This window comes from Burkholderia sp. AU45388, from assembly GCF_030481585.1.
Taxonomy (GTDB): domain Bacteria; phylum Pseudomonadota; class Gammaproteobacteria; order Burkholderiales; family Burkholderiaceae; genus Burkholderia; species Burkholderia sola.
In genome coordinates this window covers 1-56,720 of the sequence record NZ_JAUJPV010000023.1, presented here as the reverse complement: position 1 = coordinate 56,720, position 56,720 = coordinate 1, and the positions used below count along the sequence as shown (strand labels likewise).

At 68.3% G+C, this 56,720-nt stretch carries 53 protein-coding genes (1 of these 53 running past the window's edge); 31 read left to right on the top strand and 22 right to left on the bottom strand.

Features of this window, described 5'->3' with window-relative positions:
• Together QZM72_RS28290 and QZM72_RS28285 are read right to left on the bottom strand one after the other, a co-directional pair.
• On the bottom strand, window positions 1-140 hold the start of the coding sequence (locus QZM72_RS28290; RefSeq protein ID WP_301739743.1) for a methylglyoxal synthase. The gene continues 253 nt to the left of window position 1, outside the view; only the first 140 of its 393 coding nucleotides appear in the window; it begins with the start codon at window positions 138-140; the stop codon falls past the left edge of the window.
• 53 nt (window positions 141-193) lie between these two features.
• Window positions 194-973: an SDR family oxidoreductase gene (locus QZM72_RS28285; RefSeq protein ID WP_301739742.1), complete on the bottom strand. Its 780-nt coding sequence runs from the start codon at window positions 971-973 to the stop codon at window positions 194-196.
• Window positions 974-1,181: 208 nt separating this feature from the next.
• Here QZM72_RS28285 and upp point away from each other — a divergent pair, with 208 nt between their 5' ends.
• The 9 genes from upp (at window position 1,182) to rng (ending at window position 9,058) form a co-directional block, all read left to right on the top strand.
• A complete protein-coding gene (gene upp / locus QZM72_RS28280; protein ID WP_006481871.1) occupies window positions 1,182-1,832 on the top strand; it encodes a uracil phosphoribosyltransferase in 651 nt (216 codons plus the stop codon).
• A gap of 229 nt (window positions 1,833-2,061) precedes the next feature.
• The gene (locus tag QZM72_RS28275; RefSeq protein WP_301739741.1) at window positions 2,062-2,790 is read left to right on the top strand and encodes a YebC/PmpR family DNA-binding transcriptional regulator; all 729 of its coding nucleotides are present in this window, start codon (window positions 2,062-2,064) and stop codon (window positions 2,788-2,790) included.
• Between the two features lie 105 nt (window positions 2,791-2,895).
• Complete coding sequence (gene purD / locus QZM72_RS28270; RefSeq protein ID WP_301739740.1) at window positions 2,896-4,176, top strand: phosphoribosylamine--glycine ligase; 1,281 nt, start codon at window positions 2,896-2,898, stop codon at window positions 4,174-4,176.
• A gap of 118 nt (window positions 4,177-4,294) precedes the next feature.
• Entirely contained in the window at window positions 4,295-5,218 is a 924-nt protein-coding gene (gene hemF / locus QZM72_RS28265; RefSeq protein ID WP_089468052.1) for an oxygen-dependent coproporphyrinogen oxidase, read from the top strand.
• A 39-nt stretch (window positions 5,219-5,257) separates the two neighbouring features.
• Window positions 5,258-5,959 carry a nicotinate-nucleotide adenylyltransferase gene (locus QZM72_RS28260; RefSeq protein WP_301739761.1) on the top strand — a complete coding sequence of 234 codons (702 nt, stop codon included), beginning with the start codon at window positions 5,258-5,260 and terminating at the stop codon, window positions 5,957-5,959.
• A 4-nt stretch (window positions 5,960-5,963) separates the two neighbouring features.
• On the top strand, window positions 5,964-6,407 hold the full coding sequence (gene rsfS / locus QZM72_RS28255; protein ID WP_089468054.1) for a ribosome silencing factor: 444 nt from the start codon (window positions 5,964-5,966) through the stop codon (window positions 6,405-6,407).
• A gap of 18 nt (window positions 6,408-6,425) precedes the next feature.
• Complete coding sequence (gene rlmH / locus QZM72_RS28250; RefSeq protein ID WP_006484265.1) at window positions 6,426-6,896, top strand: 23S rRNA (pseudouridine(1915)-N(3))-methyltransferase RlmH; 471 nt, start codon at window positions 6,426-6,428, stop codon at window positions 6,894-6,896.
• Window positions 6,897-6,947: 51 nt separating this feature from the next.
• Entirely contained in the window at window positions 6,948-7,580 is a 633-nt protein-coding gene (locus QZM72_RS28245; protein WP_089468055.1) for a nucleoside triphosphate pyrophosphatase, read from the top strand.
• A gap of 8 nt (window positions 7,581-7,588) precedes the next feature.
• Window positions 7,589-9,058, top strand: coding sequence for a ribonuclease G (rng, locus tag QZM72_RS28240; RefSeq protein ID WP_089468056.1), 1,470 nt, complete (start codon window positions 7,589-7,591; stop codon window positions 9,056-9,058).
• An 81-nt stretch (window positions 9,059-9,139) separates the two neighbouring features.
• Here rng and QZM72_RS28235 read toward each other — a convergent pair whose 3' ends face one another.
• Window positions 9,140-9,520 (bottom strand): DUF1493 family protein, encoded by a 381-nt coding sequence (locus QZM72_RS28235; RefSeq protein ID WP_301739739.1) that lies wholly within the window; start codon window positions 9,518-9,520, stop codon window positions 9,140-9,142.
• Between the two features lies 1 nt (window position 9,521).
• Entirely contained in the window at window positions 9,522-9,977 is a 456-nt protein-coding gene (locus QZM72_RS28230; protein ID WP_367620042.1) for an STM2901 family protein, read from the bottom strand.
• Between the two features lie 247 nt (window positions 9,978-10,224).
• Here QZM72_RS28230 and QZM72_RS28225 point away from each other — a divergent pair, with 247 nt between their 5' ends.
• The gene (locus tag QZM72_RS28225) at window positions 10,225-10,560 is read left to right on the top strand and encodes a YggL family protein (RefSeq protein ID WP_069618124.1); all 336 of its coding nucleotides are present in this window, start codon (window positions 10,225-10,227) and stop codon (window positions 10,558-10,560) included.
• A 20-nt stretch (window positions 10,561-10,580) separates the two neighbouring features.
• Here the strand turns inward: QZM72_RS28225 and QZM72_RS28220 are convergent, their stop codons facing one another.
• On the bottom strand, window positions 10,581-10,817 hold the full coding sequence (locus QZM72_RS28220) for a hypothetical protein (protein ID WP_301739737.1): 237 nt from the start codon (window positions 10,815-10,817) through the stop codon (window positions 10,581-10,583).
• A 130-nt stretch (window positions 10,818-10,947) separates the two neighbouring features.
• On the opposite strand from QZM72_RS28220, the gene QZM72_RS28215 reads away from it, so the two are divergent.
• The 3 genes from QZM72_RS28215 to QZM72_RS28205 are packed head-to-tail and all read left to right on the top strand — an operon-like array spanning window position 10,948 to window position 13,783.
• Window positions 10,948-11,919 (top strand): PRC-barrel domain-containing protein, encoded by a 972-nt coding sequence (locus tag QZM72_RS28215; protein ID WP_301739736.1) that lies wholly within the window; start codon window positions 10,948-10,950, stop codon window positions 11,917-11,919.
• A complete protein-coding gene (locus QZM72_RS28210) occupies window positions 11,916-13,175 on the top strand; it encodes an MFS transporter (RefSeq protein WP_089468059.1) in 1,260 nt (419 codons plus the stop codon). Before QZM72_RS28215 ends, QZM72_RS28210 begins: the two co-directional genes overlap by 4 nt.
• 41 nt (window positions 13,176-13,216) lie before the next feature.
• Window positions 13,217-13,783, top strand: a complete 567-nt coding sequence (locus QZM72_RS28205) for an aromatic acid exporter family protein (protein ID WP_089468060.1) — start codon at window positions 13,217-13,219, stop codon at window positions 13,781-13,783.
• An 82-nt stretch (window positions 13,784-13,865) separates the two neighbouring features.
• Here QZM72_RS28205 and QZM72_RS28200 read toward each other — a convergent pair whose 3' ends face one another.
• Both QZM72_RS28200 and msbA read right to left on the bottom strand, forming a co-directional pair.
• Window positions 13,866-14,249: an RcnB family protein gene (locus QZM72_RS28200; protein WP_301739735.1), complete on the bottom strand. Its 384-nt coding sequence runs from the start codon at window positions 14,247-14,249 to the stop codon at window positions 13,866-13,868.
• Window positions 14,250-14,342: 93 nt separating this feature from the next.
• Complete coding sequence (gene msbA / locus QZM72_RS28195; RefSeq protein ID WP_256979667.1) at window positions 14,343-16,094, bottom strand: lipid A export permease/ATP-binding protein MsbA; 1,752 nt, start codon at window positions 16,092-16,094, stop codon at window positions 14,343-14,345.
• 224 nt (window positions 16,095-16,318) lie between these two features.
• Here msbA and QZM72_RS28190 point away from each other — a divergent pair, with 224 nt between their 5' ends.
• From QZM72_RS28190 to QZM72_RS28180, 3 genes are all read left to right on the top strand, one after another.
• Window positions 16,319-17,071, top strand: a complete 753-nt coding sequence (locus QZM72_RS28190) for a glycosyltransferase family 2 protein (protein WP_301739734.1) — start codon at window positions 16,319-16,321, stop codon at window positions 17,069-17,071.
• A gap of 120 nt (window positions 17,072-17,191) precedes the next feature.
• Window positions 17,192-18,034: a glycosyltransferase family 2 protein gene (locus tag QZM72_RS28185; protein WP_301739733.1), complete on the top strand. Its 843-nt coding sequence runs from the start codon at window positions 17,192-17,194 to the stop codon at window positions 18,032-18,034.
• A 132-nt stretch (window positions 18,035-18,166) separates the two neighbouring features.
• Window positions 18,167-19,447: an O-antigen ligase gene (locus QZM72_RS28180; protein WP_301739732.1), complete on the top strand. Its 1,281-nt coding sequence runs from the start codon at window positions 18,167-18,169 to the stop codon at window positions 19,445-19,447.
• Window positions 19,448-19,585: 138 nt separating this feature from the next.
• On the opposite strand, the gene QZM72_RS28175 is transcribed toward QZM72_RS28180, so the two are convergent.
• From QZM72_RS28175 to dnaE, 3 genes are all read right to left on the bottom strand, one after another.
• The gene (locus QZM72_RS28175) at window positions 19,586-20,764 is read right to left on the bottom strand and encodes a glycosyltransferase family 9 protein (protein WP_089468066.1); all 1,179 of its coding nucleotides are present in this window, start codon (window positions 20,762-20,764) and stop codon (window positions 19,586-19,588) included.
• A 171-nt stretch (window positions 20,765-20,935) separates the two neighbouring features.
• Entirely contained in the window at window positions 20,936-22,027 is a 1,092-nt protein-coding gene (locus QZM72_RS28170) for a glycosyltransferase family 9 protein (RefSeq protein ID WP_301739731.1), read from the bottom strand.
• 310 nt (window positions 22,028-22,337) lie between these two features.
• Entirely contained in the window at window positions 22,338-25,871 is a 3,534-nt protein-coding gene (gene dnaE, locus QZM72_RS28165) for a DNA polymerase III subunit alpha (protein WP_301739730.1), read from the bottom strand.
• A 216-nt stretch (window positions 25,872-26,087) separates the two neighbouring features.
• Here dnaE and QZM72_RS28160 point away from each other — a divergent pair, with 216 nt between their 5' ends.
• Complete coding sequence (locus QZM72_RS28160; protein ID WP_089468069.1) at window positions 26,088-26,942, top strand: sulfurtransferase; 855 nt, start codon at window positions 26,088-26,090, stop codon at window positions 26,940-26,942.
• 25 nt (window positions 26,943-26,967) lie between these two features.
• Window positions 26,968-27,864, top strand: a complete 897-nt coding sequence (gene gluQRS / locus QZM72_RS28155) for a tRNA glutamyl-Q(34) synthetase GluQRS (RefSeq protein WP_301739729.1) — start codon at window positions 26,968-26,970, stop codon at window positions 27,862-27,864.
• A 266-nt stretch (window positions 27,865-28,130) separates the two neighbouring features.
• Here the strand turns inward: gluQRS and QZM72_RS28150 are convergent, their stop codons facing one another.
• From QZM72_RS28150 to purT, 4 genes are all read right to left on the bottom strand, one after another.
• Entirely contained in the window at window positions 28,131-29,678 is a 1,548-nt protein-coding gene (locus tag QZM72_RS28150) for a DEAD/DEAH box helicase (RefSeq protein ID WP_301739728.1), read from the bottom strand.
• A gap of 384 nt (window positions 29,679-30,062) precedes the next feature.
• Window positions 30,063-30,443, bottom strand: a complete 381-nt coding sequence (locus tag QZM72_RS28145) for an MliC family protein (protein ID WP_301739727.1) — start codon at window positions 30,441-30,443, stop codon at window positions 30,063-30,065.
• 93 nt (window positions 30,444-30,536) lie between these two features.
• Entirely contained in the window at window positions 30,537-30,722 is a 186-nt protein-coding gene (locus QZM72_RS28140; RefSeq protein ID WP_089468073.1) for a DUF6726 family protein, read from the bottom strand.
• 18 nt (window positions 30,723-30,740) lie between these two features.
• On the bottom strand, window positions 30,741-31,955 hold the full coding sequence (gene purT, locus QZM72_RS28135; RefSeq protein ID WP_301739726.1) for a formate-dependent phosphoribosylglycinamide formyltransferase: 1,215 nt from the start codon (window positions 31,953-31,955) through the stop codon (window positions 30,741-30,743).
• Window positions 31,956-32,161: 206 nt separating this feature from the next.
• Between purT and QZM72_RS28130 the strand changes: the two genes are divergently transcribed.
• Both QZM72_RS28130 and QZM72_RS28125 read left to right on the top strand, forming a co-directional pair.
• Window positions 32,162-32,707, top strand: coding sequence for an META domain-containing protein (locus tag QZM72_RS28130; protein WP_089468075.1), 546 nt, complete (start codon window positions 32,162-32,164; stop codon window positions 32,705-32,707).
• A 177-nt stretch (window positions 32,708-32,884) separates the two neighbouring features.
• A complete protein-coding gene (locus QZM72_RS28125; protein ID WP_301739725.1) occupies window positions 32,885-37,420 on the top strand; it encodes a DNA translocase FtsK in 4,536 nt (1,511 codons plus the stop codon).
• Between the two features lie 121 nt (window positions 37,421-37,541).
• Here QZM72_RS28125 and QZM72_RS28120 read toward each other — a convergent pair whose 3' ends face one another.
• Window positions 37,542-38,789 carry a lactonase family protein gene (locus QZM72_RS28120; RefSeq protein WP_301739724.1) on the bottom strand — a complete coding sequence of 416 codons (1,248 nt, stop codon included), beginning with the start codon at window positions 38,787-38,789 and terminating at the stop codon, window positions 37,542-37,544.
• Window positions 38,790-38,956: 167 nt separating this feature from the next.
• On the opposite strand from QZM72_RS28120, the gene QZM72_RS28115 reads away from it, so the two are divergent.
• Window positions 38,957-40,786 carry a glycoside hydrolase family 15 protein gene (locus tag QZM72_RS28115; RefSeq protein ID WP_089468078.1) on the top strand — a complete coding sequence of 610 codons (1,830 nt, stop codon included), beginning with the start codon at window positions 38,957-38,959 and terminating at the stop codon, window positions 40,784-40,786.
• 211 nt (window positions 40,787-40,997) lie between these two features.
• On the top strand, window positions 40,998-42,488 hold the full coding sequence (locus QZM72_RS28110; RefSeq protein WP_089468079.1) for a polyhydroxyalkanoate depolymerase: 1,491 nt from the start codon (window positions 40,998-41,000) through the stop codon (window positions 42,486-42,488).
• A gap of 110 nt (window positions 42,489-42,598) precedes the next feature.
• On the opposite strand, the gene QZM72_RS28105 is transcribed toward QZM72_RS28110, so the two are convergent.
• On the bottom strand, window positions 42,599-43,231 hold the full coding sequence (locus QZM72_RS28105) for a TetR family transcriptional regulator (protein WP_006478198.1): 633 nt from the start codon (window positions 43,229-43,231) through the stop codon (window positions 42,599-42,601).
• Window positions 43,232-43,493: 262 nt separating this feature from the next.
• On the opposite strand from QZM72_RS28105, the gene rsxB reads away from it, so the two are divergent.
• Both rsxB and nth read left to right on the top strand, forming a co-directional pair.
• The gene (gene rsxB / locus QZM72_RS28100; RefSeq protein ID WP_301739723.1) at window positions 43,494-44,411 is read left to right on the top strand and encodes an electron transport complex subunit RsxB; all 918 of its coding nucleotides are present in this window, start codon (window positions 43,494-43,496) and stop codon (window positions 44,409-44,411) included.
• Window positions 44,408-45,052, top strand: coding sequence for an endonuclease III (gene nth / locus QZM72_RS28095; protein WP_089468082.1), 645 nt, complete (start codon window positions 44,408-44,410; stop codon window positions 45,050-45,052). The genes rsxB and nth overlap by 4 nt, the downstream gene beginning before the upstream one ends.
• Before the next feature lie 103 nt (window positions 45,053-45,155).
• Here nth and QZM72_RS28090 read toward each other — a convergent pair whose 3' ends face one another.
• Window positions 45,156-46,085: a DMT family transporter gene (locus tag QZM72_RS28090; RefSeq protein WP_089468083.1), complete on the bottom strand. Its 930-nt coding sequence runs from the start codon at window positions 46,083-46,085 to the stop codon at window positions 45,156-45,158.
• A gap of 250 nt (window positions 46,086-46,335) precedes the next feature.
• On the opposite strand from QZM72_RS28090, the gene QZM72_RS28085 reads away from it, so the two are divergent.
• Complete coding sequence (locus QZM72_RS28085) at window positions 46,336-46,770, top strand: DUF1841 family protein (protein WP_006490655.1); 435 nt, start codon at window positions 46,336-46,338, stop codon at window positions 46,768-46,770.
• A 107-nt stretch (window positions 46,771-46,877) separates the two neighbouring features.
• On the opposite strand, the gene QZM72_RS28080 is transcribed toward QZM72_RS28085, so the two are convergent.
• On the bottom strand, window positions 46,878-47,237 hold the full coding sequence (locus tag QZM72_RS28080; RefSeq protein WP_301739722.1) for a c-type cytochrome: 360 nt from the start codon (window positions 47,235-47,237) through the stop codon (window positions 46,878-46,880).
• A 40-nt stretch (window positions 47,238-47,277) separates the two neighbouring features.
• Window positions 47,278-47,637, bottom strand: a complete 360-nt coding sequence (locus tag QZM72_RS28075) for a c-type cytochrome (protein ID WP_043189035.1) — start codon at window positions 47,635-47,637, stop codon at window positions 47,278-47,280.
• Window positions 47,638-47,892: 255 nt separating this feature from the next.
• Between QZM72_RS28075 and QZM72_RS28070 the strand changes: the two genes are divergently transcribed.
• The 5 genes from QZM72_RS28070 (at window position 47,893) to QZM72_RS28050 (ending at window position 53,018) form a co-directional block, all read left to right on the top strand.
• Window positions 47,893-48,735: a MoxR family ATPase gene (locus QZM72_RS28070; protein ID WP_089468257.1), complete on the top strand. Its 843-nt coding sequence runs from the start codon at window positions 47,893-47,895 to the stop codon at window positions 48,733-48,735.
• A 21-nt stretch (window positions 48,736-48,756) separates the two neighbouring features.
• The gene (locus tag QZM72_RS28065) at window positions 48,757-49,932 is read left to right on the top strand and encodes a VWA domain-containing protein (protein ID WP_050018108.1); all 1,176 of its coding nucleotides are present in this window, start codon (window positions 48,757-48,759) and stop codon (window positions 49,930-49,932) included.
• Window positions 49,933-49,987: 55 nt separating this feature from the next.
• Entirely contained in the window at window positions 49,988-51,199 is a 1,212-nt protein-coding gene (locus QZM72_RS28060) for a benzoate/H(+) symporter BenE family transporter (RefSeq protein ID WP_301739721.1), read from the top strand.
• A gap of 168 nt (window positions 51,200-51,367) precedes the next feature.
• The gene (gene tal, locus QZM72_RS28055) at window positions 51,368-52,321 is read left to right on the top strand and encodes a transaldolase (protein WP_089468258.1); all 954 of its coding nucleotides are present in this window, start codon (window positions 51,368-51,370) and stop codon (window positions 52,319-52,321) included.
• Window positions 52,322-52,562: 241 nt separating this feature from the next.
• Window positions 52,563-53,018: a VOC family protein gene (locus QZM72_RS28050; RefSeq protein WP_301739720.1), complete on the top strand. Its 456-nt coding sequence runs from the start codon at window positions 52,563-52,565 to the stop codon at window positions 53,016-53,018.
• 89 nt (window positions 53,019-53,107) lie between these two features.
• On the opposite strand, the gene mctP is transcribed toward QZM72_RS28050, so the two are convergent.
• From mctP to QZM72_RS28035, 3 genes are all read right to left on the bottom strand, one after another.
• Window positions 53,108-54,658: a monocarboxylate uptake permease MctP gene (gene mctP, locus QZM72_RS28045; RefSeq protein ID WP_301739719.1), complete on the bottom strand. Its 1,551-nt coding sequence runs from the start codon at window positions 54,656-54,658 to the stop codon at window positions 53,108-53,110.
• Complete coding sequence (locus tag QZM72_RS28040; RefSeq protein ID WP_301739718.1) at window positions 54,655-54,897, bottom strand: DUF3311 domain-containing protein; 243 nt, start codon at window positions 54,895-54,897, stop codon at window positions 54,655-54,657. The genes mctP and QZM72_RS28040 overlap by 4 nt, the downstream gene beginning before the upstream one ends.
• 198 nt (window positions 54,898-55,095) lie before the next feature.
• Complete coding sequence (locus QZM72_RS28035) at window positions 55,096-56,013, bottom strand: spermidine synthase (protein WP_301739717.1); 918 nt, start codon at window positions 56,011-56,013, stop codon at window positions 55,096-55,098.
• A gap of 181 nt (window positions 56,014-56,194) precedes the next feature.
• On the opposite strand from QZM72_RS28035, the gene QZM72_RS28030 reads away from it, so the two are divergent.
• Entirely contained in the window at window positions 56,195-56,590 is a 396-nt protein-coding gene (locus tag QZM72_RS28030; RefSeq protein ID WP_301739716.1) for a nucleotidyltransferase domain-containing protein, read from the top strand.
• The last annotated feature ends 130 nt before the right edge of the window (window positions 56,591-56,720 follow it).

Genomic DNA, 56,720 nt, shown 5'->3' with positions numbered 1-56,720 from the left:
GCGGCGGCGATGCGCCCGCCCGTCGTGCCGGTCGCGACCAGCCGGCATTGCGCGAGCGTCTCGCGATACTGGCCCGCGAGCGCGACGATCTCGTCCTTCTTCGCGTCGTGCGCAATCAGTGCGATGCGGGGTTTGCTCATCTCCGTCTCCTTCGTCGTTCGGTTTGTTGTCGTCGTGAATCGAAAAGCGCGGGTCAGAAGGTCCCCGGATACGCGCCGCCGTCGAGCAGCCAGTTCTGCCCGGTGATGTAGCCGGCGTGCACGCTGCACAGGAACGCGCAGGCCGCGCCGAATTCGGCGCGCGTGCCGAGTCGCCCGGCCGGGATGTCCCGGGTGCGCCGCGCGCGCATCTCGTCGACCGTCACGCCCTGCGCCTTCGCCGACGCGGCGAGCGTCGTCGCGATCCGGTCGGTGTCGAACAGCCCCGGCAGCAGGTTGTTGATCGTCACGCCCTGCCCCGCGACCTTGCGCGACAGCCCCGCCACGAAGCCGGTCAGCCCCGAACGCGCGCCGTTCGACAGCGCCAGTACGTCGATCGGCGCCTTCACGGCCGAACTCGTGATGTTGACGATCCGGCCGAAGCCGCGGCCGATCATCCCGTCGATGGTCGCGCGGATCAGCTCGATCGGCGTCAGCATGTTCGCCTCGAGCGCGCGAATCCAGTCGTCGTGGGAAAAGTCGCGGAAGTCGCCGGGCGGCGGGCCGCCGGCATTCGTCACGAGAATGTCCGGCCGCGGGCACGCGGCGAGCGCGGCCGCGCGGCCGTCCGGCGTCGTGATGTCGCACGCGATCGCCGTGACCGACACGTTCGCGCCGGCGCGAATCTCTTCCGCGGTTTCCTCCAGCGTGTCGCGCGTGCGCGCGACGATCACGAGGTTCACGCCCTCGGCGGCCAGCGCTTCCGCGCAGCCGCGCCCGAGGCCCTTGCTCGCCGCGCACACGAGCGCGGTCTTTCCTTCGATGCCGAGATCCATCGTCGTTTCCCTGGTGGCGCGCGTGCCGCGCGGCCCCGCGCTGCCGCCGGCGGGCGGGCGAACGGGCGTGCGCGGCACGCGGATTGTCGTGAGACGTCGATAATATCCGGATCACACGGCGCGCCTTGGTAAAATTGCGGCCATGAGCGACGGCCGGCCCGTGCCCGCCGCCGCCCCCGATCCCCTTTTGCCGCCAAGGCACCCCGTCATGAAACAGGACAGCCGTTTCCCGAACCTCTTCATCACCGATCACCCGCTGATCCAGCACAAGCTCACGCACATGCGCGACAAGGACACGTCCACGCGCACGTTCCGCGAACTGCTGCGCGAGATCACGCTGCTGATGGGCTACGAGATCACCCGCAACCTGCCGATCACGACCAAGCGGGTCGAAACCCCGCTGGTGGCGGTCGACGCGCCGGTGATCGCCGGCAAGAAGCTCGCGATCGTGCCCGTGCTGCGCGCGGGCATCGGGATGTCGGACGGCCTGCTCGACCTCGTGCCGTCCGCGCGCGTCGGCCACATCGGCGTGTACCGCGCCGACGACCACCGCCCGGTCGAATACCTGGTGCGCCTGCCGGACCTGGAAGACCGCATCTTCATCCTGTGCGACCCGATGGTCGCGACCGGCTATTCGGCCGTGCATGCGGTCGACGTGCTCAAGCGCCGCAACGTGCCCGCCGCGAACATCATGTTCGTCGCGCTGGTCGCCGCGCCCGAGGGCGTGCAGGTGTTCCAGGACGCGCACCCGGACGTGAAGCTGTTCGTCGCGTCGCTCGACTCGCACCTGAACGAGCATGCGTACATCGTGCCCGGCCTGGGCGACGCGGGCGACCGCCTGTTCGGCACCAAGAACTGACCGCACCGGGCGGCCGGCGCCGCCGTGCCGCGCGGCCCCGGCGCGCCGCGACGGCCGCCCTGGCCGTCCGGCCATGCGCGGCGGCCCCGAACCGGCGGTCGCCGCGTGATAAAATCACGCTCCACTCGACACGCGCGGCCCCGCGGCTTCATGCCCGCCGACACGGCCGCCGATTCAACGACACACTGAAACAATCGCCCGCGCTGCGCGCCCGGGCACGGAGAAAGGTATGGCTGGTCATTCGAAATGGGCCAACATCAAGCATAAGAAGGCTGCGGCCGACGCGAAGCGCGGCAAGGTCTGGACCCGCCTGATCAAGGAAATCCAGGTGGCGGCGCGCCTCGGCGGCGGCGACGTCAACTCGAACCCGCGCCTGCGTCTCGCGGTCGACAAGGCGGCCGACGCGAACATGCCGAAGGACAACGTCAAGCGCGCGATCGACCGCGGCGTCGGCGGCGCGGACGGCGCGAACTACGAAGAAATCCGTTACGAAGGCTACGGTATCAGCGGCGCGGCGATCATCGTCGACACGCTGACCGACAACCGCACCCGCACGGTCGCGGAAGTGCGCCACGCATTCTCGAAGTTCGGCGGCAACATGGGCACCGACGGCTCGGTCGCGTTCATGTTCGATCACGTCGGCCAGTTCCTGTTCGCGCCCGGCACGTCGGAAGACGCGCTGATGGAAGCCGCGCTCGAAGCCGGCGCGAACGACGTGAACACGAACGACGACGGCTCGATCGAAGTGCTGTGCGACTGGCAGGCGTTCTCGGCGGTGAAGGACGCGCTCGAAGCCGCCGGCTTCAAGGCCGAACTCGCCGAAGTGACGATGAAGCCGCAGAACGAAGTCGAATTCACCGGCGACGACGCGGCGAAGATGCAGAAGCTCCTGGACGCGCTCGAGAACCTCGACGACGTGCAGGACGTGTATACGAACGCCGTCATCATCGAGGAATGAGACGCCGGCCGCCGTGCGCAGCATTGCGACGGCGGCCCGACCGATTTCGCGGCCGGCGCGCCTGAGCGTGCCGGCCGCCCTGTTTTCTAGTCTGCGGGGAATCCCATGAAACTACTCGTCGTCGGTTCCGGCGGCCGCGAACATGCGCTGGCGTGGAAGCTCGCGCAATCGCCGCGCGTCCAGATGGTCTACGTCGCGCCCGGCAATGGCGGCACGGCGCAGGACGAGCGTCTGAAGAACGTCGACATCACGGCGCTCGACGAACTCGCCGATTTCGCGGAACGCGAAGGCGTCGCGTTCACGCTCGTCGGGCCGGAAGCACCGCTCGCGGCCGGCATCGTCAATCTGTTCCGCGCCCGCGGCCTGAAGGTGTTCGGCCCGACCCGCGAAGCCGCGCAGCTCGAAAGCTCGAAGGATTTCGCGAAGGCGTTCATGAAGCGCCACAACATTCCGACGGCCGACTACGAAACCTTCGCCGACGCAACCGCCGCCCACGCGTACATCGACGCGAAGGGTGCGCCGATCGTCGTGAAGGCCGACGGCCTCGCGGCCGGCAAGGGCGTCGTCGTCGCGATGACGCTCGAAGAGGCCCATGCGGCCGTCGACATGATGCTGTCGGGCAACAAGCTCGGCGATGCCGGCGCGCGCGTCGTGATCGAGGAATTCCTCGATGGCGAGGAAGCGAGCTTCATCGTGATGGTCGACGGCAAGCATGCGCTGGCGCTGGCTTCCAGCCAGGATCACAAGCGCCTGCTCGACGAGGATCGCGGCCCGAACACCGGCGGCATGGGCGCGTATTCGCCCGCGCCGATCGTCACGCCGCAGATGCACGCACGCGTGATGCGTGAAATCATCATGCCGACCGTGCGCGGGATGGAGAAGGACGGCATCCGTTTCACGGGCTTCCTGTACGCGGGCCTGATGATCGACAAGGAAGGCAATCCGCGCACGCTCGAGTTCAACTGCCGGATGGGCGACCCGGAAACGCAGCCGATCATGGCGCGCCTGAAGAGCGATTTCTCGAAGGTCGTCGAGCAGGCGATCGCGGGCACGCTCGACACCGTCGAGCTCGACTGGGATCGCCGCACCGCGCTCGGCGTCGTGCTGGCCGCGCACGGTTACCCGGACGCGCCGCGCAAGGGCGATCGCATCAACGGAATCCCGGCCGAAACCGAACAGGCCGTGACGTTCCATGCCGGCACGACGCTCGCCGACGGCGACAAGCTCGTGACGTCGGGCGGCCGCGTACTGTGCGTGGTCGGCCTCGCCGATTCGGTGCGCGAAGCGCAGCAGCATGCGTACGACACGATCAACCAGATCAATTTCGAAGGCATGCAGTACCGCCGCGACATCGGCTTTCGCGCGCTCAACCGCAAGAGCGCGTGACGTCGCCCTCGCCGCCCCGCGCCCTTGCGGCGGCGGCCCCTCCGCCGGGGTTCGATAGAATGCCCGGCAGACGCTTTTTTTACGGCCCCCGCTCAGGGTGGGGGCAGCCAGTCCAGACATGACCGATTCGACCTACGACGTGACGCGCGTGCGCACGTATCTCCAGGGCCTGCAGACACGCATCGCCGACGCGCTCGGCGCGCTCGACGGCACGCCGCTCGCGACCGACACGTGGCAGCGCGGGCCGGCCGAACGCCTGCGCGGCGGCGGCTGCACGCGGATTCTCGAAGGCGGCCGCGTGTTCGAACGCGCTGGAATCGGCTTTTCCGACGTCGCGGGCGACGCGCTGCCGCCGTCGGCGAGCGCGGCGCGCCCGCAACTCGCGGGCCGCGGCTTCGAGGCGCTGGGCGTGTCGCTCGTGCTGCACCCGCGCAATCCGTACTGCCCGACCGTGCACATGAACGTGCGGATGCTGATCGCGACGAAACCGGGTGAAGCCCCCGTGTTCTGGTTCGGCGGCGGCATGGATCTGACACCGGTTTACGGTTTCGAGGACGACGCACGGCATTTCCACCAGACCTGCAAGGATGCGCTCGACCCGTTCGGCGTCGAGCTCTACCCACGCTTCAAGCAATGGTGCGACGACTATTTCTTCCTGAAGCACCGCAACGAAACGCGCGGCATCGGCGGGATCTTCTTCGACGATTTCTCGGAGCCCGGTTTCGAACGCTCGTTTGACATGATGCAAAGCGTTGGCGATGCGTTCCTGCACGCTTACCTGCCGATCGTCGAGCGCCGCGCCGAGCTGCCGTACGGCGAGCGCGAGCGCGACTTCCAGGCCTACCGCCGCGGCCGCTACGTCGAATTCAACCTCGTGTTCGATCGCGGCACGCTGTTCGGCCTGCAAAGCGGCGGCCGGACCGAGTCGATCCTGATGTCGATGCCGCCGGTCGCGAACTGGCGCTACAACTGGCAACCCGAGCCGGGTTCACCGGAAGCGCGCCTGTATAGCGACTTCCTCGTGCCGCGCGACTGGGTCTGAGCCCGCGCGCCCCGCTGCCCCCAACGAAAGGACGCGTTTCTGGACACCACCGCCCGCCCCGCCCCGCTGCCGCGTCGTATCGGCTTGCTGGGCGGCACCTTCGACCCGATCCACGACGGCCATCTCGCGCTCGCGCGCCGGTTCGCCGCGCTGCTCGAGCTGACCGAACTCGTGTTGCTGCCCGCCGGGCAGCCGTACCAGAAGCGCGACGTGTCGGCCGCCGAGCACCGGCTCGCGATGACGCGCGCGGCCGCGGATTCGCTCGTGCTGCCGGGCGTGACCGTGACCGTCGCCACCGACGAGATCGAACACACCGGCCCGACCTACACGGTCGAGACGCTCGCGCGCTGGCGCGAGCGGATCGGCCCGGATGCGTCGCTGTCGCTGCTGATCGGCGCCGACCAGCTCGTGCGCCTCGATACGTGGCGCGACTGGCGCACGCTGTTCGACTACGCGCACATCGGCGTGTCGACACGCCCGGGCTTCGAGCTCGGCGCGGCGCCGCCGGACGTCGCGCGGGAAATCGCCGCGCGGCAGGCCGGCGCCGACGTGCTCAAGGCCACGCCGGCGGGCCGCCTGCTGATCGATACGACCCTTTCGTTCGACATCGCCGCGACCGACATCCGCACGCACCTGCGCGAATGCATCGCACGCCATGCGCGAATGCCCGACGCGTCGGCCGAACATGTGCCGGCCGCCGTATGGGCCTATATTCTTCAACATCGCCTCTACCATTCCTGAATCCATGGATATTCGCAAACTGCAGCGCGTGATCGTCGACGCCCTCGAAGACGTCAAGGCGCAAGACATCAAGGTGTTCAACACCAGCCACCTGACCGAATTGTTCGACCGCGTGGTCGTCGCCTCGGGCACCTCCAACCGCCAGACCAAGGCGCTCGCGTCGAACGTGCGCGACAAGGTCAAGGAAGCCGGCGGCGACGTCGTCAGCTCCGAAGGCGAGGACACCGGCGAATGGGTGCTGGTCGACTGCGGCGACGCGGTCGTACACATCCTGCAACCGGCGCTGCGCCAGTACTACAACCTCGAGGAAATCTGGGGCGACAAGCCCGTGCGGATGAAGCTCGGCGGCGGCAAGGGCGACGGCTTCGCGACGGCGAGCGAAGACGACGAGGAAGAGGAAGAAGCGCCCGCACGCCCGGCGCGCAAGACGGCCGCCCGCCGCCGTTAAGCCGTCGCGCGTGTCCCGATGAAGCTTTTCATCCTCGCGGTCGGCCACAAGATGCCGGGCTGGATCGCATCCGGCTTCGACGAATACACGAAGCGGATGCCGCCCGAACTGCGCATCGAGTTGCGCGAAATCAAGCCTGAACTGCGTTCGGGCGGCCGCAGCGCCGAAAGCGTGATGGCGGCCGAGCGGCAGAAGATCGAGGCCGCGCTGCCGAAGGGCGCGCGCCTCGTCGCGCTCGACGAGCGCGGCCGCGACTGGACCACGATGCAGCTCGCGCAGGCGCTGCCCGGCTGGCAGCAGGACGGCCGCGACGTCGCGTTCGTGATCGGCGGCGCCGACGGGCTCGATCCGGAGCTGAAAGCGCGCGCCGACGTGCTGCTGCGCATCTCGAGCATGACGCTGCCGCACGGCATGGTGCGCGTGCTGCTCGCCGAACAGCTTTACCGGGCGTGGAGCATCACGCAGAATCACCCCTACCACCGCGCATGACGTGCCGTCCTCGAGACGCGCGCCGCGCGCGCTCAACGAGATAACGACACCATGCCGTCCAGCACGCCCCCCGCGCTTTTCCCGATTCTTTACCTCGCTTCGCAAAGCCCGCGCCGCCAGGAGCTGCTGCTGCAGATCGGCGTACGCTTCGAGCTGCTGCTGCCGCGCCCCGACGAGGACGCCGAGGCGCTCGAGGCCGAACTGCCCGGCGAAGCCGCCGACGCGTACGTGCGGCGCGTGACCGTCGCGAAGGCCGAGGCCGCGCGTGCGCGCCTCGTCGCGAGCGGCAAGCCGGCCGCGCCGGTGCTCGTTGCGGACACCACGGTGACCATCGACGGCGCGATCCTCGGCAAGCCGGCCGACGCCGGCGATGCGCTCGCGATGCTCACCCGCCTCGCGGGCCGCGAACACGAAGTCCTGACCGCGGTCGCCGTGATCGGCGCCGACGGCGACCTGCTGCCGCCCGCGCTGTCGCGCTCGTCGGTACGCTTTTCAAACGCACCGCGCGACGCGTTCGCGCGCTACGTCGACACCGGCGAGCCGTTCGGCAAGGCCGGCGCGTACGCGATCCAGGGCCGCGCGGCCGAATTCATCGAGCGAATCGACGGATCCCATTCAGGTATCATGGGTCTGCCCCTTTTTGAGACTGCCGCGCTGCTGCGTACCGCACGCGTCGCCTTCTGAACCGCACCATGAACGAAGAAATCCTGATCAACCTCACGCCGCAGGAAACGCGCGTCGCACTCGTCCAGCAAGGTGCGGTGCAGGAGCTTCACGTCGAGCGGACGCTGTCGCGCGGGCGGGTCGGCAACATCTATCTCGGCAAGGTCGTGCGCGTGCTGCCCGGCATGCAGTCGGCGTTCATCGACATCGGCCTCGAGCGCGCGGCGTTCCTGCACGTCGCCGACATCTGGCATCCGCGGCTCGCGGGCGAGCCGCAATCGGCCGTGCCGCACCAGCCGATCGAGAAGATCGTGTTCGAAGGCCAGACGCTGATGGTGCAGGTGATCAAGGATCCGATCGGCACGAAAGGCGCGCGGCTGTCGACGCAGGTCAGCATCGCGGGCCGCACGCTCGTCTACCTGCCGCAGGAGCCGCATATCGGCATCTCGCAGAAGATCGAGAGCGAGGCCGAGCGCGAGGCCGTGCGTGCGCGCCTGACCGCCGTGATTCCGCCGGACGAGAAAGGCGGCTACATCGTGCGCACGATCGCCGAGGATGCGACCTCCGACGAACTGGCCGGCGACGTCGCGTACCTGCGCAAGACCTGGGCGACGATCGTCGCGCAGGCGCAGCGGCTGCCGGCGACGAGCCTGCTGTACCAGGATCTCGATCTCGCGCAGCGCGTGCTGCGCGATTTCGCGAACGACGACACGACGCGCATCCAGGTCGATTCGCGCGAAACCTACCAGCGCCTGTCGGAATTCGCGGGCGAGTTCACGCCGGCCGTGAGTCCGAAGCTGCATCACTACACCGGCGAGCGGCCGCTGTTCGACCTGTACAACATCGAGACGGAGATCCAGCGCGCGCTGTCGCGCCGCGTCGACCTGAAGTCGGGTGGTTACCTGATGATCGACCAGACCGAGGCGATGACGACGATCGACGTGAACACGGGCGGCTATGTCGGCGCGCGCAACTTCGACGACACGATCTTCAAGACCAACCTCGAGGCCGCGCACACGATCGCGCGGCAACTGCGGCTGCGCAACCTCGGCGGGATCATCATCATCGACTTCATCGACATGGAGAATGCCGAGCATCGCGACGCAGTGCTGTCCGAGCTGAAGAAGGCGCTGTCGCGCGACCGCACGCGCGTGACGGTCAACAGCTTCTCGCAGCTCGGGCTCGTCGAGATGACGCGCAAGCGCACGCGCGAATCGCTCGCGCACGTGCTGTGCGAACCGTGCCCGACCTGCCAGGGCAAGGGCCAGGTGAAGACGTCGCGCACCGTGTGCTACGACATCCTGCGCGAGATCCTGCGCGAATCGCGGCAGTTCAATCCGCGCGAGTTTCGCGTGATCGCCGCGCAGCAGGTGATCGACCTGTTCCTCGACGAAGAATCGCAGCATCTGGCGATGCTGATCGACTTCATCGGCAAACCGGTGTCGCTGCAGGTCGAGTCGAACCTGAGCCAGGAGCAGTACGACATCGTGCTGATGTAACGGTGCGTTCTTTGGCGGTTGCGCGATTTCGGCCCGGCATGGGAGGTATTTCGCGCAACCTGCATTCAATGTGGTGAACGGCTATTCCGCACGGCCCTCTTCCCGTGCGAAACACTCGATCGCTTCGGTATCCCACCGGCCGAGACGCATCGCTTCTTCCAGCATGCCGAGTGTCAGGGGCACAAGTTCCGGGTCACGATATTTCGACGAAAACAGCCCAAGGAACGTTCTGACCATATCGAGCGTTTCCGGGCCGATGTATCGCTGATACGGGAAGTGCTCTACATCGATCCCGAAGGTCTCGCCCCACTTGTCGATAAATTCGATCGCGTCGATTCCCGTGATGCGAAGGTCCTCTTCCATCCGGCTTGAACGTGACAGCTTCAGCGGACCGCCAAAAAGCGGACGCCCTAACTCCTCCCGAGCAAATGCCTCGAGCCGATCCCATGCCGTGTCAGTCATATCAGAGTACCCTGTCTTCCGGTTTTGCAATGCTGTTGTAGACCCGCACCGTATTCCACATGACGACCGCCGCATCCGTGGCGAGCATGATAGTGCCGACAACAGGCACTGCACGGCCGACGAATGCACCGAGGTTACGAGTCGTCGCGATCCGCACACCACCAGCACCGGCTTTCGTGATGGTCGGCATCCGAATCCCGACGTTGAACGGCAGCGCTTTGCGCGCCGCAAGCGACGCAACGGAGGTGCCGGCCACTGCGCCGCGCGGCTTGCCGGGAACCGGTACATCGTTCTGCCCCAATAGCACGGCAGCCGCAGCACCAAGGTCGTGAAAGCCAAACCGTTTGCAAACCTGATTCACCGCAACCCAGAAAAACAGATCCCCCGGCGTGAGATTCTCGCGCCCCTCATACGAATAGCGATTCGTCCGACATACGGCCCTCGTGGTGGTTCGAATGACCGCAGACCTTAGCAAAGCCGAAGGCGCTCGCCGTCCCTGTATCATTCAGTCAGGCGTGCAATAGGCCGCTTGACCAGGCCGCACGGCGAAGAGCCCATCGCGCAATTGTTTAAGAACCGTTTCGGGAACGGTCCCGCGATACGCCCTCTTTCGCCGCCAGCCTCGCCCATGCAGCATATCGACAGGGCGCCCGCGCCATCCGCCGCGCGATCCTTTCTCACCTCTCATTCATTCACCACACACCATGAGCCAAGGCCACAACCGCCGCCAGCGCAAGAAACTCCACATCGGCGAATTCCAGGAACTCTCGTTCAACGCCACCGCGCATTACCGCAACGACATGACCGACCTCGAGCGCGGCCAGTTGATCGATGCATTCATCGACTTCGTCGAAGCGAACGGGCTGCTGACCGTGGCGTCCGCGGACGAAGGCATCGGCGCATACGTGATCTCCGGCGCGCCGCGCGGCACGACGACCGACGCCGATCGCGAGCTCGTGCGCGGATGGCTGGCCGCCCGTCCGGAACTGAAGGACGTCCAGGTCAGCGAATTCGCCGACGCGTGGTATCCGGACGCCTGATTTCCTGGGTTCACGCTGCTTCAGGCGGCGCCTGCCCGCCACCACGGCGGGCCAGATCGACGTCGTTTCTGCAGCATGATCATGATGGCCGCCGGCGTTGCGGCGCTGTCGTTGCTGTCCGCGTGCGGCAGCTCGGCGCGTTGAGCCAGCGCACCGACGGCGGCGGCCCCCGCGCCCGCATCGTCGTCGACCAGGCGCCGCAGCCCGCCCGCCGACCGGCCTCCGATCCCTTCCTTTTCCCGACGATCGCCCTGCAACCCGCCATCGAAATCGGTCCTGAAAGCAAGACACGTTAAACTCTCACCCTCGCGTGGTGCGCCGCCCGCACCCGCCATCCATCGCCAGCCGCGTGCCCTCGGGCCGCCCCGACCCATGGAGTGAGTGTCAATGAGCGGCGGACTCCCGTTTCCCGCATCCTGCAAGTCGTTGCCGTCCTCGACGGTCTTCCTGATCGTCGCCGTCGCCGCGCTGCTGTCCGGCTGCGGGCTGCTGCCGGTCCAGAACCCGCCCGCGCCGATCAGCGAGGCGCTCGTCGAGCCTGTCGAGGAAACCGCCGGCGAGCCGCTGACGATGCCGCCGGTGCCCCCGCCGACGCAACCGGAGGAACCGGAAGCGCCGAAGAAGCCGCACCGCGAGGTGACGCGGCCGAAGCCCGTGCAGCGCCCCGAATCGCCGACCCCACCGCCGCCTCCGCCCCCGCCGCTCGTCGCGACGCGCGCGCTCGACCGCACCCAGATCCATGCGCTGCTCGACAGCGAAGTCGCGCGCCGCAACGGCAAGGTGGTCGGCCGCGCGGTCGACATGGTGGTCGACGCGGGCGGCAAGCCGCGCGAGATGATCGTCAACCTGCAGGGTTTCATGGGCATTGGCGACCGCAAGGTCATCTTCCCGTGGAACGTGTTCCGCTTCACGCCGGGCGGCAAACAGGAGCCGATCGTGCTCGACGTGCCGTCGGGCGACCTGCCGCCGGCCGCACGGCCCAAGGCCGTGCCGCTGTCGGGCTCGGCCGCGGCGTCGCCGGCGACGCGGCTGCCGATGCTCGACAGCGAAGTCGAGCGCCCGAACGGCACGAAGATCGGCCGCATCGTCGACGTGCTGATCGACCGCGGCGCGCAGCCGCAGGCCGTCGTGCTCGACCTCGGCGGCCTCGTCAATACCGACCGCCGTTCGATCGCCGCGAGCTGGGGCGCGCTGCGCTTCGTCACGCGCGACAAGGCGCTGCACCCGCAGCTCGACCTGAACGACGCACAGATCAAGGCAGCGCCGCCGTACGCGGCCGACAAGCCGATCGTCGCGGTCTTTCCGCCCGTTGCCCCGGCGGCGGCGGTGCCGGCTTCGTCTGCGAGTGCCGCCCGATGACGATCCAGCATTCCGTCAGCGTTCGCAGTCTCCGGGCCCTCGACTGGCTCAACTTTTTCGTTGCAAACGTTCAAACCGGGTTCGGTCCGTTCATCGCGTCCTACCTCGCGTCGCACAAGTGGACGCAGGGCGAGATCGGCATGGTGCTGTCGATCGGCACGATCAGCGCGATGGTCAGCCAGGTGCCGGGCGGCGCGGCCGTCGATGCGCTGAAGAACAAGAAAGGCGCGGCCGCGTGGGCGATCGCGGCCATCATCCTGTCCGCGGTGCTGCTCGCGTCGAGCCCGACGATCGTGCCGGTGATCGCCGCCGAGGTGTTCCACGGCTTTGCCAGCTGCATGCTGGTGCCGGCGATGGCCGCGATCTCGTTCTCGCTCGTCGGCCGCGCCGATCTCGGCGACCGGCTCGGCCGCAACGCGCGCTGGGCGTCGATCGGCAGCGCGGTCGCGGCGGGCCTGATGGGGCTCACCGGCGAATACTTCTCCGCGCGCGCGGTGTTCTGGCTGACCGCCGTGCTGGCGCTGCCCGCGCTGTTCGCGCTCGCGATGATCCAGCCGACGCACCAGGTGATTCCGCAGTCGTCGAAGCCCGACGACGTCGACGAAACCGGCGAGCGCGAAACGCTGCTCGAACTGCTGCGCGACCGCCGGATGCTGATCTTCGCGGCCTGCGTCGTGCTGTTCCACCTGTCGAACGCCGCGATGCTGAACCTCGCGGCCGGCGAAGTCACGGCCGGAATGGGCGAGAACGTGCAACTCGTGATCGCCGCGTGCATCATCGTGCCGCAGGCGATCGTCGCGATGCTGTCGCCGTGGGTCGGCCGCTCCGCGCAGCGCTGGGGACGCCGGCCGATCCTGCTGCTCGGCTTCTCCGCGCTGCCGGTGCGCGCGCTGCTGTTCGCCGGCGTCAGCAGCCCGTACCTGCTCGTGCCCGTGCAGATGCTCGACGGCATCAGCGCGGCCGTGTTCGGGGTGATGCTGCCGCTGATCGCGGCCGACGTCGCGGGCGGCAAGGGTCGCTACAACCTGTGTATCGGGCTGTTCGGGCTCGCGGCCGGGATCGGCGCGACGCTCAGCACGGCCGTGGCCGGCTACGTCGCCGATCACTTCGGCAACGCGGTCAGTTTCTTCGGGCTCGCCGCGGCAGGCGCGCTCGCGGTGCTGCTGGTCTGGCTCGTGATGCCCGAGACGCGCGTCGACAACGGCGATGCGACGACCGACGAACCGGCGGCCGCCTCGCCCGAACAGGCGCATTGACGGCGGCGCGCCGCCGCTACCCGCTTCTTCGCCGATACACGATGGATACGATCAGGACACTCAACGAAGCCCGCCAGCAGATCCAGCAGTCGATCTTCGATCTGTTCAAGGGGCTGTCATTCAGCGAGCGGCTCGCGCAAGGCGGGCTGATGGCGGTGCAGGCCGTCTGCGGCGCGTGCCTCGCGTATGCGATCGGCCGCGCGATGCACAGCGAGCAGGCGGTGTGGGCGGCGATCACCGCGATCGCCGTCACGCAGCACAACTATTCGGACACGATGTCGCTGTCACGCGACCAGTTCATCGGCGCGATGGTCGGCGGCGTCCTGGGCTTCGCCGGTGCGGCGTTGGGCGGCGATCGCCTCGTCGCGTATGCGATCACGGTCGCGGTCGTGATCGTCTGCTGCTGGTGCCTGAACATCGGCAGCGCGGCGCGGCTCGGCGGCGTGACCGCGACGATCGTGCTGCTGTTCCCGGGCAACGGCCCGCTGTGGGACGTTCCGCTGATCCGGCTCGGCGAAGTGACGCTCGGCACGGTGTGCGCGCTGGGCGTGTGCTGGGTGATGTCGAGAATCGAGCGACGCTGGTTCCGCCGCGCGGCGGCGAAGTGACGCGGCGCCGGGCAACGCGCCCGGCAGCCGGATGAACGATCTGAATGCTGAGTAACGGGTACGGACCGGATTGCGGACTTGGTTACGGACCGACCCGCAGCACGATGCCCGAGCCGATCTGCACGAGCAGGTAGTCGCCGCCGACGCCGACCCAGTGATAGCCGCGCGGCGGCGCACTCAGGTGGTAGCCGCGCCAGTCGTCGACCACGTACTGGCGATCGCGGAACTCGGCCGGCAGCCGGTCGCCCTTGTGCCAGTCGCGGCGCGGCCCGTCGGCCCAGCGCGGCGGCACGTCGTCTTCGCGATGCATCGCGTGGCCGGGCGGCATGTGTTTCGGGCCATGGCCGCGATGCATGCCGGGGCCGCCGCGGTCATCGCGATTGCCGTGATCCTGCGCCATCGCCGCGGTGGCGGCGCAGCCGGCCGCGATCAGTGCGGCCAGCATCATGCCGTGCATCCTCTTCATTGTCCTTCCCTCCGTGGTGTCACGTCGAACAAGAAACGACCGGGACTGCCCGATGAAGACTAGCACACGGCATCGCGGCCGCCTGATCGTGCGTCACGCCGCCTGCTGCTGGTACTGGATCCGGTGCAGGTGCGCGTAGAGGCCGCCGTGACGCAGCAGTTCGTCGTGGCTGCCCTCTTCGACGATCTTGCCGGACTCGAGCACGAGGATGCGGTCCGCGCGCTCGATCGTCGACAGCCGGTGCGCGATCACCAGTGTCGTGCGGCCCTCCATCAGCCGCTCGAGCGCGGCCTGCACGTGGCGCTCCGACTCCGAATCGAGCGCCGACGTCGCTTCGTCGAGAATCAGGATCGGCGCGTCCTTGTAGATCGCGCGCGCAATCGCGAGCCGCTGGCGCTGGCCGCCGGACAACCGCATCCCGTTGCCGCCGACCAGCGTATCGAGCCCGTCGGGCATCGCGGCGACCGCGTCGGCGAGGTTCGCTGCCTCGAGCGCGGCCTGCACGCGCGCGCGATCGGGCGTCTGCCCGTAGGCGACGTTCGCGGCGATCGTGTCGTTGAACAGCACGACGTCCTGGCTGACCATCGCCATCTGGCTGCGCAGCGCGTGGAGGTCGTAGTCGGCAACCGGCACGCCGTCGACCAGGATCGTGCCGCCCGTCGGATCGAAGAAGCGCGGCAGCAGGTTCACGAGCGTCGTCTTGCCGCTCCCGGACGGGCCGGCCAGCGCGATCATCTCACCCGGCGCGACCTTGAACGAGATGCGGTCGAGCGTCGGCCGTTCGGCCGCGCCGTAATCGAACGACACCGCGCGGAACTCGATCTCGCCGCGCGCATGCGACAGCGGCCGCCCGCCGCCCTGCGGCTCGGCCGGCTCGTCGATCAGCCCGAAGATCAGCTCGGCGGCCGTCATTCCGCGCTGCAGCGGCTGGTTGACGTCGATCAGGTGTTTGAGCGGCGAGATCACCAGCAGCATCGACGTGACGAACGCGACGAAGCCGCCGACCGTCGTCTGGTCGTTCGACGACTGCACGACCGCGATCGTGATCACGACCGCGAGCGCGATCGACGCGAGGAACTGCGTGAGCGGCTGCGCGAGGCCGCCCGAGATCGTCATGCGCATCGCGTAGCCGCGCAGGCGCTTGCTCATCGTCGTGAAGCGGTCCATCTCGTACGCTTCGCCGTTGTGCACCTTGACGACCTTGTAGCCGCCGACCGTCTCCTCGACGATGTACGACAGCTCGTTGGTCAGCGTCTGGTGCTCGCGGTTCAGGCGGCGCAGCCGGCGGTTGATCTTGCTGACGAGCCAGCCGATGCCCGGCAGGATCACCGCGACGATCAGCGTGAGCCGCCAGTTCAGGTAGAACAGGTAGCCGAGCAGGAAGATCACCGTCAGCGAGTCGCGCACGAGCGTGACCATCACGCCGGTCAGCACCGACAGGATCTGGTTGACCTCGAACACGATCGCGTTGATCACCGTGCTCGCGGTTTCGCGCTGGAAGAACGACGCGCCCGTGTGGAGCATCCGCTGGAACATCTCGAGCCGCAACTGCAGCAGGATGCGGTTCGATACGTAGTTGAGCAGGTAATTCGACGTGTACTGCGATACACCGCGCACCAGCGCGAGGCCGATCACCGCGATCGGCACGTACCATTTCGCGCTGTCGCTGCCGTGCGAGCCGAAGCCGTGGTCGAGCAACGGCTTGAGCAGCGCCGGAATGCCGGCTTCGGTGGCCGCGACGACGCCCATCGTCATCACGGCGAGCACCACGATGCCGATGAGCGGCCGGATGTACGGCCACAGGCGCTTGAGGACCGTGACCGGCGAGGTGCCGGTGCCGTCCATCGGTTTGCGAAGAGTGTTCTGGGTTTCCAAGGCAATCCTTCTTGAGCCGCGATGCGGCGCCCGGCGCGTGGCCGCCCGGGGGTGCGCCCTGCCGGGCGGGTGCCGGAAAGGGCTCAACATTATAGCTGCACCGCCCCCGCGGGCACGCCCGTCGCCGATGCGGGCCGCGGCCGGGCCGAAGGTATACTGCCGCTCACCGTTTTCTCCGCCTTTCCGACGATTTCATGGCTGAACCCTCCCTCGGCGTCGCCCTCATCGCCCTCAACGCATCGGCGCGGCTCGCGCAGTGTCTCGATGCGCTGTCGTTCGCCGACGACGTCGTCGTCGTCGACGGCGGCAGCACCGACGATACCGTCGCGATCGCGCAGGCGCACGGCGCGCGCGTGATCGTCGAGCGCGACTGGCCGGGCTTCGGCCCGCAGAAGAATCGCGCGCTCGACGCGCTCGGCACCGACTGGATCCTGTCGCTCGATACCGACGAAATCGTCACGCCGGAACTCGCGCAGTCGATCCGCGACGCGATCCGCGCGCCGGCCGCGCAGGTCTACGCGCTCGACCGGCTGTCGAGCTTCTGCGGCCAGTGGATCCACCACAGCGGCTGGTATCCGGACTGGGTGCCGCGGCTGTTCCGGCGCGGCACCGCGCGGTTCTCGGACGACCTCGTGCACGAGCGCCTCGTGTTCGATACCGCCGCGCAGCGACTGACCGGCAAGCTGATGCACTACTCGTACGAGGATTTCGAAACGGTCGTGCGCAAGCTCGACGCGTATTCGACGGCCGGCGCGCGCCAGCGCCGCGCGGCCGGCCAGCGCGGCGGCTTCGGCAAGGCGCTCGGCCGCGGCGCGTGGGCGTTCGTGCGCACCTACGTGCTGCGGCGCGGGTTCCTCGACGGCCGCGCGGGCTTCATGATCGCGGTGTTCAACGCGGAAACCGTGTACTACCGCTTCCTGAAGCTCAGTCACGAGCCGGCCCGCTAGGCACCCGCCCGGTGCGCGGCCGGCCCGGCGTTACAATGCCGGGTTGCGCGCACCGCGCGTGCCCGCCCGGGCGGCTGCGCCGCGCGCCGCCCGTCACGACGACCACCGAACCCGACCGCCATGTTCTCCATCATCATTCCGACCTGGAACAACCTGCCGTACCTGAAGCTCGTCGTCGACAGCCTGCGCCGGCATTCCGCGTACGACCACCAGATCATCGTGCACGTGAACGACGGCTCGGACGGCACGCTCGACTGGGTGCGCGACGAAGGGATCGAACACACCGCGTCGCCGGCCAACATCGGCATCTGCCATGCGGTCAACCTCGCCGCCGCGCGCGCCACGCGCGACTACGTCGTCTACATGAACGACGACATGTTCTGCTGCCCGGGCTGGGACACGGCACTCGTGCGCCGTATCGAACGGATGCCGACCGACCTGTTCATGCTGTCGGGCACGATGGTCGAGCCGGTCGACACGCGCAACCCGTGCGTGGTCGTCAGCAATTTCGGCCGCGACGCCGAGCAGTTCGACGCGGCGGGCCTCGTCGCCGCGGCCCCGAAGCTCGCGCGCGCGGACTGGCTCGGCTCGACCTGGCCGCCCACCCTCGTGCACCGCGACTGGTGGAACCGCATCGGCGGCTACAGCAGCGAGTTGTCGCCGGGCATGAGCAGCGACAACGACTTCTCGATGAAATTCTGGGACGCCGGCTGCCGGATCTTCGTCGGCGTCGGCGACAGCCTCGTGTACCACTTCCAGCAGAAGAGCACCGGCAAGATCGTCAAGAACGACGGCCGCCGCCAGTTCCTGAACAAATGGGGCATGACGCAGGCGACGTTCGACCGCTACTACCTGCATCGCGGCGAGCCGGTCGGCACGCAGATCGCGCTCGATACACCGGTGGTGGAAGGCCGCCTCAAGCGCGCGCTGTTGCGCTCGCGGATCAAGCGCGCATTCAGCTGATCGGGCCCCGAAAACCGCACGGAAACCTGCCCGGCTTCGCGTATACTGCGCCGTTCGTCCCGGGTCTCCCGCCGGGACACGCGGCACGGTGCAGATGCCCACAAGCCGCATTCGTCCATACGACAGGTTCCGATGCTTTCGTTTTCCGCTCCCGCCACGCGGCGCTTGACCGCCGCCCGTGCATTCGCCGTCGCCGCGCTCTGCATGGTGCCGGTTTCGACCGCGCTGACCAACGTGTTCTGCGGGCTGTTCGCCGCCGCGCTCGTGATTTCCCCCGAATTCTGGCGCGACCTGCGCTCGTTCGTCGCCGACCCGGCTTCGCTCGCGGCGCTGCTGATCCTGGCCGCGCTGGCCGTGAGCGTCAGCTATACGGTCGCGCCGCATAACAAGGCGTGGAACTGGGTCGCGAAGTACGACAAGCTGCTGCTGCTGCCGTTCGCCGTGCTCGCGTTCCGTCATTCGAACTGGGCGCCGATCGTGCGGCGCTGCTGGTTCGGCACGCTGTGCGTGATCCTGCTGCTGTCGACGACCAATTATCTCGGGCTCACCGCGATCGGGCCGGCGCATGCGACCCAGCTGCCGCTGTCGCGCGCGTGGGTGTTCAAGAACCACATCGCGGCCGGCATGTTCGGCGCGCTGCTGTTCTACCAGGCGGCCGATCTCGCGCTGGCGGCCCGCACCGCGTTGTCGCGCGCGGCTTACGCGGGCATCGCCGCGTGGTCGCTCGTCAACGTGTTCGTGATGCTGCAGGGACGCACGGGGCAGGTCATCGCGCTGCTGCTGATCCTCGTCGTCGCGGTGCGTTTCGTGCTGTTGCTGCGCCGACAGTCCGCCCTGCGCGCAGGGCTTGCCGCCGGCACGCTCGTATTGGCGGGCGTCGCGCTCGTGGTTGCGGCATGCACGGTTCACAACGGCCGGCTGACGAAGGTCGTGACGGAAGTGCAGCAATACCGGCAAAGCGATGCGGCCACGTCGACCGGGCTGCGCCTCGAGTGGTACAAGAAGGGGCTCGAGCTGTATCGCCAGCGCCCCGTGATCGGCTACGGCGCGGGCGGCCTCGAATCCGAATTCGAGAAGCTCACGGCCGGCAAGACGGCCGCCGAAGGCCAGCTCACGTCGAACCCGCACAACGAATACCTGCTGATGGCCGTGCAGCTCGGTACGGTCGGCCTGCTGCTGTTCGTCAATCTGATCGTGCAGATCGCGCGCGGCAGCCGTGCGCTCGATCCGCGCTCGCGACACTTGCTGCTCGCATGGCTCGCGATCTTCGCGATCGGCAGTCTCGCGAATTCGCTGCTGCTGGATTTCGCCGAAGGGCACCTGATCGTGCTGCTGGCCGGCATCCTGCTCGGTTGCGGCGAACGCAGCGAAGCGCTGCCGCGCGAGACGTCGGCGATCCGGCGCAGCGTGTAGCGTACGCCGGCATACGTTCCGCTGCGCTGCCCGGCTGGATTCGGTGGCAGCGGCATCCGCCGTCGATGCGGGCGAGCCGCGCGGGCTCGCCGCGAAACAAGCCCCGTGCGAACGAAGAAAACGCGCGTTTGCCGCGCGTCAGTCGGACCCGGCGCGGTGCAGCCGCGACGTGTCGACGATGACGTCGGCCGGGCCCGGCGGATTCAGCCCGAGCATCTCGGCCGCCGCGGCCTTCACGCGCTGCGCCCCGAGATGAACGAGGCAGTCGCTGCGGCTGTCGACATGACGCTCGCAGCCTTCGTGCCGGCACGGCACGCAGTCGCCCTCCCCTTGCAGCAGCCACACGTTCCCGTGCCGGCCCGAGCCGCGCAGCGCCCACGGATTCTCGGTCGCGGGCCAGTGCTGCGGCCACGGCCCCCAGCGCACGGGGTCGGACGGCCCGAACAGCGCGATCGTGTCGGTGCCCGTCGCGGCCGCGACGTGCGTCGCGCCGGTGTCGGGCCCGATGAAGAGCCGCGCGCGCCGCACGAGCTCCGCGCTCTCGCCGAACGTCAGGCGGCCGACCAGGTTCAGCACGTCGCCGCCCGCCTCGGTCGCCACCTGCTCCGCATACTCGCGCTCGCGATCGGCCGGGCCGCCCGACAACGCGACCGCGAAGCCCTGCTCGCGCAGCCAGCCGATCATGTCGACCCAGCCGTCGAGCCGCCATTGCTTGTAACGGAACATCGGATACGGATGCAGCACGACCAGCGGCTTGCCGGCGCGGATCGCGGGCGACTCGGCGAGCCACGCGTCGAAACGCGCGCGCCGCGCGGGATCGTCGCCGATGCCGGGCGCGACGACCTCGGACACCGGCTCGATGCCGATCACCGGCGCAAGCGCGAGCGTACTGACGACCGTATGCGCGGATTCATGGTGATTGATCGCGATCCCGTTCAGCATCATCCGCGTGAGCCACGTGACGCGGTTCGGGTCGACGAGGCCGACCCGCTTGCGGCCGGCGAACCAGCTGTAGAAGCGCGGCCGGTCGGAACTCAGCGCCGCGCAGGCGAGATCGTAGCGGCGCCACATCGACAGCGCGTCGCGCAGCCGCTCGCCGAACCCCGCGCGCTGCGCGACCACGATCACGCGCCGCACGTCCGGATTGTGCTCGAGCACGCCCTCGGTCCCGCGAAACACCAGCATGTCGATCTGCGCGTCCGGCCAGCGGGCCTTCAGCGACCGGACGAGTGGCGTCGTCAGCAACACGTCGCCGATACGGCGCGGCGCGGCAACGAGGATGGTTCTGGGCGGACGGGCGGAAGAAAACAGGGCCACGGCGATCGTCTAGCTGGCTGAACAAGGCTGGCAATGTACAGGATTTTGCAGCAGCCGGCGCGGCGTCGCGCACCGGCCGCGCGAGGCCGCCGCGACGCGGCCCCGCCAGCGGCGCGCCGCGCGGCACGCGGCCGCATGACGCGCACGGCGGTTGCGCGTTGCGCAACGACGCTACGAGGCGATCGGCGCGATCACGGGTGACGCGGCGGCGGCCGGCTGCGCGAGCGCGGCATCGGCCGCGGCTTCGTCGCGATGGCCGGCCGGCGGCAGCAGGTGGCGCACCGCGCGCTCGACCGCATCGACACCGATCGCGTCGACGGTCGGGCCCGCGCGCAGGATCACGTGCGGCACGCCGAGCGGATGCCAGCGCAGGTATTTCTCGGGACGGTCCTCGAACAGGGCGGCCACCGGTACGCCGAGCGCCGACGCAATATGCACGGGCGCGCTGTCGGCCGAGACGATCGCATCGAGCAGGCTCGCGGCCGCCACCAGCTCGGCGACCGACACAGGCGCGACATGCCGTGCATTCACGTCGCGCCACACGTCGCCTTCGGCAGCGTGGCCGATGGCCGGATCGCGAAACACGATCACGTCGGCGACCGGTGCGAGGCGCTCGCCGAGGTCGCGCCAGCGGTCGGCGGGCCAGCGGCGCTCGACCGCCTTGTTCGACACGAACAGCCCGACGCGCGGCTTCGTGCGCGCGCCGAGCAACCGATGCCACGTTTCCTGCAGCGTGCGATCGGGATGCACCGATAGCGCGAGCCGATCGAGATCGGCACGACCGAGTTCGGGCACGAGCCGGAAGCCCGACAACGCTTCGTGGCACATCGGCCGCTGCGCGACATGCTCGGGTTTGCGGTCGTCGAATTCGGTCTCGGCATCGTGCCAGCGGCAGTCCTTCGCGCGAAGCTGGCGCGCGAATTGCATGCTGCTGCGATGCATGCCGCCGTTCGGCACGATCACGAGATCGAACCGCAAGCGGCGCAGACGACGCACCAGTCGCATCCGGTCGAAGAATGCGCGCATCCGCCCGGGACGGTCGTTGCGCTCGCACTGTCGGCTGTACACGTAGGTGTGGATCGTGTGCACGTCCGGGTTTCCGGCCAGCGCGGCCGCGTTGTAGCGGTTCGCGACCACATGCAGCTCCGCGTCCGGCCAACGTGCTTTCAGCGCGCCGAGAAACGCCGTCGTGCACAGCATGTCGCCCAGAAAATCAATCCGGATCACGAGGATCCGCTGCGTCGTCGGGTTCCCTTTGGCCATGGTCGTGTGGTGACAATCAGTTTTTATCGTCGGGACGGGCCGTTCCCCGGCATCCTGGTCCGCCGGCCTGCCCCGCCGCGCGCTATCGCACGCCGCACGGATCCGCCCCTGTTTACGTGTGCTGTCGGCGCCGCTCGCCGTGCAAACCCGCGGCAGGCGCGGCGTTCGGACGGTTAGCGCGGGATTGTATAGCGTCCGGATGGCCAGCCCAAGACCCCGACACCCTCCGCACGTAAAAACGGCCCGCCGCACCGCACGATGGCGATGCGACGGGCCGCCTCTGCGCGACCGCCGCCGAAGCAGCGCGCGCTCAGTACGTGATTTCGACGACGCTGCCGTCGAACGCCGCGCGCAGCTCCGCCAGCAGCACGTCGCTCGGCTTCACGCGCCACGCATCGCCCAGGCGCATTTCGCCTTGTGCCCGCGCGTTGCTGTAGTGGATCTGGACCGCGAGCCCGTTCGGCAGCGGCGCCTGCGGGCGCCGACCGCCATCGCGGCCGCCGCCGCGCGGCGCGGGCGCGTCGACCACGTTCGCCGCGGCCGGATCGTCCTTCGACACGTGCGGCTCGAGCACGCGGCGCAGGGCCAGCGCATCGGCATTGCCGTTCATCGTCAGCCGCACGGCCTGCGCATAGCGGCTGCGGGCACGTTCGAGATCCATCACGGTGTCGGCGGTAAAGCGAATGCCGCCGGTAAACGCGTCGTTGCGCGCCTGCCCCTGCACGATCAGCAGTTCGTCTTCCTTGAACAGCGCCTTGTTCGCCTCGAACTGTTCGTTGAAGATCGTGATCTCGCACTGGCCCGAGCCGTCGTCGAGCAGCGCGATCAGCATCTTGCCGCGCTGGGTCATCTGCGTGCGCAGCGACGCGATGATGCCGGCGACGAGCTTGTCGCGCCCTTCCTTCAAGTCGCCGACCTTCTGCCGCACGAAGCGGCGCACTTCGGTGCGATACGCGTCGAACAGGTGGCCGGACAGGTAGAAACCGAGCGCGGCCTTTTCTTCCTGCAGGCGGCGCTTGTCGTCCCACGCGGGTTCGTCGACGAGCGCGTGCGCATGCGGCGACTCGGCGCCCATGTCGAACAGGCCGGCCTGCATCGCGTTCGCTTCGGCCTGATCGGCCGCTTCCATCGCGAGCGGCACCGACGCGAGCAATTGCGCACGGTTCGGGTTCAGCGAATCGAACGCGCCGGCGCGAATCAGCGCCTCGACCGTGCGGCGGTTGACGACGCGCCGGTCGATCCGCTCGCAGAAGTCGAACAGGTCGGTGAACGCCTTTTCCTCGCGCGCACGCAGGATTTCCTCGATCGCGTTCTGACCGCTGCCCTTCACCGCGCCGAGCCCGTAGCGGATCGTGCGCGAGCGCGTGCCGTCGGCTTCCGCGACCGGCTCGAACCGGTAATGCGACTGGTTGATGTCCGGCGGCAGCACGGCGAGGTTGTTCACGACGCAGTCGTCGAACAGGATCTTCACCTTGTCGGTGTCGTCCATCGCGAGCGTCATGTTGGCCGCCATGAATTCAGCCGGATGGTGCGCCTTCAGCCACGCGGTGTAATACGCGAGCAGCGCGTACGCGGCCGCGTGAGACTTGTTGAAGCCGTAGCCCGCGAACTTCTCCATCAAGTCGAAGATTTCGTCGGACTTCTCGCGCGTGAGGCCGTTCTTCGCCGCGCCCTCGGCGAAGATCTCGCGATGCTTGGCCATCTCCTCGGGCTTCTTCTTGCCCATCGCGCGACGCAGCAGGTCGGCGCCGCCGAGCGAGTAGCCGCCGATGATCTGCGCCATCTGCATCACCTGCTCCTGATAGACCATGATGCCGTAGGTCTCTTTCAGGACGGGTTCGACGCGCGGATCCGGATAGTCGACCTTCTCGCGCCCGTGCTTGCGCGCGCAGAAGCTCGGGATCAGGTCCATCGGGCCCGGACGATACAACGACACGAGCGCGATGATGTCCTCGAAGCGGTCGGGCTGCGCATCCTTCAGCATGCCCTGCATCCCGCGGCTTTCCAGCTGGAACACCGCGACCGTGTTGGCCTTCTTCAGGATCTGGAACGACGCCGGATCGTCGAGCGGCACCTGCGCGAGCGACCAGTCGGCCTTCGACGGATCGAGGCGGCGAATGTAGCGCTCGGCCCAGTCGAGGATCGTCAGCGTCGTGAGACCCAGAAAGTCGAACTTCACGAGGCCGACGGCTTCGACGTCGTCCTTGTCGTACTGGCTGACCACGCCGCCGTCGTCGCCCTGCGTGTACAGCGGGCAGAAATCGGTCAGCTTGCCGGGCGCGATCAGCACGCCGCCCGCGTGCATCCCGACGTTACGCGTCAAGCCCTCGACGCGCTGCGCGAGATCGAGCAGCTGGTGGACTTCGTCCTCGTGGTCGTAGCGCTCCTGCAGCTGCGGCTCTTCCTTCATCGCGTCGGCGATCGTCACGTGCTTGCCGGGCTTGAACGGGATCAGCTTCGCGACGCCGTCGGTGAACATGTAGCCGAGGTCGAGCACGCGGCCGATGTCGCGCACGGCCGCCTTCGCGGCCATCGTGCCGAACGTGGCGATCTGCGACACGGCGTCCGCGCCGTATTTCTCCTTCACGTACTGGATCACGCGATCGCGGCCGTGCTGGCAGAAGTCGATGTCGAAGTCGGGCATCGACACGCGTTCCGGGTTCAGGAAGCGCTCGAACAGCAGGTTGTAGCGCAGCGGATCGAGGTCGGTAATGCCGAGCGCGTACGCGACCAGCGAGCCGGCGCCCGAGCCGCGGCCCGGCCCGACCGGCACGCCGTTGTTCTTCGCCCAGTTGATGAAGTCCGCGACGATCAGGAAGTAGCCGGGGAAGCCCATCTTCGTGATGGTCCCGCACTCGAATTCAAGGCGCTTGTAGTATGTGTCGCGCTGCGCGTCGCGCTCGGCTTCGACCGGATACAACTGCGCGAGACGGGCCTCGAGCCCTTCCTTCGACAACTGGACCAGATAGTCGTCGAGCGACATGCCGTCCGGCGTCGGGAACAGCGGCAGCTTCGGCTTGCCGAGCTCGAGCTTCAGGTTGCAGCGCTTCGCGATCTCGACCGTGTTCGCCACCGCCGACGGCAGGTCGGCGAACAGCGCGGCCATGTCGGCCTGCGTGCGGAAATACTGGTCGGTCGTGAAACGCTTCTGGCGCCGCGGGTTCGCGAGGATGTCGCCTTCCGAGATGCACACGCGCGCCTCGTGCGCGGTGAAATCGTCGTCGGTCATGAACTGCGTCGGGTGCGTCGCGACGACCGGCAGCTTCAGCGACGCGGCGAGCGTCGCCGCCTGCTGGATGTACGCCTCGGCGCCCGGCTGGCCGTAACGCTGCAGCTCGATGTAGAAACCGCCCGGAAACACCCGCGCCCAGCGCTCGGCGTGACGGCGCGCGGCTTCTTCGTTGCCCGCGGCGAGCGCGATCCCGATATCGCCCTGTTGCGCGCCCGACAGCGCGAGCAGCCCTTGCGCGAGCTCGCCGTCGAGCCAGCTCGCGTCGAGCTCCGCGCGGCCGCGGTACTGGTTCGTGAGCCACGCCTTCGACAGCAGCTCGCAGAGATTCAGGTAACCGACCTTGTCCTTGACCAGCAGCAGCAGCCGCGACGGCTTGTCGCGGTCGTCCGGATTGGCAATCCAGACGTCGCAGCCGGCGATCGGCTTGATGCCCTTGCCGCGGGCTTCCTGGTAGAAACGGACGAGACCGAATGCGTTGCCGAGATCGGTGAGCGCGAGCGCGCCCTGACCGTCCGCGGCCGCCGCCTTGACGATGTCGTCAATGCGCACGATGCCGTCGGCGATCGAGAATTCGGAGTGAACGCGAAGATGGACGAAGCGAGGATCTGACATGGGCGCTATTGTAGCCGCCTCGCCGCGCGCGCTGCCCAAAAAATACCCGCTTTGGCCGTTCGGCCGATGCACGCGGCGACGCGTCGCGCGGCTGGCCGTTCGGCCGGATACCGATGCCCGCGCCGTTTGCGGGATAATACGGTTTTTCGAATCAACGCCCCGGCTTCGCACCCTTTTTTGCGGGCCGCCGTGCGGCCGTTTTCCCGTCGGACCATCATGACCATCGTCAACCTCGCCGCCTACCACTTCGTCTCGCTCGACGCGAACGAGCAATGGCGCCCGCTCGTCACCGCCCGCTGCAACGAACTCGGCCTGCGCGGCACGATCCTGCTCGCACCGGAAGGCATCAACCTGTTCATCGCCGGCACGCGCGAAGCCACCGACGCGTTCATCGCATACATCCGCCACGATCCGCTGTTCGAAGGCAAGTTCGCGACGCTGCAGTTCAAGGAAAGCCTGTCCGACTCGCAGCCGTTCCGCCGCATGCTCGTGCGCCTGAAGCGCGAGATCATCACGATGAAGAAGCCCGCGATCAAGCCGGAACTCGGCCGCGCGCCGTTCGTCGACGCGCGCACGCTGAAGGCGTGGCTCGACCGCGGCCACGACGACACGGGCCGTCCGGTCGTGATGCTCGACACGCGCAATGCGTTCGAGGTCGACGTCGGCACGTTCGACAACGCGCTCGACTACCGGATCGACAAGTTCAGCGAATTCCCGGAAGTGATCGACGCGAACCGCGCCGACCTCGAAGGCAAGACGGTCGTGTCGTTCTGCACCGGCGGCATCCGCTGCGAGAAGGCCGCGATCCACATGAAGGAAATCGGCATCGACAACGTGTACCAGCTCGAAGGCGGGATCCTGAAGTACTTCGAGGAAGTCGGCGGCGCGCACTATCACGGCGACTGCTTCGTGTTCGATTACCGCACCGCGCTGAATCCGCAACTCCAGCCCACCGAGAACGTCACGTGCTTCGCGTGCCGCGCGGTCGTGACGCCGGAAGCGCAACGATCGCCGAGCTACGTGCCCGGCCAGTCGTGCCCTGCCTGCGCGCAGGCAGCCAGCGCCGCGTAACGGCGCGTCGCACCGCGCCCCGTCGATGAAGCACGGCTATCGCGGCCGCTTCGCGCCATCGCCCACCGGCCCGCTGCACTTCGGCTCGCTGGTCGGCGCACTCGCGAGCTGGCTCGACGCACGCGCGCACGGCGGCGCCTGGCTCGTGCGCATCGAGGATCTCGACGGCCCGCGCACGGTGCCCGGTGCGGCGGACGACATCCTCGCGACGCTCGCGCATTTCGGCATGACGCCCGACGAACCGCCCGTCTGGCAGAGTACGCGTGATGCGGCCTACACGGCCGCCCTCGAGCGGCTCATCGCGGCCGGGCGCGTGTATCCGTGCGGCTGCACGCGCAAGGAAATCGCCGATTCGCTGCGCGCCGCCCATGAACGCCACACGACGCTCGCGTATCCGGGCACCTGCCGCACCGGCCTGCACGGCAAGCCCGCGCGCGCATGGCGGCTGCGCGTACCCGACGGCGATGCCGCACTCGTCGCGTTCGACGATCGCTGGCAGCACACGCAATCGCAGAACCTCGCGACCGAAGTCGGCGATTTCGTGCTGAAACGCGCGGACGGCCAATGGGCGTATCAGCTCGCGGTCGTCGTCGACGATGCCGCCGCCGGCATCACGCACGTCGTGCGCGGCGCCGACCTGCTCGATTCGACCGCGCGCCAGATCTACCTGCAGCGCCGCCTCGGCATGCCCACGCCCGCATACCTGCACGTGCCCGTCGTCACCGATGCGAACGGCGAAAAGCTGAGCAAGCAGACGGGCGCGACGGCGCTCGAGCGCAACGATCCGCTGCCGGCGCTGCGGGCGGCCGCCGCGCATCTCGGTCTGTCGGAGGATGGCGATCTACCCGGCCATACGATCGACGCGTTCTACGCGGCCGCGACCGATGCGTGGGCACGTCGCTTCGGGCCGCGCACCGGTTGAACCGCGTGCACGGCGCCGCCCGCACCGACTATGTTCCAGCATCCATCCGCGGCGAATCCGCTCGCATGAAAGCGTGACGGCAGCCTGAGTACCGCATCCGCTGCTACACAACAGCCTCGAAATATCCGCCGCCGCAGCCGGCAAGCAATCGCCGCCGCGCGCACGCCCCCCCCGATCGCGTCGCCCAATGAAAAACGGGCACATGCTCGTCGCATGCACCCGCTTGTCCGGCAGCGCTGACGCGCCGCCCCGTCGCGCCGCCCGGCTTACGCCGACGGCTTGCGCGGCATCCCGAACCCGCCGAGCAGCGCGGCGACCTGGCGCTTCGGCCCTTTCTTCTCCGGCTGCTGCGCGGGCTGCGCATCGTCCGGCTGCTTCGCCGACGCCGACGGCTCGTACGGTTTCAGGAAGAAATCGTCGACCGGCGCTTCGTGGCGGCGATGATGGCCGCCGCGCTCGGCGCTGCCCGACCGGCGACCCGATGCACCGCGATGCTCGTCGCGATCGCGACGACCGCCGCGCTCGCCACCGCGCTCGCTGTTGCGTTCGCCGCCGCGTTCGTCGTGACGCTGGCGCGACGGCTTGTCGAGCGTGAGCGTCTGCACGTCGAGCGGACGCTTGATCAGCTTCTCGATATCGGCGAGCTGCTTGCGCTCGTTCGGGCTGCACAGCGACAGCGCGTCGCCCGTCGCACCCGCGCGGCCGGTACGGCCGATCCGGTGCACGTAGTCTTCCGCGCTGAACGGCAGGTCGAAGTTGATCACGGCCGGCAGCTCGGCGATGTCGAGGCCGCGCGCGGCCACGTCGGTCGCGACCAGCGCCTCGATCTCGCCGCGCTTGAACGCGTCGAGCGCCTGCATCCGCTCGATCTGCGTCTTGTCGCCGTGAATCGCCGACGCGACCACGCCGTCGCGTTCGAGATTGCGCGCGAGACGGCTCGCGCCGATCTTGCTGTTGCAGAACACGATCACCTGCTTGAGGCCGCGATCGCGTAGCAACTGCACGACGGCCGCCTGCTTGTCGCCTTCGGCGACGTCGTAGACGATCTGCGTGACGTTCGCGTTCGTCGAGTTGCTGCGCGCGACCTCGATCGTCTGCGGGTTGCGCAGGTAGGTCGATGCGAGCTTCTTGATTTCGCCCGAGAACGTGGCCGAGAACAGCAGCGTCTGACGCTCCTTCGGCAGCAGGTTCAGGATGCGCTGCAGATCGGGCAGGAAGCCCATGTCGAGCATCCGGTCGGCTTCGTCGAGCACGAGGATCTGCACCTGGCCGAGGTTCGCCGTCTTCTGCTGCACGTGGTCGAGCAGGCGGCCCGGCGTCGCGATCAGGATCTCGACGCCGCGGCGCAGTTCGGCCGATTGCGGATTCATGTCGACGCCGCCGAATACCACCGCGCTGCGCAGCGGCGTGTGCTTCGCATACGCGTGCACGTTCGCGGCGACCTGGTCGGCGAGTTCGCGGGTCGGCGTGAGGATCAGCGCGCGCACCGGGTGGCGCGCCGGGGACGCGCTCGTGTTCGCTTGCGGCAGCAGGCGCTGGATGATCGGCAGCGAGAAGCTCGCGGTCTTGCCGGTGCCCGTTTGCGCGGCGCCCATGACGTCGCGGCCGGCGAGCACGACCGGAATGGCCTGCGCCTGGATCGGCGTCGGCGTCGTATAGCCCTGCTCGACAATGGCTTTCAGGATATCGGGGGCAAGGCCGAATTGATCGAAGGTTGCGTCGACGGGCTTGGCGACAGAATCGGACATGGTGGCGTTTCGCTCAAAAGGCGCGGCGGGGACATCGTGCGTCAGGCCGGCCGGGCCTGCGCTCATCACAATTCGGAAATAGACGGAGCCGCGGCGCGCCGCGCGGCGCCGCTCTGGTGCTTGGGACCGGTTCAATGCGAACGCTGGACGCCAGGCCGTGCGGACTCCGTTCGGCGCGAATGCCGGCGGAAAGGGCCGTATTGTAGCACCGTGCGGGAATCTGTCCGTGACAACGCCGCGAATGGTCGCGACGGCGGTTCATGCGGCGAGTCTGCCGGGGCTCGCGGGGGCGAGCAGCCGGCCGATCGGGGTAACCGTATCGGCCGGTGAACACTATTAGGGGTTCGATCGCGCAATCTCGCCTCAGCATGCCCGCCGCCAGCCGCGCGTATCGGGCGTTCAACCCGACGCAGCCGGTCGACCCGGCCGTATAGGCGCCGCCCGCGCCGCTCAGCCCTTCTTCTTTTTCTTCTCGACCTGCACGCAGTCGGCCAGCAGCGGCGGCGACTTCGGGTCGGCGATCTCGTCGCGCAGCGTCGCCTCCTTGCCCTTCGTCCACCACGTATAGCGGCCGGCCTGATAGCGCGCGCCCGACCCCGACACCGTGTCGACGAACAGCATCTGCTTGCCGTCGACCGGCACGAGCGCGAAGCTCTGGCCGTTGCCCGCGAGCCAGTACGACACGCGTACCGGCGCCTTGTGGTTCGCGCACTGGTAGACGGTGGGCTGGCGCGCGTCGGCGTCGATTTCTTCGACGGTCAGTTGCGCGGCATGCGCGGCGGAAACGGCGCTGCCGGCGAGCGCAAGCGCGGCGAGGGTTCGGCGAATCATGCAGGTCCTCTCACGAGACGGTGGAAGCGCGCCGTCGAAGGGCGCGCGGTTATTGTTTATGAGGCCGGCGGGCAATCGCGCCGGCTGCCGGAATCAGGGGTCGATCACGTCCGCGCACGCATCGGTCGGCGCCGCGGCGACATGGCCGACGAGCGGCACGATCTTGAGCCCAGCCGACGCCACCCGGCACGGCGCGGCCGCGAGGCCGCAGCCCGCGAGACTCGCGACGAGCGCCAGCACGGCGCCCAGCTTTCCGATACGCGACCACCTCGACGCCATCGTCGTCTCCTCGTTCCGTCAGCGCGCCGACACGGGCCGCACAGCCGCGGCCGCGCGCTTCGCGCGTTCGCGGGCTTCGTCGACGGTCGCGCCGGTCGCCAGCGCGACGCCCATGCGCCGCTTCGCAAAACTTTCCGGCTTGCCGAACAGGCGCAGGTCCGCGCCCGGCACGGCGAGCGCGTCGCGTACGCCTTCGAACGCGATCCCGCGCTCGTCGAGCCCGCCGTAGATCACCGCCGACGCAGCCGGCGTGCCGAGCGCCGGATCGACCGGCAACCCGAGAATCGCCCGCGCATGCAGCTCGAATTCCGACTGGCGCTGCGACGCGAGCGTGACGAGGCCCGTATCGTGGGGCCGCGGGCTCACCTCGGAGAACCACACGTCGTCGCCGCGCACGAACAGCTCGACGCCGAACAACCCGCGCCCGCCGAGCGCCTCGGTCACCTTGTGCGCGATTTCGCGCGATTTCTCGAGCGCCGCCGCGCTCATCGGCTGCGGCTGCCATGATTCGACGTAGTCGCCCGCCACTTGCACGTGGCCGACCGGCTCGCAGAAATAGGTGCGCGTGTCGAGCGTCGCCGGGTCGATCGCGCGCACGGTCAGCTGCGTGATCTCGTAGTCGAAATCGACGAAGCCCTCGACGATCACGCGGCCGTGGTTCACGCGCCCGCCCGCCATCGCGTAGTCCCACGCGGGTTTCACGTCGGCGTCGGTCTTCACGACCGACTGCCCCTTGCCCGACGACGACATCACGGGCTTCACGACGCACGGCATGCCGATCTTCGCGACGGCCGCGCGGAAGGCGTCGAACGAATCGGCGAACGCGTACGGGGAAGTCGGCAGGTCGAGTTCCTCGGCCGCGAGCCGGCGGATCCCTTCGCGATTCATCGTGAGTTGCGTCGCGCGCGCGGTCGGGATCACCTCGGCGAGGCCGGCCGCCTCGATCGCCGCGAGCGCGTCGGTGGCGATCGCCTCGATCTCGGGAACGATCAGGTGCGGGCGCTCGGCCTCGACGACGGCCCGCAGCGCGGCCGAATCGGTCATGTCGATCACGTGCGCGCGATGCGCGACCTGATGGCCCGGCGCATCCGGATAGCGATCGACCGCGATGACTTCGACGCCGAGACGCTGCAACGCGATGATGACTTCCTTGCCGAGCTCGCCCGCGCCGAGCAGCATGACGCGCGTGGCCGAGGGTGAAAGCGGCGTACCGAGCCGCTGACCGATCTGCATGTGATTTCCCGCTGGTTCTGTTGGAGGACGAAAACGGCTTCGATGTTAACACGGGCATCGGAGCCGGTTTGGGCGGTTTGGCCGCAATCGCGCGAGGCCCGTGGGCGGCCCGCGAACGTTTTCGCGCGCGAAGTGTCGGCTCGCCTGTCGCGGGGCGGGTGCGTTACTCTTACGCCTTGATCAGAATCCGAAGAGGAACGAGGCTCATGTCCCACCTGTCCGCCGCCGCACGCGCACGCACCGGCCTGCTTCGCCCGTTGCGCGCGCCGCTCTGCGCGTTGACGCTTGCCACGCTTCTCGCCGCCTGCGCGATGCCCACCCATCCCGATTCCGCCGCCCCCGCACCCGACCCGTACAACCCGGCCGCCGTCCAGCTGCTCGACGACACGAGCTGGGAACTCACCAGTTGGGTGAACGCCGACGGCACGCAACGCGCGATCCCGCACGGCGACAACGGCGAGCCGATCAAGCTCGCGCTGTCGACCGACTCGGGCATCCGGCGCGCGAGCGGGTTCTCGGGCTGCAACCGCTACATGGGCACCTACGCGATCAAGAACGGCCTGCTGAGCTTCGGCCCGCTCGCCGGCACGCGGATGGCCTGCCCGAACACGCTCGGCGGCCAGCTCGAAGCCGCGTACCTCGACGCGCTCGCCCACATCGAGAAGACCGGCGTGCAGATGCGCGCGCCCCAGCAATTGCAGATCGTGACCCAGGCCGGCGCAACGCTGACGTTCACGCACCGGAGCCCCTGATGCACGGCGCACGCGAAGGCCGACCGACCGCCTTCGCGTGGCGCGCCACGCGCATGTGCCATCCACGTGCGTCGTGCGGCGTGAATCGGAATCACGCCGCGTTAGAGTCTTGTTCGCCGGCCGGTTAAACTCGGCGGGTCGCGCCCCGCGCGCCCCTCCCCACTCCTGTTTCAAAGCATGCACACGGTTGTTTTCGGCTGGTTCGGCATCTCCGCCGTCTGGTTCCTCCTTCTCTTCTGGCGTCTCGTGCAGGCGATGCTGCCCGGCGGCGGCGGGCTTGCCGGCCGCGGCTCGATCCGCCTGTGGCTCGGCTTCGTCGCGGTATCCGTCGCCAGTTGCACGCTGACGAGCCCGCTGTCGGGCCCCGACACGAACGCGCTCGGCCATGCGTTCTCGGCCGGCTTCGCCCACGTGCTCGGCCCGATCGGCACGCCTGTCGCGATGGTCGTGCTGTTCTTCGCCGGCTTGCCGTGGCTGTCCGGCATCGGCTGGCGGCAGTTCGCCGCGTGGGTCGACACGTCGTTCGGCGTCAAGCTGTCGCGCGACGGCGGCGACGACGACGCGCGCGGAATCGCCGACCTGCCGCGCAGCGCGCTGCATCGCGACGACGACGTCGTACAGCCGACCACCGCACACACCGTCAATTCGATGGCGCCGCGCCAGAATGGCCGGTATTCGCGTCCGACCGTGTGGAAACCCGATCCGCAGGCGCGACCGAAGCCGCGCGGCAAGACACCGCCGCGCCCGCTTGCGGAACCCGTCGCGCCGTCGGGCTGGCTGAAGCCGGCCACGCCGCAGCGCACGCCAGCGGCGCCCGCGCCGATTCCGGCCAGCGCGATGCCGCCGCCGACCACCGGCAGCACCGCCAGCCTCGCGCGCGCCGCGGCGAACGCGCAAATGCCGCGCCCCGCGCCGGCTCCGCTTCCGGCCGGATTCGAACCCGTCCGGCCGCGTCCGACCGTCGCGCGGCCGGCCACCGCCGCGCTGACGCAGACGACGCCGCGCGCCACGGTCACGCCACGACCGGCTGCCACGCAGCCGCAGCGTCCGCCGGTGCGCCCGGTCGCGGGCACGACGGCAGCCGGCCTGTCGCCGGACGCGGCACGACGCCGCCCGGCGCCGCCCGCGCCGGCCCGCGCGCCGCTCTATGCGTGGAACGAGAAGCCGGCCGCGCCGATTACGCCCGCGCCGAGCGTTCACGACACGCTGCGCTCGATCGAGGCCAGCACCGCGCAATGGGCAACGCTGGGCGGCGCGCAGTCGGGCGATGCAACGCAAACGGCGACCGCAGCCGGTGGCGTAGCCGCGGCAGCAGGCGGCGTCGCCGCGCCGGCATCGGCGGCCGCGTCGAATACGTTCGCCTCCGTAGCGCAGGGCGTCGCAACCCGGGACGCCAATGTTTCGGCCGAACCCGCTGCCGCGCCCGCGTACGACGACGCACCGATCGTGCTCGACGCCTTCATGCCGGCGGCATCCGGCATCGCGCAGGCTCCGGTCGGCGATGGGCTCACTCCTGCCTTCGATAACGCCGAACCGCACGCACGGTCGAATGCCGGCATCGACGAGGCCGCGGTCTCGCATCGCGCCGACGACGAGATTCCTCCGGTCGACGAAGCGCCGGCCGCGCCGGCATTCGGACGCGCCGCCGCACCGTCGAGCGACGCAGCCATCGATCTCGCGCCTTGGGAAGACGTCGTCAGCCCGCCGGTTTCTGTGCTCGACGTGTCGACCCAAAACCCGATCGCCGAGTCGCTGGCGCACACCGCGGGATCGGAATCCGCTCATTCGGCGTTCGCGCCGGCACGCGATGCAGTCGTTCGCGACGTCGGCACCAGCGAGCCGACCGGGTCCGTCGATATCGACGGCAAGGACGACGCGCACCCGGCGCCTGCAATGGATCGCGCTGCACCGGCTTATTTGCGTCAAGGGGTTGCCGACGCACACGCCGACGTGAAACCGGCCGACAGCATCGCTCCGTTCGCCGCCCTCCCCTCTTCGTCGATGGCGGGAACGTCGGCGCGCGCGCTTTCGGAGACCACGTCGATTGCGGCAACGTCCGCACCGGCCGGGTCGCGGATCGCACCGAACGCTGCGCAGCCGGTTGACGCGGAACCCGCCGCACCGCTGCCGGCCGTCGCTCAACGCGCGACGCCCGCTACATACTGGACGCCGCCGACGATGCAGCCGGCCGCGATACCGACGACCGTCGCCGCGGAATTGCCGAAATCGCCGACGGTTCAACCGTTTGCCGCGGCATCGACGGCTTCGGCCGTCGCTACATCGTCGCAAGTCGGCACGGCGCCTGATTCGACCGCCTCCGCATCGAGCATCGCGCCCGTCGCCGCCGTTTCGCCGGTCGGCGTAACCGGCACCGCGTCCGCTTCGCTGTCGCAACCGGCCGCATCGGCGCCGCCCGTTACTTCGGCCGCATCGGCACCACCTGCCGGTGTCGCGAGCATGACTTACGGCTCGCCTCCCCTCGCTTCGACGTCCGCATCGACCGATGCGCGCGCCGGGATGCCGTCGACGACCGGCACGCCGGGCTCGACGTTCGGTTCGACCGGGCAAGCGCCCGCAACACCGGCGCCGGCCACCGCGACACTCGCGACTTTCACGTCCGCGCCCATCGCTGCACCGTCTTCCGCGCCGGCATCGACGTTGTCCACCGACACGGCAACCACGTCGATCGGCCCGACGACCTTCACGACATCAAGCTCATCGGGCGCAGTCGCTCCGCAGCCGGCAATCGGCCTGCCCGTGTCGCCCGCCGCGTCGGCCACGGCGTCACCGTCCTCCGGTACGATCGCGCCGCCGACCACGACCGCCGCGACTCCGGCTTACCCGAGCGCAGCCGCGCCTGCCGCTGCGGCCGGATCGCCGACGGCCCTCGGTGCGGCCGCTGCGACGCAGGCTCCGTCGATCGCGGCCATCCCTGCCGCAGTCGCAACCCGGACGTTCACGACACCGCCCGCGCCTGCCGCCTCGTCGGCAAGCTGGCCCATGTCGCATGACGTGACCGCAACGCCGACCGCTGCACCGCCCACAGCAACCGTTCCCGGCGCGGCGCTCCCGGCCACGCCGGGAACCGTCATTTCCGCGCCGCCGCCCGTCGCGATCCCGCCGATCGGCGCACCGGCCACCGACGCGACCGAGCCGCCCGAACCGGCCCCGGCCGCGCCCCCCGCCCCTCAGCCGCGCCCGAACGCGTTCGAATTCCACGCACCGGCGTCGTTCAACGTCGAACTGCCGACGCTCGACCTGCTCGAGCCCGCGTCCGACGACGTCGAAACGATCACCGAGGAGCACCTCGCGCAAACCGCGCAGGTGATCGAACAGCGGCTGCAGGAATTCAAGGTGCCGGTGACGGTGGTCGGCGCGTCGGCCGGCCCCGTGATCACGCGCTTCGAGATCGAACCGGCGCTCGGCGTGCGCGGCAGCCAGATCGTCGGGCTGATGAAGGACCTGTCGCGCGGCCTCGGCCTCACGTCGATCCGCGTCGTCGAGACGATCCCCGGCAAGACCTGCATGGGCCTCGAACTGCCGAACGCGAAGCGCCAGATGATCCGCCTGTCGGAGATCCTCGAATCGCGCCAGTACCAGCATTCGCCGTCGCAACTGACGATCGCGATGGGCAAGGACATCACCGGCCACCCGGTCGTCACCGATCTCGCGAAGGCGCCGCACATGCTCGTGGCCGGCACGACGGGCTCGGGCAAGTCTGTGGCGATCAACGCGATGATCCTGTCGCTGCTGTACAAGGCGACGCCGGAAGACGTCCGGCTCATCATGATCGACCCGAAGATGCTCGAGCTGTCGGTCTACGAAGGCATCCCGCACCTGCTCGCGCCGGTCGTCACCGACATGAAGCTCGCGGCGAACGCGCTGAACTGGTGCGTCGGCGAAATGGAGAAGCGCTACCGGCTGATGTCGGCCGTCGGCGTGCGCAACCTCGCGGGCTTCAACCAGAAGATCCGCGACGCGCAAGCGAAGGAAAAGAAGATCGGCAACCCGTTCTCGCTGACGCCCGAGGATCCGGAGCCGCTGTCGACGCTGCCGCTGATCGTCGTCGTGATCGACGAGCTGGCCGACCTGATGATGGTCGCCGGCAAGAAGATCGAGGAGCTGATCGCCCGCCTCGCGCAAAAGGCGCGCGCGGCCGGCATCCACCTGATCCTCGCGACGCAGCGGCCGTCCGTCGACGTGATCACGGGCCTCATCAAGGCGAACATCCCGACGCGTGTCGCGTTCCAGGTGTCGTCGAAGATCGACTCGCGCACGATCCTCGACCAGATGGGCGCCGAGTCGCTGCTCGGGATGGGCGACATGCTGTTCCTGCCGCCGGGCACCGGTTATCCGCAGCGCGTGCACGGCGCGTTCGTCGCCGACGAGGAAGTGCACCGGATCGTCGAATATCTGAAGCAGTTCGGCGAACCGCAGTACGAGGAAGGGATTCTCGACGGCCCGGCCGCCGACGGCGCGACGCAGGACCTGTTCGGCGATGCGCCGGATGCGGAAGCCGATCCGCTGTACGACGAAGCCGTCGCGTTCGTCGTGCGCACGCGGCGCGCGTCGATCTCGTCGGTGCAGCGGCAGTTGCGCATCGGCTACAACCGCGCGGCGCGGCTCGTCGAGCAGATGGAAGCCGCGGGCCTCGTGTCGGCGATGGGCATCAACGGCAGCCGCGAGGTGCTCGTGCCGGCCGCGGCCGACTGAGGCCGGCGGCCCGCCGGCCGCGACTCGTCGATACGGGCGCGCCGCGCAAGCGGCTGCCCCCAATACGAAGGGCGCTGCCTCGGCAGCGCCCTTCCTGCATCGACCGGGAATCGGCCGCGATTTACTGCGCGACCGGCACCAGCTTGAAATCCACCGGCTTGCCGACCGCGACCTTCTGCGGATTCGCGCCGAGCTGCCCCGTTTCGACGTCGCGACTGAACACGTAGAACGTGTCGCTGTCCTGGTTGCCGACGATCAGCCACTTGCCGGTCGGATCGATCAGGAATTCGCGCGGCGTCTTGCCGAGGCTCGACTGGCGGCCGACACGCTTCAGCCGGCCGTCGGCCTGGTTCACCGCGTAGATCACCAGGTCGTTCGCGTCGCCGCGGTTGCTCGCATACAGGAAGCGGCCGTCCGGCGACAGGTGGATCGCGCCGCCGCCGACCTTGCCCTTGAAGCCCGGCGCCGTCATCGGCACCGTCTGGACCGGCGTCAGCTTGCCGTCGTGATAGCCGAACACCTCGACCGACGCGTTGAGCTCGCTCGTCACGTATGCGAAGCGGCCGTCGGCGCCGAACACCATGTGACGCGGGCCGGAGCCGGCTTTCACCGGCGTGTAGCGCGTGTCGGTCGGGCTGATCAGCCCGCGGCTGCCGTCCACCGTGTAGCGGTAGCCGTAGATCTTGTCCGTACCGAGATCCTGCACGAACAGGTAGCGGCCGTCCGGCGAAAACACCGTCGAATGCACGTGCGCGCCGTCCTGGCGGCCCTTCACGGGCCCGGTGCCTTCGTGATGAACGGTCAGCACGGCCTGGCCGACCGCGCCGTCGTCGCGCAGCGGGAACACCGCGAAGCTGCCGCCCGGATCGGCCGCGACCGAGTAATTGGCGGTCACGAGATACTTGCCGTCCGGCGACAGCGCGAGATAGCAGGGGTCGTTCCCTTCCGACGATACGCGATCGATGAAGCTCAACGCGCCCGTCTTCGCGTCGAAGCGGAACGCGCTGACGCCGCCGCGCTGCGTCGCGGGACCGTCGTCGCCGGGCAGCTCGTTGACCGCGTAGACGGTGCGACCGTCGCGGCTAGGCAACAGATACGACGGATTCACGGTCTTCGCCGACGATACCGGCGCGACGCTGCCGGTCTTGGTATCGAAGCGGTACACGTAGATCCCGTCGCTGCCGCCGCCCGTATAGGTGCCGACGAGCAGGTTGTAGACGCCGTCGGCCGGGGCGGACGATTGCTGCGCGAATGCGTGGGTCGCGGACAGGGACAGCACGATCGCGAAACCTTTCATCCAGTGAGCGAACCTAAGCGGGAACCCTCGTGTCGAAGCGCGTGCGTCACGCTCCCGTAAACGGTTGGGCATTGAATCCTCCTTGCATCGAGTCGCTTCAAGTGTTGAGATAGGACGAAACGCCGGCCGTTCATGCGCTCCGCCGCCCGGCCGAGTATACGGGGCGCGGCGCCCGGGCGTGAAGTCCGGGCCGCCGACGTCCGCATTGTGAAACTCGAATACCCAAGGATCGCCTGCCCATGCCCGCCCTGATCGAAGACTACGCCCTCGTCGGCGACGGCCATACGGCCGCGCTGATCGCAAAAGACGGCTCCGTCGACTGGCTGTGCTGGCCCCGCTTCGATTCGGGCGCCTGCTTCGCGGCGCTGCTCGGCACGCCAGAGCACGGCCGCTGGCTGCTTGCTCCGGCCGCCGACGCCGCGATCACGCACACGACACGCCGCTATCGCGGCGATACGCTGATTCTCGAAACCGATTACGAAAGCGCCGACGGCGCCGTCACCGTGATCGACTTCATGCCGCCCGGCAACGGCTGGTCCGAACTGGTGCGCATCGTCGTCGGCCGCCACGGCACGATGAAGATGCGCATGGAGCTCGTGTTGCGCTTCGACTACGGCTTCTCGATTCCGTGGGTCACGCAACTGACCCGCGAGGACGGCATGAAGGCCATCGCCGGCCCCGATACCGTCGTGCTGCGCACGCCGGTGCCGCTCACCGGCAAGAACCTCCATACGCTCGCGGAATTCACGGTGAGCGCCGACGAGCGCGTGCCGTTCTCGCTCGGCTACGCGGCGTCGCACATGCGGCTGCCGCCGGCGCGCGATCCGCTGTCGATGCTCGCGCGCACCGAGAACTACTGGCTCGAATGGTCGGGCCGCTGCCAGGTGCAGGGCCGCTACGCGGCCGCCGTGCGCCGCTCGCTGATCACGCTGAAGGCGCTCGCGTACGAGCCCACCGGCGGCATCGTCGCCGCGCCGACCACGTCGCTGCCCGAGAAGATCGGCGGCAACCGCAACTGGGACTACCGCTACTGCTGGCTGCGCGACGCGACGATCACGCTGCTCGCGCTGATGCGCGGCGGCTACTACGACGAGGCGCGCGCGTGGCGCACGTGGCTCGGCCGCGTGATGGCCGGCTCGCCCGAGCAGATCCAGATCATGTACGGGATCGCCGGCGAGCGCCGGCTGCCGGAGATGGAACTCGACTGGCTGCCCGGCTACCAGGACTCGCTGCCGGTGCGCGTCGGCAACGGCGCCGCGAACCAGCTCCAGCTCGACGTGTTCGGCGAGGTGATGGCCGCGCTGCACCTCGCGCGCGTGGGCGGCCTGCAGGCCGACGACACGGTCTGGTCCGTGCAGTGCGCGCTGCTCGACCACCTCGAGAAGATCTGGCAGGAACCCGACGAAGGGATCTGGGAAACGCGCGGCGGCCGCCGCCATTTCACGTTCTCGAAGGTGATGGCGTGGGTCGCGTTCGACCGCGCGATCAAGTCGGCGGAAATGTTCCGGCTGCCCGGCTCGCTCGACCGCTGGCGCGCGCTGCGCGAGCGGATCCATGCGGACGTCTGCGCGAACGCGTGGCACGAAGGCAAGCAGGCGTTCGCGCAGAGCTACGGCAGCGACGAGCTCGACGCGAGCGTGCTGCTGCTGCCGCAGCTCGGCTTCCTGCCGCCGGAAGACCCGCGCATCGTCGGCACGGTCGAAGCGATCGAACGGGAATTGCTGCACGACGGGCTCGTGATGCGCTACCGCACGACCGAATACGACGACGGCCTGCCGCCGGGCGAAGGCACGTTTCTCGCGTGCAGCTTCTGGCTGGTCGACAGCTACGCGCTGCTCGGCCGGATCGACGACGCGCATCGGCTGTTCAGCCGCCTGCTCGCGCTGTCGAACGACCTCGGGCTGCTCGCCGAAGAGTACGACCCGGTGGCCGGGCGGCTCGTCGGCAATTTCCCGCAGGCGTTCTCCCACGTGGCGCTCGTGCACACCGCGATGAACCTGATGCACCACGAAGAAGCGATGGCGCGCGCGGCCGGCCAGCCCGCGCCGGCCGTGGCCACCGGCCGCTGAGCAGCGCAGGCGGCCTTGTTCAGAGATCGTCAAATCGCAACACCATGATGAAAACCCGGGGAAATGTTGCATTGCACCACCGATCGTTGTCCGATATGATCGGCGAGATTGTCCGGCTGCAATGCAACATGGCCGGCCGCTGACCCACACGGCACGCCGCGACGCCACACGCCGCCCTTGCGCACCGTCCCCCCACGCGGGAGTAGCCTGCATGCTTTACCAACTGCACGAATTCCAGCGGGCGATGCTGAGCCCGCTCACGGCCTGGGCCCAGGCCGCGTCGAAGTCGTTCGCGAATCCTTCCAGCCCGTTCTCGCTGATGCCCGGCGCGCCGCGGATGGCGGCCGCCTATGAACTGATGTATCGGCTCGGCAAGGATTACGAAAAGCCGGAATTCAACATTCATCAGATCGTCAAGGACGGCCACAACATCCCGATCGTCGAGCAGACGATCATCGAGAAGCCGTTCTGCCGGCTGCTGCGCTTCAAGCGCTATTCGGACGATGCCGACGCCGTCACGCAACTGAAGGACGAACCGGTCGTGCTGGTCTGCGCGCCGCTGTCGGGTCACCATTCGACGCTGCTGCGCGACACGGTGCGCACGCTGCTGCAGGATCACAAGGTCTACATCACCGACTGGATCGACGCGCGGATGGTGCCGGTCGAAGTCGGCCCGTTCCACCTGCACGACTACATCGCGTACATCCAGGAGTTCATCCGCCATATCGGCGCGCGCAACCTGCACGTAATCTCGGTATGCCAGCCGACGGTGCCGGTGCTCGCGGCGATTTCGCTGATGGCGAGCCGCGGCGAGGACACGCCGCTCACGATGACGATGATGGGCGGCCCGATCGACGCGCGCCGCAGCCCGACGTCGGTGAACTCGTTGGCCACGCAACACTCGACCGCGTGGTTCGAGAACAACGTGATCCACACGGTGCCCGCGAACTATCCGGGCGAAGGCCGCCAGGTGTATCCGGGCTTCCTTCAGCACACGGGCTTCGTCGCGATGAACCCGGAGCGCCACGCGCAATCGCACTGGGACTTCTACCAGAGCCTGCTGCGCGGCGACGAGGACGACGCCGAAGCGCACCGCCGTTTCTACGACGAATACAACGCGGTGCTCGACATGGCCGCCGAGTATTACCTCGAGACAATCCGCGTCGTGTTCCAGGAATTCCGGCTCGCGGAAGGCACGTGGGACGTCGAGGGCGAGCGCGTGCGGCCGCAGGACATCAAGCACACCGCGCTGATGACGATCGAGGGCGAACTCGACGACATCTCGGGCAGCGGCCAGACGCACGTCGCGCACGAGCTGTGCACGGGCATCCCGCAGGACGATCGCCGCAGCCTGACCGCCGAGAAGTGCGGCCACTACGGGATCTTCTCGGGCCGCCGCTGGCGCACGATCATCTATCCGCAACTGCGCGACTTCATTCGCGAGCATGCGCCGGAACCGAAGCACGGCGCGACGAAGTTGCCCGTCGATGCGCAGGATGCGACCACGATCGGCGTCGTGCCGGCCGCCAAGCCGGAGCCGGAAACCGCGGTGCGCGCCACCGCCGCGAAACGCACGCGCGCGAAGACGCCGGCCGTGACGGTCGCGCCCGCCCGGACGCCCGCCGCGAAGGCCGCGCCCGCCGCGAAACGCGCGGCAGGCAGCCCGCGCGCCAAAACCGTGCGGGCCCGCAAGGCCGCCTGACGCGCCGCGTTCCGACGCAAAAACGCCGCCGTTGCTTCGCGCAACGGCGGCGTTTTTTTATCCGGCCGCGGCCGCGAACGGGCGGCTCATCGGCTCGCCCACTCGTTGCGTCAGCGCCGCAGCAGATACGCGAGCAGCACCTCGGTGTTCATCCGGACCATCTCCGCGCGCTCGTCGGTGTCGGTGAAATCGCGGCCGAGCGTCGCGGCGAGCGTGAAGCGGTTCGACACGATGTAGTAGCCGAGCCCCGACAGCGTCACGTAGAAGCGCAGCGGATCGACGTCGCCGCGGAACAGCCCGGCCTTCTGGCCGCGCATCAGCACGTTGCCGAGCTTCGCGACGATCGGCGACATCATCTCGCGGATCCGCGTCGACTTGTGCAGATAGCGCGCCTCGTGCAGGTTCTCGTTGTTGATGAGCCGGAGCAGCTCCGGATGGTCGCGGTAGTAGTCCCACACGAAATGCGCGAGCCGCGTGACGGCTTCGACCGGCGCGACGCCGTCGAGATCCAGCACCCGCTCGGCCTCCGTCAGCGCGGAGAACGCGTGTTCGAGCACCGCCGTGAAGAGCTGCTCCTTGCTGCCGAAGTAGTAATAGAGCATGCGCTCGTTCGTTTCGGCCCGGCGCGCGATCTGATCGACGCGCGCGCCGAACAGCCCTCCATTCGCGAACTCTTCGGCTGCCGCCATCAGGATGCGGCGCCGCGTGCCTTCAGGATCTCTTTTGATTTTTGGCTGATTCATGGTGGCGCTTTGCTATGTGAGCCGCTTGATTCGGACCGGCACCCCACCGCCTCGGCGCCGGCCGCCCTGGAACGGGCGCGCCGCGGGCGGCCGCCCTCCTGCTGAGCCCCTGCAAAAAAGCGGTTCGATTATGCGCATAGACGGCGTCCGGCGCAATGCGGGAAATCGGCGATAATCGAGCTTTGGCAAACCTTTCCGGCCGAGCCCGACGCGGCCGAGAGCCATTCGGCGCCGCTGCGCCTGTTGTCAGCCTGTTGTCACCGTGACCGATTCCAAAACACTCGCGGATCGCATCGAAGATCTGCTTCCCCAGACGCAATGCACGAAGTGCGGCTATAACGGCTGCCGTCCGTACGCCGAGGCGATCGCCGCCGGCGACGCGAACTACAACCAGTGCCCGCCCGGCGGCGCCGAAGGCATCGCCCGCCTCGCGAGCCTGCTCGGCAAGCCGGTGATTCCGCTGAATCCCGTCAACGGCAGCGAGCATCCGCGCGCGATCGCGTTCATCGACGAAAACCTGTGCATCGGCTGCACGCTGTGCATGCAGGCGTGCCCGGTCGACGCGATCGTCGGCGCGCCGAAGCAGATGCACACTATCGTGGCGTCGCTGTGCACGGGCTGCGACCTGTGCGTGCCGCCGTGCCCGGTCGACTGCATCGCGATGCTGCCGGTGACCGGCGATCGCACCGGCTGGGATGCGTGGTCGCAGGAACAGGCCGACGCCGCGCGCGAACGCCACGACCTGCGGCTCGCGCGCCAGCGCCGCGAACGCGAGGCCGCCGAAGCACGCGCCGCCGCCCGCCGCGCGGCCAGTACCGCGAAGTCGGCCGCGGAGCCCTCGGCCGCGCAGCCCGGTTCGCAGCCGGGCGCGCCGGCCGCCGCTCCGGCCGACGACGCCGAAGCGAAGAAACGCGCGATCATCGCCGCCGCGCTCGAACGCGCGCGCAAGAAAAAGGAAGAACTGTCCGGGCAAGGCGCCGGGCCGAAGAACACGGAAGGCGTGAGCGCGGCCGTCCAGGCACAGATCGACGCGGCCGAGGCACGCCGCAAGCGGCTCGCCGAACAGCAGGCGCGGCGCGACGCCGAAACGGCGGCCGCGAGCGGCAGCGACGAACCGAACGACACAGACAACGACGAACCGGGCGGCCCGCCCGCGCCGCCCGACCAGAACGCTCCATGAACGCCAGCAAACGACGCGCGATCTACGAAACGCTGCAGAGCCTCAATCCGCATCCGACCACCGAGCTCGAATACTCGACGCCGTTCGAGCTGCTGATCGCCGTGATGCTGTCCGCGCAGGCCACCGACGTGTCGGTCAACAAGGCGATGCGGAAAATGTTCCCGGTCGCGAACACCCCGCGACAAATCGTCGCGCTCGGCGAGGAAGGCGTCACCGAGTACATCAAGACGATCGGCCTGTATCGCACCAAGGCGAAGAACGTGGTCGCGACGTGCCGGATCCTGCTCGAGCGCTACGACGGCGAGGTGCCGGCCGATCGCGAAGCGCTCGAAGGCTTGCCGGGCGTCGGCCGCAAGACCGCGAACGTCGTGCTGAACACCGCGTTCGGCCAGCCGACGATCGCGGTCGACACGCATATCTTCCGCGTCGCGAATCGCACCGGCCTCGCGCCGGGCAAGGACGTGCGGGCCGTCGAGGCCGCGCTCGAGAAGTTCACGCCGAAGGAATTCCTGCAGGATGCGCATCACTGGCTGATCCTGCACGGGCGCTACGTATGCAAGGCCCGCCGGCCGGAATGCTGGCACTGCGCGATCGAGCCGCTGTGCGAGTTCCGGCCGAAGACGCCGCCGCCCCAAGAGTGAGCGTCCGCCGCGGCTGACGTATCCACGCACCGCGCCGGCCGCTCGGGCCGCGCGCGACAACCGGCCGGCCCCGCTGCGGCGCCAGCCGCGCGCCCCTTCCCGCCTACGCGTTGGACGTCGCCGTCGCGTCGTCGGCGGCTGCGCCACCCGCGCGCACGAGCGCCAGCACGGCCGCCAGGATCGCGACGCCGCCGGCCCACTGCAGCGGCGACAACGCTTCCCCGAACAGCAGCGCCGCGAGCGCGACCGTCACGACCGGTTCGAGCGTCGACAGCATCGACGTGCGCGCGGCCCCCAGCCGTTCGAGCCCGGAGAAGAACGCGAGCATGGCCGCGACCGTCGACACGAGCGCGATCGCGAGCATCGACGCCCAGCCGCCGGCCGTGGCCGGCCAGCGCGGCGGCGCGCCGAACGCCGCCGTTCGCACGACCGCGATCGCGACGAGCGTCGCGGTGGCCGACAGGCAGATGATCGCGGTGGTCGCGAGCGGATCGACGCCGCGCGTCGCCTTCGTGCCGCCGACGATGTACAGCGAGTAGATCACCGCGGCGGCCAGCGCGAGCGCGATCCCGAGCGGCTCGCCGTGCCCGCCGCCGACCATCAGCGCCGAGCCCGCGACGCACAGCACCAGCGCGACGGCCTTGGCGCGCGTGAGGCGCTCGCCGAGCCACCACGCGGCCAGCAGCGTGACGAACGCCGGATACAGGTACAGCAGCAGCGCGACGAGGCTCGCCTGCGCGTGCTGCAGCGCGCTGAAATAGCAGAACGATTGCCCGACGTAGCCGAGCGCGCCCATCGCCACCAGCGGCGCGAGCGAGCGCCCGCGCGGCCACGCGACGCGGCGGTGCCGCGCGATCGCCGCGAGCACCGCGCCGCCGATCGCGAAGCGCACGATCAGCAGCCCGAGCACGTCGACGCCGGCCGCATACGCATAGCGGCCGAAAATCGCCATCGCGCCGAACGCGGCGGCGGACAACGCGACGTAGAGCGCGCCCTGCAGGGCGGCGGACGATGAGCGGACGGTGGCGGTCATGATGAAAGATGAAAGCGCGCGAGCAAGGCTGCCGTGACGGGAATCGTCGGAGTGTAGCGGCGCGGAGGCGGCGAGCCTAGCCCCCGCTTACCCGTTGCGCGGCGAGCGGCTGCAACGACCCTCGCCGTGCCGCCTGCCCGCCTCCCGCCAGCAACGGCCGGGACCGGGGCCGTCGCCAGCGCCGCCGGCCGCGCCGGCGTACAATGCGCGACGCGGCATGACGCCGCCCGAATCACGACGTTTCCCCACCATGTTCAATCCAAGCCGCGACGACGTGCGTCGCTTTTTCACCGAGACCTGGCGCAAGCAGCGCGCGGGCGAGATCCTGACGCCGCTGGAAGCGATCGCAGCCGACTGGATCGTCGAGCATCCCGAGTACCACGACGAACTGGCCGACGCCGACGGCGCGGCGGCGCGCAACTACACGCCCGAGGAAGGCCGGACCAACCCGTTCCTGCACCTGTCGATGCACCTCGCGATCAGCGAGCAGCTGTCGATCGACCAGCCGCCCGGGATCCGCGCCGCGCACGACAAGCTGGCCGCGAAGCTCGACTCGACCCACGACGCGCAGCACGCGATCATGGAATGCCTCGGCGAGACGATCTGGGAAGCGCAGCGCACGAACACGCCGCCCGATACCGACGCTTACCTGCAGCGCATCCTGCGCCGCGCGTCGCGCGACTGAGCGCCCCGGCCGGCACATCGGCCGGCGCGGAGGCTGCGGAGCGGACAAAAAAATACCCCGCCGAGGCGGGGTATCTTCGCCGCGCGAGCCCGTGAGGCCCGTCGCGCTTACTTCTTGAACACGAGGTTGGTTTCCTTCAGCGACTCGATGTAGGACGCGATGTCCTTCATGTCGCTGACCGACAGGTTCTGGACCTGCGCCTGCATGATCGCGTTGTTGCGGCCGAGCAGCGGGTTCGTCAGCCCCATCTGGTACTGGCGCATCGCCCACACGAGATAGTCGGCGTGCTGCCCGGCGAGGCGCGGGTACTCCGCGTTGATCGGGTTGTTCAGCTGCGCGCCGTGGCAGGCCGCGCAGTTGTGCGATTCGACCAGTTCCTTGCCCTTCGAGATATCCGCTGCATGCGCGGTACCGATCGCGAGGCCAGCCGCCAGTGCCACCGCCGCCGTCTTGAATGCGTTGTTCATGAATGCTCCTGTCCCGCCGGAGAGATCGGCGGCGCGCGCTTTACTTGTAGGGGTTGTCCTTCGAGTCGGCCTTCTGGGCGGCGTAGTACGCCGACAGATCCGCGATGTCCTGGTCGGTCAGCGACCCGGCGATCGCGTTCATCGACGGGAAGTGACGATCCTTCTTGCGGTAGGCCTTCAGCGCGTTCTCGAGGTATTGCTGGTTCTGGCCGCCGAGGACAGGCACCCGGTAGACCTCCGGGTACGCCGCGCGGTAGTCCTGGATGCCGTGGCAACCGATGCACATGGCGGCCTTGCTCGCCCCGTCCTTCGGGTTGCCGACCACACCGGCCGCCTGCGCGCTGCCCGCGAGCGCCACGAGCGCTGCGACAACGACGTGTTTGCCGACGAATTTGTTCATAGCTCTTGTAACCTAGCTTGAGGGGAAACTGGCGCCGAAGCGGCAACGGCCCGCGCCGTTTTGCTTGTCGGTCGCCACGCAGGCCAAAAAAAACGGCCAGATTGTACCGCGTCGGCAGGGAATGCGTCCATACGGCGCCCCGGCAGGCCCCGCCACAGCCCCGCCACAGCCCCGCAACGATACGCGGGCGCGGCCCGCCCGGACAGCCCTTCTGACTTATACTGGGTTTTTTTCCCGTTGAAGAAGAGCGCCGCCATGCGTTTCGAAGGGTCCTCGCAGTACGTCGCCACCGACGATCTGAAGCTCGCGGTCAATGCCGCGCTGACGCTGCAACGCCCGCTGCTGATCAAGGGCGAGCCCGGCACCGGCAAGACCATGCTCGCCGAGGAAGTGGCCGCCGCGCTCGGCATGCCGCTGCTGCAGTGGCACATCAAGTCGACCACCAAGGCGCAGCAGGGTCTGTACGAATACGACGCCGTGTCGCGGCTGCGCGATTCGCAGCTCGGCGACGCACGCGTGAAGGACATCGCGAACTACATCGTCAAGGGCGTGCTGTGGCAGGCGTTCGACGCCGAGCAACCGAGCGTGCTGCTGATCGACGAGATCGACAAGGCCGACATCGAATTCCCGAACGACCTGCTGCGCGAGCTCGACCGGATGGAGTTCCACGTGTACGAGACGCGCGAGACCATTCGCGCGAAGCACCGTCCGCTCGTCATCATCACGTCGAACAACGAGAAGGAGCTGCCCGACGCGTTCCTGCGCCGCTGCTTCTTCCACTACATCCAGTTTCCCGATCCGTCGACGATGCAGAAGATCGTCGCGGTGCACTTCCCGAACATCCGCGAGGAACTGCTGCGCGCGGCGCTCGAGAGCTTCTTCGAATTGCGCGGCGTGTCGGGCCTGAAGAAGAAGCCGTCGACGTCCGAGCTGCTCGACTGGCTGAAGCTGCTGCTCGCCGAAAACATCCCGGCCGACGCGCTGCGCGGCGCGGACGCGAAGCAGGTCGTGCCGCCGCTCGCCGGCGCGCTGCTGAAGAACGAGCAGGATCTGAGCCTGCTCGAACGGCTCGTCTACATGAACCGGCACAACCGGTAATCCACCCGCGAAGGCCCGGCCATGCTGCTCAATTTCTTCTACGCGCTGCGCGCAGCCAAGCTGCCCGTCTCGGTGAAGGAATACCTGACGCTGCTCGAATCGCTGAAGGCCGGGCTGATCTCGCCGTCGATCGATGCGTTCTACTTCCTCGCACGGATGACGCTCGTCAAGGACGAGCAGTACTTCGACAAGTTCGACCAGGCGTTCGGCGCGTATTTCCACGGCGTATCCGCGTTGCCGTCCGAGGCGTTCGACATCCCGCTCGACTGGCTCGAGAAGCGCCTCGAGCGCGAGCTGTCGCCCGAGGAGAAGGCGCAGATCGAAGCGATGGGCGGGCTCGACAAGCTGATGGAGCGTTTGAAGGCGCTGCTCGACGAGCAGAAGGAACGCCACGAAGGCGGCAACAAGTGGATCGGCACGGGCGGCACGTCGCCGTTCGGGCACGGCGGCTATAACCCGGAAGGCGTGCGCATCGGCGGCCCGTCGAACGGCAACCGCACCGCGGTGAAGGTGTGGGAAGCGCGTGCGTACCGCGACTACGACGATTCGGTCGAGATCGGCACGCGCAACATCAAGGTCGCGCTGCGGCGGCTGCGCCGCTTCGCGCGCGAAGGCGCGGCCGAGGAGCTCGACCTGCCCGGCACGATCCGCAGCACGGCCGCGAACGCCGGCTGGCTCGACCTGCGGATGGTGCCCGAGCGCCACAACAACGTGAAGGTGCTGATGCTGCTCGACGTCGGCGGCTCGATGGACGACCACATCAAGCGCACCGAAGAGTTGTTCTCCGCGGCGAAAGCCGAATTCAAGCACCTCGAATTCTTCTACTTCCACAACTGCGTGTACGACCACCTGTGGAAGAACAACCGCCGCCGCCACTCGGAGCGCACCGCGACGTGGGACGTGCTGCACAAGTTCACGCCCGACTACAAGCTGATCTTCGTCGGCGACGCGACGATGAGCCCGTACGAAGTGCTGCAGCCCGGCGGCTCGGTCGAATACAACAACCCGGAAGCCGGCGCCGTCTGGCTGCGCCGCCTCGCCGACCAGTTCCCCCACCATGCATGGCTGAATCCCGAGCCCGAGCGGCTATGGGAATACCGGCAGTCGGTCGCGATCATCCGCGACGTGCTCGGCCAGCGCATGTATCCGCTCACGCTCGCGGGCCTCGAAACCGCGATGCGCGCACTCAGCAAGTAACGACACCCACCCGCAGATACCCAGGCCGCGTCCGAGCGGCCGCCCCGGAGAGAGCATGAACCCTTCGCCCCCCGCGAGCGCCAGCCGCGCCGGCGGCCGCCGCTTTTTTGCCGATATGTCGGTGTCCACGCTCGTGGCCGGCTTCGTCGCGATGATGACCGGCTACACGAGCTCGCTCGTGCTGATGTTCCAGGCCGGCCGCGCCGCCCACCTCACCGACGCGCAGATCTCGTCGTGGATCTGGGCGCTGTCGATCGGCATGGCGCTGACGACCATCGGCCTGTCGCTGCGCTTTCGCGCGCCGGTGGTCGTCGCATGGTCGACGCCCGGCGCCGCGCTGCTGGTGGCGTCGCTGCCCGGCGTGCCCTACCCGGAGGCGATCGGCGCGTTCGTCGTATGCGCGCTGCTGCTGACGGCCGTCGGCATGAGCGGGCTGTTCGACACGCTGATGAAGCGCATTCCGGCCGGCATCGCGGCCGCGTTGCTCGCGGGCATCCTGTTCGAGATCGGCATCGAGATATTCCACGCCGCGCAGTTCCAGACCGCGCTCGTGCTCGCGATGTTCTTCACCTACCTGATCGTCAAGCGGCTCGCGCCGCGCTATGCGATTCCGACGACGCTGATCGTCGGCACGGCGGTGGCCGGCAGCCTGGGGCTGCTCGACTTCAGCCGCTTCCACGTCGCGCTCGCGCAACCCGTGTTCACGATGCCCGCGTTCTCGATCGCGTCGATCGTCAGCATCGGCATTCCGCTGTTCGTCGTCGCGATGGCGTCGCAGAACGTGCCGGGCATCGCGGTGCTGCGCGCGGACGGCTATCAGACGCCTTCTTCGCCGCTGATCGCGACGACCGGCCTCGCGTCGCTGCTGCTCGCGCCGTTCGGCTCGCACGGCGTGAACCTCGCGGCGATCACGGCCGCGATCTGCACGGGCCCCGAAGCGCACGAGGATCGCGCGAAGCGCTACACGGCCGCCGTGTGGTGCGGCACCTTCTACCTGATCGCCGGCATCTTCGGCGCGACGATCGCCGCGTTGTTCGCCGCGCTGCCGAAGGCGCTCGTCGTGTCGGTGGCGGCGCTCGCACTGTTCGGCTCGATCATGAGCGGGCTCGCGAACGCGATGCAGGACGTGAAGCAGCGCGAAGCGGCGCTCGTCACGTTCATGGTCACGGCTTCGGGCCTCACGCTGCTGTCGATCGGCCCGGCGTTCTGGGGGCTCGTCGCGGGCGTCGTCACGCAGGTGATCCTGAACGCGCGGCGCCCCGCGTGACGCGGCTCGCCGCCCACCGCGGCGCGCGCCGGACGCGCCAAAACGTGCTCGACACGAATCGGGCCTAAAATGATGGATCGGAAGCGGCGCCCGGCGCCGCTTCGCTTCGCCGCCGCGTTCGCGCGGCCCGTGAGAACCCGGCGCCCCGCGCTCTTCTTCCGAATCGCCATGACTACCGCACTCGACCAGCTGAAGCAGTACACGACCGTCGTCGCCGACACGGGCGACTTCCAGCAGCTTGCGCAATACAAGCCGCAGGACGCGACCACGAACCCGTCGCTGATCCTGAAGGCAGTCCAGAAGGATGCGTACAAGCCGATCCTCGAGAAAACCGTCCGCGATCATCGCAACGAAAGCACCGATTTCATCATCGACCGCCTGCTGATCGCGTTCGGCACCGAAATTCTGAAACTGATCCCGGGCCGCGTGTCGACGGAGGTCGACGCACGCCTGTCGTTCGACACGCAGCGCTCGATCGACAAGGGCCGCGAGCTCATCAAGCTGTACGAAGCCGCCGGCGTCGGCCGCGAGCGCATCCTGATCAAGCTCGCGTCGACGTGGGAAGGCATCCGCGCGGCCGAAGTGCTGCAGAAGGAAGGGATCAAGTGCAACATGACCCTGCTTTTCTCGCTCGTGCAGGCCGCCGCGTGCGCGGAAGCCGGCGCGCAACTGATCTCGCCGTTCGTCGGCCGCATCTACGATTGGTACAAGAAGCAGGCCGGCGCGGAATGGGACGAAGCGCGCGACGGCGGCGCGAACGATCCGGGCGTGCAATCGGTGCGCCGCATCTACACGTACTACAAGACCTTCGGCTACAAGACCGAAGTGATGGGCGCGAGCTTCCGTACGACCAGCCAGATCACCGAGCTCGCCGGTTGTGACCTGCTAACGATCAGTCCCGATTTGCTGCAGAAGCTCCAGGAGAGCAACGACACGGTCGCGCGCAAGCTGTCGCCGGAAACGCTGCAGGACAAGCCGGCCGAGCGCGTCGCGATCGACGAGGCATCGTTCCGCTTCCAGCTGAACGACGAAGCGATGGCGACCGAAAAGCTCGCCGAAGGCATCCGCGTGTTCGCCGCCGACGCGGTGAAGCTCGAGAAGCTGATCGACGCGCTGCGCTGAATCGCGCCGCGCGTCAGCGGCTGTCAGCAAGACTGACAACAGGCGTCAGCATACGCGCCGAAAACGGCTGCGAACTTCGTGTTCGCAGCCGTTTTATTTTTCATTCCATCGTCAAGCGCGCGCACTACAATCCACGTCACGGGTGCGCCGGCCGCCTCCCGATGCGCCCTTTCCCCAGTCAATCTTGCACGACGCCACGCCAGCGCCGACGCGCCGGCCCGGCTCATCCCAGGAGACAGCGATGCAAGTTCAACCGTACCTGACGTTCTACGGTCGTGCCGACGAAGCCCTTCAGTTCTACGAAAAGGCACTCGGCGCAAAGACGATGTTCAAGATGCACTTCAAGGATGCCCCGCCGAACCCCGATTACCCGATGTCGCCGGAGATGGCCGACAAGGTGATGCACGCGAGCTTCACGATCGGCGAGTCGATGATCATGTGCTCGGACGGGGACTGCAGCCAGCCGGCCGGCGCCGCGCACGCCGGCTATTCGCTGTCGCTGAACCCGGCGACGGTCGACGAAGGCCGGAAGCTGTTCGATGCGCTCGCCGACGGCGGCGAAGTGACGATGCCGTTCGGCAAGACGTTCTGGGCGCTCGGTTTCGGGATGGCGAAGGACCGTTTCGGCGTGCACTGGATGGTCAACGTCGAGGATCTGTCGCAGCGCGAGGATCTCGCGAAACGCGCGCGGGGCTGACGCAAGAACGAACGCCCGCCACCTCACGGTGGCGGGCGTTTTCGTTGCCGCGCGACCCGTGCGCGGCACCCCGCCGCGCACGGCCCGTATCAGCCCTCGACGACGTCGAGATAATCCTCCGGCCGCGTGCGATCCTCCGCGTGCGTCATGCCTATCGCGCGCACCAGCACGCTCACCACCACCGACACCACCAGGTTCACGACCAGCGACCACACCGCCGCGTAGCCGGGAATCGCGAGGCCGAACAGGTGGATCGTGAAGATCGAACTCGCCAGCTTCAGCGACACAGCCATCCACGTGCCGCAGACGATGCCGGCCGCCCAGCCGGCCAGCAGGCCGCGATGGTCGAGCACGCGCGTGTACAGGCCGAGCACGATCGCCGGCAGCGTCTGGATGATCCAGATCCCGCCGAGCAGTTGCAGCTGGATCGCGTAGGTCAGCGGCAGCCCGAGGATGAACGCCACCGCGCCGACCTTCACGATCAGCGACACGAGCTTCGCGACGTGCGTCTCCTGGTCGTGCGACATGTTGCGGTTCACGAACTCGCGGTGGATGTTGCGCGTGTACAGGTTCGCGGCGGCGATCGACATGATCGCCGCCGGCACCAGCGCGCCGATGCCGATCGCCGCGAACGCGACGCCGACGAACCACGACGGGAAGTACTCGAGGAACAGCGCGGGCACCGCGAAGTTCGGGCCGAACGCCTTGAAGTACGGCGCGTACTGCGGCATGTCCTTCACGCCGGAGGCGAGCGCCATGTAGCCGAGCAGCGCGAGCAGGCCGAGCACGAACGAGTACGCGGGCAGCATCGCCATGTTGCGGCGGATCGAGTTGCCCGACGACGACGACAGGATCGCCGTGACCGAGTGCGGATACAGGAACAGCGCGAGCGCCGAGCCGATCGCGAGCGTCGCGTATGCGCTGTAGCCGTTCAGGCTCGCCGCGTCGGGCGCCTTCAGCAGCAGCTTCGCGGGCGGCACCGCGGAGAAGATGTGCCCGAAGCCGCCGAGCTTCGCGGGGATCACGATGACCGCGGCGGCGATCGTGATGTAGATCAGCACGTCCTTCACGATCGCGATCATCGCGGGCGCACGCAGCCCCGACGTGTACGTGTAGGCGGCGAGGATCGCGAACGCGATGATCAGCGGCAGATCGCCGACGAAGCCGGTCGTGTCGAAGCCGAGCGCGCCGATCACCACCTCGATGCCGACGAGCTGCAGCGCGATGTACGGCATCGTCGCGAGGATGCCCGTCACCGCGATCGCCAGCGCGAGCATCCGGCTGCCGTAGCGCGCGTTGACGAAATCGGCGGCCGTCACGTAGCCGTGCCGCTTCGCGATGCTCCACAGCTTCGGGAACACGACGAACGCGAACGGATAGATCAGGATCGTGTACGGCAGCGCGAAGAAGCCCATCGCGCCGGCGCCGAACACGAGCGCGGGCACCGCGACGAACGTATAGGCCGTGTAGAGATCGCCGCCGAGCAGGAACCACGTGACGATCGTGCCGAAGCGGCGGCCGCCGAGGCCCCATTCGTCGAGGTGGGCAAGATCGCCGCGCCGCCAGTTCGCGGCCAGGAAACCGATGATCGTCACGCCGATGAACAGCAGGACGAAGACGAAGGTCGCACCGAGATTCATCGCGCACCTCCTTGCGTGCCGCCCGCCTTCCACGCGTTCTTGGTCTTGAAATACACGAACGCGGTGATCACCGCGCTGATGAAGACCCACAGCAACTGGTACCAGTAGAAAAACGGAAAACCGAGCCATTGCGGTTCGATCTTGCTGTACGACGGCACCCAGACCATCGCGATCAGCGGCAGCACCAGCAGCCAGAGCCAGCGCTTGGCAGCCCGGTTGGCGTCGGCATCGTGAGCCATGACGTCTCCTCTTCTATCCCGGTTATCGATCTTGTTGAGCGGGTACGGCGCCGGGAGGAGCGGCAAAACGGGTAGGCTGCGGCTCCCCTAGCTTCGCGCCAGTATAGGAGCCGCGAGCACGCGGTCAAGCAGGGGCGAACCCGAGGTGATCCGCCCCTTGTCGCGTGGTGGCGCCGGCATGCGGCCGGCGCAGGCGCGTCAGATTGCGAACGAGGATTCGCGTGCGCCGGTCGTGGCTTTCAAAGCTTTCACCCACTTGCGCGCGGGCAGCTTCAGCGTGTCCTCGATCAGCTTCGCGCGGGCGTCGAGCTGCGCGAACGGCACGTCGAGCGCGGGGCCCGAGAACGCGATCGCGATCCGGTTGCCGTCGTGCACTTCGGGCAGCGCGATCACGCGGTGGTCGAACGCCGCGTTCAGGTGCTTCATGTTGCGCACGAAGCTCGGATGATCGCCGAACAGGTTGATCGTCGCGATGCCGGCATCGGCCAGGCAGCCGCGCACCGCGCGGTAGAACGCGACGCTGTCGAGCACGGGGCCGCGCGCGGTCGCGTCGTACAGGTCGATCTGGATCGCGCCGGTCGTGCCGCGGTTGGCCGGGTCATTGACGAAATCCCATGCGTCGGCTTCGTGCACGACGAGGCGCCCGTCGTCGGGCGGCAGCGCGAACATCGTGCGCGCGGCGACGATCACGGCCGGGTTCAGCTCGACCGCCTCGACCTTCGCGTGCGGCAGGAAACGATGCGAGAACTTGGTCAGCGCACCGGTGCCGAGCCCGAGCTGGACGATCCGCCCCGGCGTTTCGAGGAACAGCAGCCATGCCATCATCTGCTGCGCGTATTCGAGCTCGATATGCAGCGGCTTCGAGATCCGCATCGCGCCCTGCACCCATTCGGTGCCGAAGTGCAGGAAGCGCACGCCGCCTTCCTCGGAGAACGTAACGGGCGCGAAGCGCGGCTTGCGCGGCGCCTCGAGCACCGGCACGTCGTCGTGTTCGTCGATGTCCGGGCGGCGCTTCACGCGCGGCGGCTGGAGTTTTTCGGAGCCGTTGTAGGCGGACGCCTTGCGTTGCTTGAACGCGCGCGCCTCGGCGGACGCGCGCTTGATCAGTCGGGTCATGATGGTCGAATCTCGCTGGGTGATGCTGGATGACGCTGGATGAGCGGACGAGAGGATAGCATTGGTGGGGGGCCGGGCCGCCGGTGGCGAAGGCGCTCGGTCGACTGGCCATTCGGGTGACTGGCAGGCCACATGGGCGCGCGGGATGATGTATCGCAATTGCGATGCAAACGAGGCCACGATGAAAACCGCGACTTTTCCGTCTGTGCGGGTCGAACCGGAATTGCGCGATGCTGCCGGGAATGTCCTTCAGGAACGCGAAGCGCCGTCACCGCTGACCTCGGAGATACAACTCGCACAACTCGCCTTTGTATACGGTTCGGTTGCCCAAGGCAGCGACCACGCCGGTAGCGACGTCGATGTCATGTTGGTCAGCGAGACGCTCAGCTATCGACAAATCACGGCCGCACTCGAATCGGCCGAAAGACGGCTCGGCCGCTCGGTCCGGATCACACAATACACTCACGAGGAATTTCTCGAACGGAAACGCAAAAGTCATCCGTTCCTCGCGGAAGTGCTGCGCCAGTCGAAGCTGATGATTATAGGAGCCGAGGACGCCATTGACCGCATTGGATAACCTGGACCTATCCGTGATTTCGTGGGCGAGGCATATCATGAGGTGTAAAAGTCATGGATATGCCAATGAAGAAGAAACGGCAAACTGTAGCGCGTCAGGCGGCGGCTCGCGGGCCGCTGCCTGAACTGCC

Coding starts and splice junctions, on each gene's coding strand:
- QZM72_RS28285 (WP_301739742.1), bottom strand. CDS start 973: ATGGATCTCGGCATCGAAGGAAAGACCGCGCTCGTGTGCGCGGCGAGC.
- upp (WP_006481871.1), top strand. CDS start 1,182: ATGAAACAGGACAGCCGTTTCCCGAACCTCTTCATCACCGATCACCCG.
- QZM72_RS28275 (WP_301739741.1), top strand. CDS start 2,062: ATGGCTGGTCATTCGAAATGGGCCAACATCAAGCATAAGAAGGCTGCG.
- purD (WP_301739740.1), top strand. CDS start 2,896: ATGAAACTACTCGTCGTCGGTTCCGGCGGCCGCGAACATGCGCTGGCG.
- hemF (WP_089468052.1), top strand. CDS start 4,295: ATGACCGATTCGACCTACGACGTGACGCGCGTGCGCACGTATCTCCAG.
- rsfS (WP_089468054.1), top strand. CDS start 5,964: ATGGATATTCGCAAACTGCAGCGCGTGATCGTCGACGCCCTCGAAGAC.
- rlmH (WP_006484265.1), top strand. CDS start 6,426: ATGAAGCTTTTCATCCTCGCGGTCGGCCACAAGATGCCGGGCTGGATC.
- QZM72_RS28245 (WP_089468055.1), top strand. CDS start 6,948: ATGCCGTCCAGCACGCCCCCCGCGCTTTTCCCGATTCTTTACCTCGCT.
- rng (WP_089468056.1), top strand. CDS start 7,589: ATGAACGAAGAAATCCTGATCAACCTCACGCCGCAGGAAACGCGCGTC.
- QZM72_RS28235 (WP_301739739.1), bottom strand. CDS start 9,520: ATGACTGACACGGCATGGGATCGGCTCGAGGCATTTGCTCGGGAGGAG.
- QZM72_RS28225 (WP_069618124.1), top strand. CDS start 10,225: ATGAGCCAAGGCCACAACCGCCGCCAGCGCAAGAAACTCCACATCGGC.
- QZM72_RS28215 (WP_301739736.1), top strand. CDS start 10,948: ATGAGCGGCGGACTCCCGTTTCCCGCATCCTGCAAGTCGTTGCCGTCC.
- QZM72_RS28210 (WP_089468059.1), top strand. CDS start 11,916: ATGACGATCCAGCATTCCGTCAGCGTTCGCAGTCTCCGGGCCCTCGAC.
- QZM72_RS28205 (WP_089468060.1), top strand. CDS start 13,217: ATGGATACGATCAGGACACTCAACGAAGCCCGCCAGCAGATCCAGCAG.
- QZM72_RS28200 (WP_301739735.1), bottom strand. CDS start 14,249: ATGAAGAGGATGCACGGCATGATGCTGGCCGCACTGATCGCGGCCGGC.
- msbA (WP_256979667.1), bottom strand. CDS start 16,094: ATGGACGGCACCGGCACCTCGCCGGTCACGGTCCTCAAGCGCCTGTGG.
- QZM72_RS28190 (WP_301739734.1), top strand. CDS start 16,319: ATGGCTGAACCCTCCCTCGGCGTCGCCCTCATCGCCCTCAACGCATCG.
- QZM72_RS28185 (WP_301739733.1), top strand. CDS start 17,192: ATGTTCTCCATCATCATTCCGACCTGGAACAACCTGCCGTACCTGAAG.
- QZM72_RS28180 (WP_301739732.1), top strand. CDS start 18,167: ATGCTTTCGTTTTCCGCTCCCGCCACGCGGCGCTTGACCGCCGCCCGT.
- QZM72_RS28170 (WP_301739731.1), bottom strand. CDS start 22,027: ATGGCCAAAGGGAACCCGACGACGCAGCGGATCCTCGTGATCCGGATT.
- dnaE (WP_301739730.1), bottom strand. CDS start 25,871: ATGTCAGATCCTCGCTTCGTCCATCTTCGCGTTCACTCCGAATTCTCG.
- QZM72_RS28160 (WP_089468069.1), top strand. CDS start 26,088: ATGACCATCGTCAACCTCGCCGCCTACCACTTCGTCTCGCTCGACGCG.
- gluQRS (WP_301739729.1), top strand. CDS start 26,968: ATGAAGCACGGCTATCGCGGCCGCTTCGCGCCATCGCCCACCGGCCCG.
- QZM72_RS28150 (WP_301739728.1), bottom strand. CDS start 29,678: ATGAGCGCAGGCCCGGCCGGCCTGACGCACGATGTCCCCGCCGCGCCT.
- QZM72_RS28145 (WP_301739727.1), bottom strand. CDS start 30,443: ATGATTCGCCGAACCCTCGCCGCGCTTGCGCTCGCCGGCAGCGCCGTT.
- QZM72_RS28140 (WP_089468073.1), bottom strand. CDS start 30,722: ATGGCGTCGAGGTGGTCGCGTATCGGAAAGCTGGGCGCCGTGCTGGCG.
- purT (WP_301739726.1), bottom strand. CDS start 31,955: ATGCAGATCGGTCAGCGGCTCGGTACGCCGCTTTCACCCTCGGCCACG.
- QZM72_RS28130 (WP_089468075.1), top strand. CDS start 32,162: ATGTCCCACCTGTCCGCCGCCGCACGCGCACGCACCGGCCTGCTTCGC.
- QZM72_RS28125 (WP_301739725.1), top strand. CDS start 32,885: ATGCACACGGTTGTTTTCGGCTGGTTCGGCATCTCCGCCGTCTGGTTC.
- QZM72_RS28120 (WP_301739724.1), bottom strand. CDS start 38,789: ATGCCCAACCGTTTACGGGAGCGTGACGCACGCGCTTCGACACGAGGG.
- QZM72_RS28115 (WP_089468078.1), top strand. CDS start 38,957: ATGCCCGCCCTGATCGAAGACTACGCCCTCGTCGGCGACGGCCATACG.
- QZM72_RS28110 (WP_089468079.1), top strand. CDS start 40,998: ATGCTTTACCAACTGCACGAATTCCAGCGGGCGATGCTGAGCCCGCTC.
- QZM72_RS28105 (WP_006478198.1), bottom strand. CDS start 43,231: ATGAATCAGCCAAAAATCAAAAGAGATCCTGAAGGCACGCGGCGCCGC.
- nth (WP_089468082.1), top strand. CDS start 44,408: ATGAACGCCAGCAAACGACGCGCGATCTACGAAACGCTGCAGAGCCTC.
- QZM72_RS28090 (WP_089468083.1), bottom strand. CDS start 46,085: ATGACCGCCACCGTCCGCTCATCGTCCGCCGCCCTGCAGGGCGCGCTC.
- QZM72_RS28085 (WP_006490655.1), top strand. CDS start 46,336: ATGTTCAATCCAAGCCGCGACGACGTGCGTCGCTTTTTCACCGAGACC.
- QZM72_RS28080 (WP_301739722.1), bottom strand. CDS start 47,237: ATGAACAACGCATTCAAGACGGCGGCGGTGGCACTGGCGGCTGGCCTC.
- QZM72_RS28075 (WP_043189035.1), bottom strand. CDS start 47,637: ATGAACAAATTCGTCGGCAAACACGTCGTTGTCGCAGCGCTCGTGGCG.
- QZM72_RS28070 (WP_089468257.1), top strand. CDS start 47,893: ATGCGTTTCGAAGGGTCCTCGCAGTACGTCGCCACCGACGATCTGAAG.
- QZM72_RS28065 (WP_050018108.1), top strand. CDS start 48,757: ATGCTGCTCAATTTCTTCTACGCGCTGCGCGCAGCCAAGCTGCCCGTC.
- QZM72_RS28060 (WP_301739721.1), top strand. CDS start 49,988: ATGAACCCTTCGCCCCCCGCGAGCGCCAGCCGCGCCGGCGGCCGCCGC.
- tal (WP_089468258.1), top strand. CDS start 51,368: ATGACTACCGCACTCGACCAGCTGAAGCAGTACACGACCGTCGTCGCC.
- QZM72_RS28050 (WP_301739720.1), top strand. CDS start 52,563: ATGCAAGTTCAACCGTACCTGACGTTCTACGGTCGTGCCGACGAAGCC.
- mctP (WP_301739719.1), bottom strand. CDS start 54,658: ATGAATCTCGGTGCGACCTTCGTCTTCGTCCTGCTGTTCATCGGCGTG.
- QZM72_RS28040 (WP_301739718.1), bottom strand. CDS start 54,897: ATGGCTCACGATGCCGACGCCAACCGGGCTGCCAAGCGCTGGCTCTGG.
- QZM72_RS28035 (WP_301739717.1), bottom strand. CDS start 56,013: ATGACCCGACTGATCAAGCGCGCGTCCGCCGAGGCGCGCGCGTTCAAG.
- QZM72_RS28030 (WP_301739716.1), top strand. CDS start 56,195: ATGAAAACCGCGACTTTTCCGTCTGTGCGGGTCGAACCGGAATTGCGC.